This is a genomic window from Pseudomonas sp. GW456-12-10-14-LB2 (genome assembly GCF_002884345.1).
Lineage (GTDB): Bacteria > Pseudomonadota > Gammaproteobacteria > Pseudomonadales > Pseudomonadaceae > Aquipseudomonas > Aquipseudomonas paraglycinae.
Genome location: NZ_POHV01000023.1, coordinates 57,216 through 107,095, shown reverse-complemented (window position 1 = coordinate 107,095; position 49,880 = coordinate 57,216). Strand labels below are relative to the sequence as shown.

The following is a 49,880-nucleotide window of genomic DNA, read 5'->3' as shown; positions in this document are numbered from 1 at the left end:
GGCGGCGGCAGCGGTGGTGGTCACGGCGGAGGCAGCGGCAGTGGCGGCAATGGTGGTGGTCACGGCGGCAGCGGCAGTGCCGGCAACAGTGGCAGTGGCGGCGGTGGCAACAGTGGCCACAGCGGCAGTGACCACGGCTCGGGCCACTCCGGCAACACGGCGTCATCCGGTCGCAGCGGCACGCATTCTGAACCCGGCGACGACCACGGTGTGCATCGGTCCGGAGAGGTCGGCGATGACCACGGTGTACATCGCGCTGGTGAAATCGGTGACGACCATGGCGTACATCGTGCCGGCGAAATCGGTGATGACCGAGGCCTGCATGCCGCGGGCGAACCCGGTGATGATCGCGGTGTTCACGTCGGCGGCGAGCCTGGCGATGACAAGCGCGCCAACTGACCCGAACTGAAAGCACCGCAATCCCTGTGGGAGCTGGCTTGCCAGCGATGAGGCCTGGTCAGTTAAAGCATCACTAACTGACCCACCGTTATCGCGGGCAAGCCCGACTCCCACAGGGCTCATCGGTGCCCACCAGTTCACCGCAAAACCTAGAGAGCGACATGATTCTGATCCAGCCGCTCCCGCAAAAACTCGATCAACGCCTGCACCGGCCGAGACGCCTGACGATGCTGCGGGTACACCGCCGACAGCGTCAGCGGTTCCGGCCGAAACTCGTCCAGCACCGGCACGAGCCGCCCATCCTTCAGCGCCGCGCCGACAATGAACGTCGGCAGATAGGTAATCCCCATCCCCGCCACCGCCGCATCCCGCAGCAACTCACCGTTGTTGACGCGCATCCGCCCGGTGACATTCACCAGCAGCGGCTTGCCCTGCCCCGCGTTGAACCGCCACTGCACCGAACGCCCGTGGCCGTATGGCAGACAGTCGTGGCCCAGCAAATCTTCCGGTTTGACCGGCGTACCGCGCTCGGCCAGATACGCCGGACTGGCGCAGTACACCCGCTCGATTGACGCGATGCGTCGGGCGATCAGGGTCGAGTCCTCCAATACGCCAATGCGCAACGCCAGGTCGTAACCCTCGCCCAGCAGATCCACCGGCCGGTCGCTCAAGTCCACCTCCACCGTGACCTCGCGATAACGCTGCAGAAACGGCGGCAGCAAGCAGCCCAGATGCGCCAGCGCGAACGACAGCGGCGCACTCACGCGAATCGCCCCGCGCGGCTCAGCAGTCTGCCCGGCAATGCCCTGCTCCACCGACTCCACTTCACCGAGCAAACGCAGCGCCGACTCGTAATAGCTCTGGCCCAGCGGCGTCACGTCCAGGCGCCGGGTCGAACGGTTGAGCAATCGCACGCCCAGGCGTTCCTCCAACTGCATCAGGCGACGGCTGACGAACTGCTTGGACAAGCCCAATTGATCGGCCGCCGCCGTGAAGCTGCCGGAGTCCATCACCTGGCAAAAAATACGCATGTCTTCGAACGGGTTCATTGTCACTCTCTGGTTGACAGTTAAACGCTTTATAGCCGCTTTTTCACTTTCCGGCACCTCATTAATCTGTGCTCACGGTGTTGCTGAGGCCTGAAGCCCAGCGCCACAGCAGCCCGATCCCAAGGCATACAAAAACTCAAACGACTTAAAAAGGAATTGCACATGAACATCAAGAAAACCCTCGCCGCTTCCCTCCTCGCCCTGTCCATCGGCAACGCCTTCGCCGCCGAAAGCACTGGCGTCGAACACAACACCCAGGCCTTCCTCGACGCCCTCGCCGCCGGCGGTGGAAAACCGCTCGAGCAACTGAGCCCGAAAGACGCCCGTGCGGTGCTGACCGGCGCCCAGGCTTCGGTGAAGGTTGACCTGTCCGGCGTTGAAGTCAGCGACAAGGCGATCAAGGTCGACGGCCAGACGATCAACCTGAAAGTGGTGCGTCCGGCCAAGGTCAAGGGCGAGTTGCCGGTGTTCATGTTCTTCCACGGTGGCGGCTGGGTGCTGGGCGACTTCCCGACGCACCAACGCTTGATCCGTGATCTGGTGGTGGGTTCCGGCGCGGTCGCGGTGTACGTCGACTACACGCCGTCGCCGGAAGCGCAGTACCCGACCGCGATCAATCAGGCTTACGCGGCAACCAAATGGGTGGCCGAGCACGGCAAGGACATCGGAGTCGACGGCAAGCGTCTGGCGGTGGCCGGCAACAGCGTCGGCGGCAACATGGCGGCAGTCGTGGCGCTGATGGCCAAGGAACAGAAAACCCCGGCCCTGCGCTTCCAGTTGCTGATGTGGCCGGTGACCAACGCCGGGTTTGATAACGGCTCGTACCAGCAATTCGCCGAGGGCCATTTCCTGACCAAGGGCATGATGCAGTGGTTCTGGGACAACTACACCACCAACCCGGCCGAGCGTGCGCAGATCCATGCCTCGCCGCTCAACGCCAGCGCCGAACAGCTCAAGGGCCTACCCGCCGCGCTGGTGCAGACCGCCGAGTTCGACGTGCTGCGTGACGAAGGCGAAGGCTACGCCCGCCACCTCGACGCGGCCGGTGTAGCGGTGACCTCGGTGCGTTACAACGGGATGATTCACGACTTCGGCCTGCTCAACCCGCTGAACGGGATTCCTGAAGTGAAAGCCGCCGTGCGCCAGGCCGCAGCGGAACTCAAGACCCATCTGAACTGAGTGCAACTCCTCGCCACACCTTCGGGTGTGGCGTTTTCTTTTGTGCCCGCCGGAGTTCACCTCATGAGCCTTTTTTCTGCCCACCTGCTGTCCTGGAGCGCCCTGCTGCTGGTGCTCGACACCTTGCTCTGGCATCTCGTGCCGTTCAAGCATCGTGCGCAACGGGTCGCTGTGCGACTGGTGCTGTTTCTGGGCTTCAACGCACTGGCCATCAACGCCGGTGTCAGCCCGTTGCAGGCGCCGTTGTTCGCCGATGACCCGGTGGCGCAACTCGGGGCGACAGCGCTGGGGATTCTCTGGTGGCTGTACGCGGCGCGGGTGCTGACCGAAGTCATCGGCTTGATCCTGATGCGCCGCATCGGCCACAGCGGCCGGCTGTTGCAGGACGTGATCGGAGCGCTGGTGTTTCTGGCGGCCATCGTCGCGGCGGCCGGTTATGTGCTGGATCTGCCAGTCAAAGGCCTGCTCGCGACTTCCGGCGTGGTGGCGATCGTCATCGGTCTCGCGCTGCAAAGCACCTTGGCCGACGTGTTTTCCGGCATCGTGCTTAACACCACCAAGCCGTATCAGGTGGATGATCTGGTGGTCATCGACGGCGTCGAAGGCAAGGTGCTCGACATCAACTGGCGCGCCACGCATCTGCTGACCAGCACCGGCACCCTGGCCGTGGTGCCGAACTCGGTGGCGGCCAAGGCCAAGATCGTCAACCTCAGCCGCCCGAACAACCTGCACGGCGTGTCGATCAGCATCAAGGTGCCGAACCACATCCGCCCGCGCCGGGTGCTCGATGCCCTCGACCGCACGCTGCAAGGCAGCAGCAGCCTGTTGCTGTCGCCTGCACCGAAAGCCGTGTTGAAAGAGGCCGGCGACGAAATGTCGGAATACGTGGCCAGCGGTTTCATCGCCGAACTGGGCAAGAAAAGCGACGTGCGCAATCAACTGTTCGACCTCGCCCACCGCCATCTTGAAGCCGCCGGCATCTCGCGGCATCCGGACGGCGTGATCGAACCGTCGACCCGCGCCCGCGCCCTGCTCGATGAAGTGAAGATCTTCCGCTCGCTGAGCCACGAGGAACGCGATCGCCTCGCCGAATCGATGGTCGCGCAGCAGTACAGCGCCGGGCAGGTGGTGCTCAATCTGGAGGAGGTCCCGGACAGCCTGTTCGTCATCGCCACCGGCGTGGTCAGCGCCAGCGTACCGGACGGCAACGGCTTCACCGAGGCCGGGCGCATGGGGCCGAGTGAGGTCATGGGTGAGCAAAGCATCCTCGCGGACACGCCTTCGCAAGCGACGTTTACCGCGCTGACGTCTTCGATCATTTATCGCCTCGACAAGAACCTGACTCGCCAGTGCATGGAACAGCGCAGTGAAGTGGGTCGGGCGTTGAACAAGTTGCAGGCAGTGCGGCAGCAGAACAGTCGGCTGGCGTTGATGGCCAAGCCTGTGCCGGTTCGCAAAGGTGGATTTCTGGGATGGTTGCAGAAGCGATAATTCACCGGGCTTTCAATCTTCTTTAACTTCAAAATCCAACCCCCTCACCCCAACCCTCTCCCCCAGGGGGCGAGGGGGAAAGGGAGCCGATCTCGGTGCTTTTCAAAACCTGAGTTCGACTCGATTTTTCAGGTCGATGTACCTCGAAAGAACAACTCGGTCAGCTCCCTCTCCCTCCGGGAGAGGGCTGGGGTGAGGGCTGGTTTTCGAAGTGAAAATACACACTCACCAACACCGCAAAAAAAATGCCCGCTCTTCAGCGGGCATTTTGTTCAGCCAATTACTGGGCAGTGAACTTGGTGTAGCTGTTGATCAGGTTGCGATAGTTAGGCAGACGCTGCGACAGCAGATTCGCCAGGCCTTCCATATCGTTGCGCCAGTCGACTTGCAGCTCGCAGGCCACAGCAAACCAGTTCAACAGGTGCGCGCCGGCAGCCGACATCCGCGCCCAGGCAGCCTGCTGCACGGTGGTGTTGAAGGTGCCGGAAGCGTCGGTCACCACGAACACTTCAAAACCTTCAGCGATGGCCGACAGGGTCGGGAACGCTACGCACACGTCAGTCACCACACCGGCGATGATCAGTTGCTTGCGGCCAGTAGCCTTGATGGCCTTGACGAAATCTTCGTTGTCCCAGGCGTTGATCTGGCCAGGGCGGGCAATGAACGGCGCGTCCGGGAATTGCTCTTTCAGCTCAGGCACGATCGGGCCGTTCGGGCCGGAATCGAAGCTGGTGGTGAGGATGGTCGGCAGGTTGAAGAACTTGGCGATGTCGCCCAGCGCCAGCACGTTGTTCTTGAACTCGTTCGGCGAGAAATCCTGTACCAGCGAGATCAGACCGGTCTGGTGGTCGACCAACAGTACAACGGCATCGTCTTTGTTCAGGCGGCTGTAAGGAACGTTGCTCATGTGAAACTCCTCGATGGATGGTTGTTGCGGGGAGCGCCGCTCACACAGAGCGGCGCTTTTCAAAAGGATCAGAACGCGAAGCAGGAGCAACCGAACGCGCCCCAGAAACCGGCGAAGTCGCTGACCGGCGCATTCGACATCCGCGCTTTTTCATGGCTGTGGGTATGCACCGCGCACGGGCCGCTGCACTGGTGCACCTGGGCCTGCAAGGGCGAATTCGGGCGCCAGTGGCCCGGGACTTTCACCACCGGCGACCAGTCCGGCAGCACCGGCAATGCACGTGGGCCGAGGTCTTCGAAGTCACCGGCGGCGTAAACGATCTTGCCGCCGACCACGGTCAGCACCGACTCGATCCACTTGATCGCTTCTTCTTCGACATGGAAGAAGTCCGCGCTCAGCGCTGCCAGGTCCGCCAGTTGCCCGACCTTGATCTGGCCCTTCTTGCCCTGCTCGGACGAGAACCAGGCACTGCCGTGGGTGAACAGTTCCAGCGCGGTGGTGCGTGGCAAACCTTCTTCGTACAGCGCCAGACCGCCGACGGTGCGACCGCTGACCATCCAGTACAGCGAGGTCCACGGGTTGTAGCTGGACACCCGCGTGGCATCGGTGCCCGCGCCGACCGGCACGCCTTCGGCAAGCATGCGCTTGATTGGCGGTGTGGCTTCGGCGGCTTGTTTGCCGTAACGGTCAACGAAGTATTCGCCCTGGAACGCCATGCGATCCTGAATCGCGATGCCGCCGCCCAGTGCCCTCACCCGCTCGATGTTCTGCGGGGTGATGGTTTCGGCGTGGTCGAAGAACCACGGCAGGCCGTTGAACGGAATATCGCGGTTGACCTTCTCGAACACATCCAGCATGCGGCTGATGGATTCGTTGTAGGTGGCGTGCAGACGGAACGGCCAGCGCTGTTCGACCAGGTGGCGCACCACCGGCTCCAGTTCCTGTTCCATGGTTTGCGGCAGGTCCGGGCGCGGTTCGAGGAAGTCTTCGAAGTCGGCTGCCGAGAACACCAGCATTTCCCCGGCGCCGTTGTGGCGCAGGAAGTCATCGCCCTGATGCAACTTGACGCTGCCGGTCCAGTTCTGGAAGTCGGTCAGCTCTTCTTTCGGCTTCTGGGTGAACAGGTTGTAGGCGATGCGCACGGTCAACTGGTCGTCTTTGGCCAGTTGTTCGATCACCTGATAATCGTCCGGATAGTTCTGGAAACCGCCGCCGGCATCGATGGCGCTGGTCAGGCCGAGGCGATTGAGTTCGCGCATGAATTGGCGGGTCGAGTTGACCTGATATTCCAGCGGCAGCTTCGGCCCCTTGGCCAGCGTCGAGTACAGGATCATCGCGTTCGGCCGCGCCACCAGCATGCCGGTCGGGTTGCCGTTGGCATCGCGCACGATCTCGCCGCCCGGCGGGTTCGGCGTGTCGCGGGTGTAGCCGGCGACGCGCAACGCGGCGCGGTTGAGCAACGCACGATCATACAGGTGCAGGATGAACACCGGGGTGTCCGGCGCTGCCTGGTTGATTTCCTCGAGGGTCGGCATGCGTTTTTCGGCGAACTGGAATTCGTTCCAGCCACCGACCACGCGCACCCATTGCGGGGTCGGCGTGCGGTCGGCCTGATCTTTGAGCATGCGCAGCGCATCGGCCAGCGACGGCACACCTTCCCAGCGCAGTTCGAGGTTGTAGTTCAAGCCGCCACGGATCAGGTGCAAGTGCGAGTCGTTGAGGCCGGGAATCACGCAGCGGCCCTTGAGGTCGACCACTTGCGTACCGGCGCCGCGCAGGGCCATGGCTTGCGTATCGTTACCGACGACGACAAAGCGGCCGTCCTTGATCGCCACGGCACTGGCGAGGGGTTTTTCGCGGTCTACCGTATGAAATTGGCCATTGAACAGAATCAGATCGGCGTTCATCGCAGTTCCTTCGAGATAAGTGAAACGGAGCCCGGACCCGCCGCTTCAGCGCAGCGGATTGGCATTGGATTCGGTTTTTTTGCGTGACTGACCGGCTTCCAGCCACGGCGCGAACAGACGGGTCACCGGCGGCATGAACACGTAAACCACCGACACCACGATGGTCAGGGTGATCAGGAACGTGGCGACCACGTAGTTGGAGAGAAAGGCATTGAGTTGCAGCAACGGCCCCCAGATCAGCGGCACCAGCAAGGTGTGCGGCAGAATCACCAGCAGCGTGACCACGGCCTGCTTCCAGCGCGGTGGCGGTGAGCCGGCCTCGGCCGTCGGCGTGAACCAGAATTCGTTGGCTGCGTTGACTTCGGTCTGGTCGCCGTCGGCTAGCATCGGCGCCGCTTCATCGATCAGCTTCTGACGCTGCGGCGAATCGAGCCAGCGCTGCATCGCCTCGGTCGAGCAATAACGCAGCACGCAGGTGAACAGTGCGAGCCCGCCCTGCTGGCTGCGCATCACGTCCACGCCCAGATGCCCTTCTTCGCGCCCCGCCACGCTGACGATATTGCGCAGCCAGGCTTCGTAAGGCGCTTCAAAACCGGCCTTGACCCGGTGCTTGACGATCAGCGTCACGGTTTCTTCGGGTCCCGGTTTTTTCAGGGTCTGGGCATCAGGCATAACGGAGCACTCCGGGCAAACGAACATTGAGCGCCAGCCGTCCCGGCCCGGCGATCAGAACAGTGGTGAAGAGGATCAACAGCAACCAGCCGAATTGCCCTTCGGCCACACTCCATTGCGGATGCACGAGCAGCAACGCCACCAGCAGCACAAAGAGAATAGGCAAGCACGCCAGACGCGCCAGCACCCCGGCGACGATCAGCAGCGGGCAGAGGACTTCGGCGAAGATCGCCAGAATCAAAGTGAGGTGGGCACCGAGGTGGAACGGGTCTTCGATCAGTTGCAGCTGCGCGGTGAAGTCCAGCAGCTTGGGCAAGCCGTGGACGAACAGCAGAAACAACCCGCCGGTCACCCGCAGGAACAGCAGGCCGAGGTTTTGCGCCTGGTCATTGCGTTGTACAGCGTTCATGGGCCCACCCTTGATCAATCATTGCAGGGAATAGTGCAATGATTGATCGGGGGGGAAATTGGATGGGTGTGCTCTCTTTGCTCTTGATCGCCCGCTCTATCGAATCGTGTACTGACGCAGGACAAAAGCCTGAGCCGTTGACGAATTCGCGACGGTGTCCAGATTGACCCTGAAACGCAGGGTCAACGTGCTGCCGGGGCGCAGATCCTTCAAGTAACTGAACAAAACAATGACGCTGTAACCGTTATTGAAGACCCAGCTCTGGTTGACGGTAACGTTGCCCGTCCACATCGCGAGATTATGGGGGGCACCGTTGATGTCTTCGCCCTCCAGATCCAGCCAGAGTGACTGCAATCTCGCAATATGCGGCCATACACCAAAGCGCAAGGTTGCGCCGCCCTGCACGCTGGCCAAGAACAGGTCCGACGTACCATTGGCCTCGAGAAAAACGGGAGGAATGAACCGGTCCGCCGGGATCATCCCCACATTCAGATGAATAGGCCCCAAAGGCACGGGCTGAGCCGTGCCGCGATCATATTCGGCGCTGACCGTGACCCGCTTGCCCAGGCTGAACGCCACGAGCGTAAGCGGCAAAGGGATTCTCCTGGGACGCGTGGGGCCGGCTGTGAGGGTATTGGTGGTGTGTGAGCCCGCCGCCGGAGTCCCCGGCGCAGCAGTCCAGCGGACTCTGATCCGGTCGTTGGGCTGCATGTCGTAATTCACGACAGCCGTCAGATTCATCTCTACCGCCAACGGATCAACATTGCCATTATCGGGCGCCTCGGCAATCGTCACCTCGAGGTTCTGAATGACGACCTTGATTCGCCTCGGACTGGACGTTCCCCCGCTGCCATCCGCCAAACGAACCGTGAACGAATGCAGGCCTCCGGTCAGTGCCTTTGCCAAATAGGTCCAGATACCGCCCACTGCGTTGACGGTGTCCAGAAAAGTTTGACCATCAAAGACGTCTATCGCGCCGAAACCACTACCGCTCAGGGTAACGCTGGTGTAGCGGGTGTCTGCGCCATCGGGGACTTCACCCTCGGCATCGGTGACCGACGATATGCCGGGCGTATTGGTTGCAACTGTATTGACGGTGTAGTTCCGATGGGCAAATGCCTGGGCCTCGGAAAGATCCGGACTGTTTTGCAGCCCGGCCCAGAATCTCATCGTCAGCACGCTGCCATTTTGCAGACCTTGCAGCGGTGCAGCAGGTACTCTTTCCTCTTTATATCCCAGACTGAATCCATTACCGACGACATTCTCCGGTGCTTTCCAATACCAAGCCTCCCAGACACTGCCGTCGGGCTTCACACCTGTAAGCCGGAGCCAGAAGAACTGCTCGCGCCTGCTCAGCAGCCATGACCTGATACGCAATGTAACCTCAGCCAGTTCGCTCACATCCAGGTGAGTGCCCTCACCTTCGTCGCTTGCCTCCTTGATCACCGGCAGGGGCAGATCAAGTTGGTTGATGAGCGGTATGTAAAGCGGCAAAGTTTGTGATTCCACAGACGGTTCAGTGCCACGGTGAAGCGTGTAAAAGGCTCTGACAGTTAGCCCGAGATTAAATGCTACCAATGTGGTGTCAATGTGGGTCGTAAAAGGGCGTTTGAATCCGCCGATCGGGATTCGCGGCGACGTATAGGAACCGGGACCTGGAGTTCCTGCCACCTTGATCGTAATAAAGTCCCCTGGCAACCAAGGGAAGTCGATTGTTACCGTCAGGTTGTACCGGGCGGCCGCTGGCACCAGGAAACCCTTCGAACTTTCTTCAATTGCCAGTGGTGGCAGATCGTCACGGGTGAGCGCAGGAATCGGCGTGTCCATATTCACTTCCCTTGATAGCTGGCCGCTTCGGCATTGGCCCATCAAACACGGGAAGACGAGCACGCACCACTGTCAGAACTAACAGGTTGCGGGTTGATTCAGACGAACGGCACGCTTAAACCACCGGAATATCCAGCGTCACCGACATGAACTGACTGATCCGCGACCGCAGCCATTTCTCCGCCGGGTCGTTGTCATGCACCCCGCTCCACGCCATCGACAGTTGCGCCGCATCGATGGGAAACGGCGGATCTTCAGCCCGCAACGCACAGCCTTCGACCAACGCACACGCCGCGTAATCCGGCACGGTCGCGATCATCTCGGTACCCGCCAGCAGCGCGCGCAAACCGCTGAATTGCGGAACACCGAGCACCACGCGGCGGCTGCGACCGACCTTGGCCAGGTCCACGTCGATGTTGCCGCTCAGATCGCCGGAGAACGACACCATCGCATGGGGTCGCTCGCAGTATTCGTCGAGGGTCAACGGGCCTGGCCGGTTGTCGCCGCGCAAGACCTTGCAGGGAATGTCGCGCAGTTTCTTGCGCTTGGCGTTGGCCGGCAGATCGGTGGTGTAACTCACGCCGACGGAGATTTCCCCGGAGGCCAGCAACGTCGGCATCAGCAGGTAGTTGGCGCGGCGCACCACGACCACGATCCCCGGCGCCTCTTCCTGCAACTGTCGCAATAGCGGTGGAAACAGACCGAACTCGGCGTCATCCGACAGGCCGATGCGGAATACGTCGCAACTGGTGGCCGGATCGAATTCCTTGGCCCGGCTGACCGCGCCGGAAATCACGTCCATCGCCGGTTGCAGTTCCCGAAGAATCGCCAGCGCCCGCGCCGTCGGTTCCATGCCCCGGCCATTGCGCAGCAACAACGGATCGTCGAACAGATCGCGCAAGCGGCCCAGCGCCGCGCTCACCGCCGGTTGGCCCATGAACAGTTTTTCGGCGACGCGGGTCAGGTTCTTTTCGAACATCAGTGCCTCGAAAATCACCAGCAGGTTCATGTCGACGCGGCGCAGATCGTTTCGGTTCATGGAGCACGTTTTCCTTGTTTGAGCCTGACGTGAAAGATGGGCACTTTACTCGATGAGCGGTACTTTGGCCGCGCGTTTGTAGGGACCGTATTCGACCGGCACCCACTGGAAGTGTTTGTCGACCGCGGTGATATGGCCGATGCCCGGGAACGGCAAGTGCGCAGCCGTGACCCAGGTCTTGCTGGCCGCCGCTGCACTGAACACCGCATTACGACTCTTGATCGCTTGCTGGCTGTTGACGTCGAAGCTGATCGCCACCTCAGGATGATCGAACTGCACCGCGAGGTTGTGCACCAGATCCCCCATGAACACGATGCTCTGATTCTGTGAAGTAAAACGGTAGGTGGTACTGCCCGGCGTGTGCCCGGCTTCCAGTTTGGCTTCGACCAAGCCCGGCAACGGCGACTGGCCCGCCGCGAATGTCTTGAAGCGCCCGGCGGAGACGTATGGCGCGGTAGAGTCCTGAGCGATCTTGAAGAACTCCCGCGCGCCGGCTGGTGCCTTGGCGAGGGCCTGCGGGTCGAGCCAGTAATCGGCTTCTGCCTTGGCGGCGTAAACCGTCGCATTGGCGAAGATCGGTTGTTGCTGGCCGTCGACCAGTCCACAGACGTGATCCAGGTGCAGGTGCGTTAGCAGAATCGCGTCGACCTGCTCAGGCTTGTAACCCGCTGCCTGCATGTTCGCCGAGAGCTGGCCGGCAGTGGCGCCGATGCACTGGCCCGCGCCGGTATCCACCAGAATCAGTTGTTTGCCGGTGTTGACCAGGAACGCATTGAACGCGGTCTGCACGCCCGGCGTTTCAATCGAGCGACGGGCCAGCAGCGCGCGAATCTGGCTCTGGCTCATGCCCTGCAGCAGCTTCGGCGACAAATCGTTGTAGCCGTCGAACAGCGCCGTCACCTCGTAATCGCCCAGCGCCAGCCGGAAATAACCCGGCGCCTGCGTGCCGACCTGCGGTGCCTGCGCCATGGCGCTGGACATCACACCGACCAACGCCACGCCGATTGCGCCGTTGAACAAACCTTTCATATGCATCCCCTCGAACGAGCCCGATTCTGCGGCCCTTATGGCCCGCTCCCCATCGTCGCCATCCTGCCCGGTTCCCGTCATGGGGACTTGCAGCGGTGTGCTGAGTTGAAGCTGACAGTGGAATTAACAACGTTTAACTCGTCAGCCTTCGCCCCTCGCCAAACAATGAATCCCTCTGCGCAGCGTTGTTTTATTGACCTGAGGGAAAGCGCTGACCGTGCGTTCCCCACCGACACGGACCTTGGCCATGGCTCACTTACAGCAAACCGTCGCCCGCGCCCCTGCCAGCGAACCCCGCAAGACCAGCACCGGCGGCCTCAGCCCGCAGCGCGAGCGGCTGGTGAAACAGCTTATCCTCGAACGCCTCGGCGACAGCCTTGAAGTCACCGAACTGGCCAGCGCCTGCTCACTGTCACGCAGTCATTTTTCCCGGGCGTTCAAATGCAGTACCGGGTACTCGCCGCAAGACTGGATCCGTACCCAGCGCATTGCCCGTGCCAAGCTGTTGATCCAGCAGACCAACCACAGCCTCACGCAAATCAGCCTGGAATGCGGGTTCTGCGATCAGGCGCACTTCTGCCACATCTTCACTCGCAGCGAAGGGATCAATCCGTTTGCGTGGCGTTGTCAGGTCATGAAAAACCGCTGAAGCGGTTTCATCCGCGAGCCATCCGCTGCGCCAGTCGCGCCACCCGCTCGCCCAGGTGCGCGGCGGTTTGTTGGTCCTCCAAAGGCGGTGCCTGCTCGGGCGGTTGCTCGACGCTGGATTGGGACATTGCGCCGAGGGAGCTGCCGAGGCGATTCAACTGGCCGTCGAACACACCTTCGCACGCACGGGCCGGCAGCAGATCGAGCCCGACCCAGATCATCGAATGCTGGGCCGCGAACACCGCCATTTGCAGCAAGGTATTGAGCTTGTCGCCGCACAGGCTGCCGGAATTGGTGAAGCCCGCCGCGAGTTTGTCGCGCCACGGCCGGGCGAGGTAGAACGAGGCCGTGGCCTCCATGAATTGCTTGAACGCCGCCGAGGCGCTGCCCATGTAGGTCGGTGCACCGAAGATGATGGCGTCGGCGCGGTGCAGGTCATCCCAGTGGGCTTCCACGTCTTCCACCGCCAGCAACAGGCAAGTGCTGCCCACGTGGCGCTCCACACCTTGGGCCACTGCCTGCGCAATGACGCGGGTGTGCCCGTAGCCACTGTGATAGACCACCACTACCTTGCTCATCGCAGCGTCCTCCGGACGTATGCATTCCATTGCCCCGGAGTTTTGGCTTTGAAGCGGGCGCGGACGAGTTAATCGTTGTTAATTTTTCCCGGCTGTCGGGTGAGCCGGCACAGGTTCCGGCCTTTAAATACAGTGGTGACGGCACTGGATGCCGAGCGATGCCGGGGCGCGTGCGTTGCGCGCACGTTGCACTGGCGACAAATCCTGAGGAATATGCCCGGATACTGCGGATTAGACGGCTTGCGTGACCCTCGAGTCGATCTCCGCCCTGCCCGTCACGGACTCTTCACCGAGGCGGACCAGGATCATAAAAAACGTCGAAGGAGTGAGCGGTTGAGTCTTTCCCCGAATCAGGCCATCGGTTTCGGCCCCTATCGGATCCACCCCGGCCAGCGGCTGGTGCTTGAAGGCGACCAGCCTTTGCGCCTGGGCCGCCGCGCCATGGATATTCTGCTGATCCTGCTGGCCAACGCCGGTGAAGTGGTGAGCAAGCAGCAGCTGATCGCCGGGGTCTGGCCGGACAGCGTGGTGGAAGACATCAATCTGCGGGTACACATGGCCGCTCTGCGCAAGGCCCTCGGCGACGGTCAGGCCGGGCAGCGCTACATCGTCACGGTGGCGCAGCGCGGTTACAGTTTCGTCGCGCCGGTCGTGCTGCAATCCATCGAACAACGCCCCGCCGCCGCCAACCTTGGCCGGCATAACCTGCCATTGCGGCGCACGCGGATGATCGGTCGCCAGTCGGTGGTCGACAGCCTGATGACACAACTGCCGCGCCAGCGCTGCATCACCCTGGTCGGCCCCGGCGGCATCGGCAAGACCACCGTGGCCCTGCGCGTCGCCGAGCAACTGATCGGCCGTTATCGCGACGGTATTCGGCTGCTGGATCTGGCACCGCTCAACGATCCCGGCTCAATCTGCTCGCACCTCGCCGGCCTGCTGGATCTTTCGCTGCATGACAGCGAGCCGATGGCTTGCCTGATCAACAGCCTGCGCGAGCGGCAGATGCTGCTGGTGATCGATAACTGCGAGCACTTGATCGACGCCGTGGCATTGCTGAGTGAAAGCATTCTGCGTGGCGCGCCGCAGGTGCATATTCTGGCCACCAGCCGCGAAAGCCTGCGCGCCGAGGGCGAGTACGTTCAGCGTCTGGAATCCCTCGATTGCCCGCCGCCGATTGCAGTACTCGACCGCGATCAGGCGATGGGGTTTTCTGCGCTGCAACTGTTCGTCGAACGGGCGATGGCGGCGCACGAACACTTTGAGCCGGGCAACGCTGATCTGCCGTTGATCATCGACATCTGTCGACGGCTCGATGGCATCCCGCTGGCGCTTGAACTGGCCGCAGCGCAGGTGGCGGGCCTCGGGCTGGACGGTTTGCTGAGTCAGCTTCAGGGGCGTTTGCCGGCAGGCAATCAGACGCGCCTCGGTCGGCACAAAACCCTGCGCGCTACGCTGGACTGGAGTTTCAATCTGCTCAACAGCTGCGAACAGACCGGCCTGCGCCGACTGGGTGTGTTTCGTGGCGCGTTCACGCTGGAATCGGCGGCGGCGGTTATCGTCGGTCAGCACATCGAGTCGAACGAAGTGTTTGCGTCGATCACGCAACTGGTCGCCAAGTCGCTGCTCAACGTCGAGGTCGGCGATGAAGAGGTGTTCTATCGCCTGCTCGACACTACCCGCCGCTATGCATTGGAAAAACTCGACCAGGCCGCCGAGCTCGGCGAAACCCGCGAACGCCATGCCGAACGCAGCCTGGCGCTGATGCATCAGGCCCAGGCCGATTGGGAAAATACGGCGACCGAAGTCTGGATCGAGCGCTACGCCCGTGGCCTCGAAGACCTGCGGGCGGCGCTTGAGTGGACGCTGAACGATGAAGGCTCGCGCGCGCTCGGCGTTCGACTGACGGCGACGTCGGCGCCGTTGTGGCAGGAGTTGTCCCTGCTCAAGGAGTACGGCGTGCATGTGCGTCGGGCACTCGCATTGCTGGCGTCATCCGACGAGCCCTGCCCGCGACTGGAAATCGCCTTGAAACTGGCCTTGGGCAGCGCCTGTTACCACACCTGGGGTGGCACACCGGAAACCATCGAAGCCTTCGTCAGCGCTCGCCAATTGGCGCAACGGCACGACGACATGGCCGGCCAGTTGCGCGCAGTGTCGGGACACATGGCGGTCAACCTCAGTTGCGGGCATTACCAGATGGCGCTGGAGCAGAGCGAGCAATTCGAAAGCCTCGGTGTGCACGGCGATGCGCAGTTGTCCCTGAGTACCCATCGCTTGCGGGTACTCGCGCTGCATTACGCCGGCGATCAGCATCAGGCGCGAATCCACGCCGAACAGGTCATTCAGCGCATGGCCCACAGCGGCCACCTCAACCGCTTCACTCACGGTTTCGGCGTGCAATACGACCAGAGCGTCGCCTCGCTGACCGTGCTCGCCCGAGTGCTGTGGTTGCAAGGTTTTCCCGAGCAGGCCTGGCGCACGGCGCGGCAGGCGCTGGACATCGCGGTGCAGATCAACCACGGCACTTCGATCTGCTACACCCTGGCACTCGCCTCGTGCCTGATCGCCCATTACAACGGCGACGTACAGAACGCCCGCGCACTGCTGCAACTGTTGCTCGAACAGGCGCAGAAGCATTCGGTGCTGCTGTTCTACACGTGGGCGCGGCACTACGCGCAAGTAATCGACGCCGACAAGGCCCCCGCCATCCCGCCCGCCGACAGCGGTCTGGTCAGGGAAATCATGGTCACGCTGGATCCGGGTTTCGTTGATGATGCGTTGCTCGAACGCGCGCAAAGTGGCGCGGCGGGATGGAGTACTGCGGAGATCTTGCGGGCCCGGGCCGAGCGATTGCTGGCGGCTGAATCGCCCTGCCATCACACGATCGAAAGCGCCTTGCAGCAATCGCTTGAGATTGCGCGGACACAAGGCGCCCTGGCCTGGGAACTGCGCAGCGCCACGTCGCTGGCGCAGTTGTGGCAGCGTCAGTCGCGTTATCGTGAGGCGCTAGAATTGCTGACACCGATCTACCAGCGCTTCACCGAAGGTTATGCCACCCCGGATTTGCGCAAAGTGCGTTTACTGCTCGACGAACTGCGCGGTCAGTCGGCCGCTTGAAGCTGGCCGGGTGCGACCCAGGTAGCGCGCGTGCCGACGCTCGACATCACTCAGTTCGCCGCCCTGCTCCAGCTGTTCGCGGGCGTAGCGGCGCGTGGTGTTGAGCATTCGGTAGCGCAGCGTCCCGCTGGACCGATCTGTGGTCAGCAACGACTTGGCCGCCAGCTGCTCGACCACTGCCACCAGTGTCGAGGGTGGCAATTGCGCGCAACTGATCACGCCGATGGCGGCATCCAGGGTGAATGCCATCTTGAACACCGACAAGCGTTGCAGCACGCGTTGTTCCTGCTCGCTCAAGCGCTGATAGCTCCAGTCCAGCGCAGCCTTCATCGACTGGTGGCGTGGCACGGCGGTGCGGCGACCGTGACTCAGAACTTGCAGGCCTTGATCCAGTTGGGTCTGAAGGCCGACCAGCGCCAGCGCATCGATCTGCGCCGCCGCGAGTTCGATCGCCAATGGCAGACCGTCGAGCCGCCGACAGATATCGCGCACCGTTTCCAGATCCTGCTCACGCAGACTGAAGCCGTGTTGACGCGCACGGGCACGACTGACAAACAGCTGCACCGCCGAATAGCCCATGACCTCGGCGACACTGTTGAGGGCCGAGGCTTTGGGAAGGGTCAGGGGCGGCAGCGGCTGGAGGACTTCCAGACCGAGACGCAACGGTTCGCGGCTGGTGGCCAGGATCGACAGACGAGGCGCGGCGTCGAGCAGTTTTTGCAGCAGGTGCCGACAGGCTTCGTGCAGATGCTCGCAGTTGTCCAGCACCAACAAGGCGTGGCGCGCGGCCAGGGTGGGGAAGTCGATATCGAGGGTTTTCAGCAGGTGATCGAGGAGCGAAGTGTCTTCGTCGGTCTGCGACAGATCCACCTGCCACACGCCGTCACGAAAATGCTGCAGCAGCAGTTCCGCTGCACGCAATGCCACGGTGCTCTTACCGACACCGGCAGATCCCGTCACCGTCAGGAGCCGGGTCAACGGCAGTTGCCGGACCAGACCACCGACCAGTGAATCACGACCGGTGACCGGCGTCAGCCGTGCGGGCAAGTTGTGTTGGGGTGCTTGCAGGCTTTCGAACACCACTTGGGCGACGCTGTCGCCTTGCACCGGTGCCACGAAGCTGTACCCGCATTGCGGCACATTGACGATGTAGCGCTGACCGTTTTCACCATCACCGAGAGCCCGGCGCAACGCGGCGATGTGCACTCGCAGGTTGATCTCCTCGACCACCGACGTCGGCCACACCAGCGAAATCAGTTGCTCTTTACTGACCACCCGTCCGGCGCGCTCGACCAGCACTTGCAGAATGTCCAGCGCACGACCGCCCATGCGCAATTGCCGATCCCCTTCGAGGATCAGCCGTTGGCGCAAATGGAACGCGTATGGCCCGAAACGCAGGACCGACGCCGAGTTCAATTCGTTGAGGCTGTTCATGTCCGTTATCTTCGCAGGCCTCGATGACGGTACAACCACCACGCGGGGTCCAGCACGGACATCCGGATGCCCGTAACGGACAGAACCGCTCTAGCTGAACTGTTCGCGATATTGCGTCGGGGTCAGCCCGAGCTTTTCGCCGAACAGAAAACGCATGTGCCGCACGCTGCCGAAACCGCTTTTGTAGGCCACGGTTTTCAATGGCAGATCGCTGGTCTCCAGCAGATTTCGCGCGCAATCGATGCGCGCACTTTGCAGGAATTCCATGGGTGTCATATTGACCTCGCGAGCAAACACCCTAGCGAAATGCCGTGCACTCATGTTTGCAAGACCGGCCATGCGCTCGACGGTAAAAGCTTCCTCCAGGTGTTCCAACACATGGTTTTGCACGCGAGTAATCGGGGTTTCCTGGGGCGCCACTGCCGCCATCAACGGGCTGAACTGCGCTTGCCCGCCCTGACGTTTCATGACGACCAGAAGCACCTTGGCCACGTCCTGGGCAATCTTTTTGCCATGATCGCGGGCGACCACCGCCAACGCCATATCGATGCCGGCCGTGACGCCTCCAGAGGTGATCAGGTTGCGATCCTCGACAAAAATCTGGTCGGTGGCGACTTTTGCCTTCGGAAAGCCCTTGATCAGGCGTTCGGTGTAATTCCAGTGAGTGGTCACACGATAGCCGTCGAGCAAACCGGCGTGACCCAGCACGAAGGCGCCTGTACAGATTGAGCCATATTGCCCGGCGCGCGTCACCGCGCCCTGCAGCCAGTCGAGCAACGGCGGGTGTTTTTCGTTGTAGGCGCCAGGGCCACCCGGCACCAGCAGCAAGTCGTAGCGCTCATCGGCTTCGTCGATATGCCGATCGGTGTGCACGAGCACACCATTGGACGCACGCAATGGCCCGCGCTCGGTGCCCAGGGTGGTCAGGTGATAGTGGGATTGCGGTTTCAGGTAGCGGTTGGCAACCGAAAACACTTCCAGCGGCCCAGCCATGTCGAGCAGCAGAAAATCCGGAAACAGCACCATGGCCACGGTCTTCATGGGGGTATCACCAAAATCCATGCAAAGTCATAAGTTCGCGCATTATGGCCAGATACGGTGAAAACGTTGGAAAAGAATGCGTGATCCAGTGCACACAACTGTCAACCAGAACAGGACAGTATTTCAGTTTCCATCTACTTATTGCATCGCAGGGTAACCAGTAACCTTCTCCTTACTCGGACGAATCAACGTCCTGAAAGGAGATTTCATCATGCTGACCCTTCGTAAAGCTTCCGACCGTGGTCTGGCCAATCATGGCTGGTTGAAGTCGTTCCACACCTTTTCCTTCGCCAGCTACCGTGACCCGCGTGAACAGGGTTTCTCCGACCTGCTGGTGATCAACGATGACCGCGTCGCCGCCGGCAAAGGCTTCGGCCAGCACCCGCACCGTGACATGGAGATTTTCTCCTATGTGCTCGAAGGCGCCCTGGAACACAAGGACACCCTCGGCACCGGTTCGGTAATCCGCCCCGGCGATGTGCAACTGATGAGCGCCGGCAGCGGCGTGGCCCACAGTGAGTTCAACCATTCGGCGACCAAGCCTGTGCACTTCCTGCAGATCTGGATCGTACCGGACGTCAGCGGCGCGAAACCGCGTTACCAGCAAGAGCACTTCAGCGAACAGAAAAAACGCGGTCGCCTGCAACTGATCATTTCGCCCGAAGGCAGCCACGGCTCGCTGAAAGTGCGCCAGGATGCACGGGTGTATGCCGGGCTGTTCGATGGCGAGGAAAGCGCCACCCTCAAGCTGCCTGCCAACCGCTATGCCTATGTGCACGTCGCTCGCGGTAGTGTTGAACTGAACGGCGTGCAGTTGAAGGAAGGCGACGGCGTGCGGGTTCGTGAAGAACAGGCACTGACCCTGAGCAATGGCCAGGATGCCGAAGTCCTGGTGTTTGATCTGCGCCCGCAGGAATTGCCGGAAATGCCATAAGCCCGTGGTTTTCATCGCTCGAAAAAAACGGCCTTCGTTGAAGGCCGTTTTTCATTCTGCTGGCAAGCTCATCAGCACTGTCGGCGCAGGGTTTCCAGCCTCTTTCACCGATTGAATCATGGCCAGGGTGGTCTGCATCGTGACGAGCACGTTTGCCTGATTGGCGTAGTAAGAACCCGCGAGTATGGCAACCATTCCGAGAAAATGTACGGCCGTTGCCGCCCAGTAATTCGCCTTGATCGTCGAGACCTGCCTGACGGCTTCGTCAATTCGCTCCAGAGACCTGTCAATGCGAGCCGAGACGATCGCGTAACGCTGGTCGCGCTCCAGATGAGCCTTTTCTTGTTCCAGTCTGACCTTTTCGTAGACTTTCTCTCGCTCGACCCGGGCGGTCTCCCGCTCCTGTCGGGCCGTCTCCAAGACCTTTTCATGCCCCACCCGAGCCTTCAAACGCTCCTGCCGCAGGTTTTCGAGATTCTTCTCGTGCGCCAGCTGGATTCTTTCCTGAGCCTGCTCCCGCTCAAGGCGCACTTTCTCCTGGGCCTCTTCCCGCTCAAGGCGCGACTTTTCCTGAGACTTCTCCCACTCCCGCCGTGCTGCCTCCTGCTCTCGTTTCTGCTCCAGGCGCGCCGCGTCTTGGGACCGCTCACGCTCCACCCGAGCCGCCTCCTGAGATCGCTCCCACTCGAACCGTGCCTCCTCCATAGAGCGTTTTTGCTCCAGCCGGCCCTGCTCCTGACTTTTTTCGAGCTCCAACCGTGCCTGATCCCGCTCAGCCTGTTGGGTCAGAAAGCCATCGATCTTGGCGGACATGGACTCGATCCGTGCATCGATTCTAGTCTCGATGACTTCGATCCTGGCGCTGAATTCGTCTCGCGTTATGTAGTTCATACACTCACTACTATCCGTTTGCCCGGCCATGTCGCTTGCTTGAAATTGGCTGAATTCCCTTGCAATCAATTCCGCACCTCTGACGTTTATCAATACTTCCCTGGATTGATCACCGCGGAGCGTTGCACCTGCTCACTCCGGGTGTGAGAAACGATAGGGCCCGGCCAAAAAACTCACAAGCCAGCGGATTCTGGCGCTGTTGTAGGCAAGATCGTCAGCTGATGTAGCCGTCCTACACGGCATCAAGGACTACTCATTCTCCAGCGCAAACGCTTCGACAATCTGCTCGATCACCGCCCTGACCCGCGCGGTATGGCGCAGATCCGCGTGGGTCACCAGCCACACTTCATAAGGCAACGGCCGCGTACGCTCCGGCCACAGCCTGACCAGACCGTCGCGCTCGCCCATGTAGACCGGGATTTCTCCTACACCCAGCCCGGCGGCAATCGAGCGGCGTACCAGCAGGCTGGAGCTCAGACCGGCGACGATCCGCCCGCGAGTCACGGGTTCAGTCACCAGGGTCAGGTCCTTGTTGCCTTGCAGATACGGCTGGTACACCACCAGATCATGGCCCTCGAACGTACTGCCCGGCGTCGGCACGCCATGGCTGTCGACGTAGGCCTGCGAGGCAAACAGCCCCACCGGCCAACGCGCGATGCGCCGGGCGATCAGGTCCGGATTGTCCGGGCGGGTGTTGCGCACGGCGATGTCCGCTTCACGCTTGGCCAGGCTGAGGATCTGCGTGGAGGCGTCCAGTTGCACGCGCACGTCCGGATGCCGTTCGTGCAACTGCGCAATGGCCGGGATCAGGAAATCGATGGCCAGCGAATCGGTGGTGCTGACCCGCACACTGCCGGTCAGGCGATCGTCCAGGCCTTGGATACGCCGTTCCAGCTCCAGCGCCGAATGCTCCATTTTTTCTACCGACTTGAGCGCCGCTTCGCCGACGGCCGTCAGTGCATAGCCCTCGGAGGTGCGCAGAAACAAGGTCGCGCCCAGCGACTTTTCCAGCGCCGTGATGCGTCGCCCTACTGTCGCCTGATCCACGCCCAGCACGCGCGCGGCACCGCGCAATGTCGACTCGCGACAGACCGCAAGAAACACCCGTGCATCATCCCAGTTCATATCGTTCTCCATTGATGCATAAACGCATCACTATCACGCAAACTCGCTGCATTAACGCAGCAACGATAGCCGATATGCTGGGCGCCATAAACCTTTCAAAGGATTGCCGTCATGCACACTTCAACTGCTTCGCCCGAACGTCCGGACACAAGTGTCTGGCTGGCGATCTTCGCCGGACTTTGCGCCAGCCTGGTCAGCATCGGTCTGGCGCGTTTCGCCTACACGCCGCTGATCCCTTCGCTGATTCAGGCGCAATGGTTTTCCGCTCATGATGTGGTCTATCTGGGTGCGGCCAACCTGGTCGGTTACCTGATCGGCGCCCTCCTTGGCCGACCGCTGGCACGCCGGCTCACCCAGAGAAATGCCTTGCGACTGATGATGCTGGCGGTGACCGTGGCGTTCTTTGCCTGTGCGTATCCCGTGTCGGTGAGCTGGTATTTCGGCTGGCGCCTGCTGTCCGGGATCGCGGGCGGCGCGATCATGGTGCTGGTGGCCGCGACCGTGCTGCCCCATGTACCGGCCGCGCGCAAGGGCCTGGCCAGCGGCGCGATTTTCCTCGGCATCGGTCTGGGCATCGCCGGATCGGGCACGATTGTTCCGCTGCTGTTGAGCCTTGGCCTGCAAGCGACGTGGCTGGGATTGGGCGTTTTGTCACTGGCACTGACGGCATTGAGCTGGTTCGGCTGGCCTTCGGAGCTGCCCCATGCAATCACCACCACCGCTGAAGTGGAACCGGTCGCTCCGACACCGCCTGCTGTTTATCTGTTGTTTGCCCAGTACGCATTCATGGCCGCCGGGCTGGTACCGGCCATGGTCTTTCTGGTGGATTACGTCGCCCGGGGGCTGGGCGCCGGGTCGCACGTCGGCGCTCTGATCTGGGTCATGTACGGTCTGGGCGCCATCGTCGGCCCGGTGAGTTATGGCTTCCTCGCCGATCATCTTGGCGCGCGCACCGGCATTCGTCTGGTGCTGGTGGTGCAGGCGATCACCCTGGGTTTGCTGGCGGTTTCGCATTCGTTCCTGGCGTTGGCGCTGCTGGCGGTGGTCCTTGGTTCATTTCCGCCGGGTATTGTGCCGCTGGCATTGGCCCGGGTGCATGAGCTGGTGCCGGATCATCATCGCCAACAGGTGGCGTGGAGCCGGGCCACGGTGTCGTTCGCCACGTTTCAGGCGCTGGCGGGCTTCGCCTATTCGGCGCTGTTCAACGCCACGGGCGGACAACATGCGCTGCTCTTCGTGATTGCCTGCGGTGCCATCGTGATCGCGCTGATACTTGAGCACGCCATGAAACTGCTGCCCTCCTCCGTCGAACAACGCTGCTGCGCCGAATGACGGGAATCATTGCGCCCTGACTGCGTTCCCATCTACTGATCACTTTTTCAAGAGGAATCGAAAATGACGTTGCCCAATGAAATGACCCGAATCGAAATCACCGAACCGGGCGGGCCCGAGGTTCTGCAATCCCGGCGCGTCCCGCTGCCGGTCGCCGCAGAAGGCGAAATACTGATCCGCGTGCGTGCCGCCGGCATCAATCGCCCCGACGCCCTGCAACGTGCCGGCAAATACCCGATGAAGCCCGGCATGAACCCGATTCCTGGCCTTGAAGTAGCCGACGAAGTCGTGGCGATTGGCAACGGCGTCAGCACATTCGCGGTCGGTGACCGGGTCTGCGCGCTGACCAATGGCGGAGGTTACGCCGAATACTGCACGGTCCCGGCCGGCCAGGCCCTGCCGATTCCCGATGGGCTGGACTGGATTCAGGCAGCTGCAATTCCGGAAACCTTTTTCACGGTGTGGGCCAATCTGTTCGGCCTCGGCGGCGCCAGCCGTGGCCAGCGCGCCTTGATCCACGGCGGCACCAGCGGCATCGGCACCACCGCGTTGATGCTGTGCCGCGAGTTTGGCATCGAGGCCTTTGCCACCGCCGGAAGCGCCGATAAATGCGCAGCGATCCACAATCTGGGCGGCGAAGCGATCAACTACCGGGAACAGGATTTCGCCGCTGTCATCGCTGAAAAAACCGCCGGCCAGGGCGTGAACGTGATCCTCGACATCATGGGCGGCTCGTACCTCAACGGAAACATCAGCGCCTTGGGGATGGATGGGCGGTTGGTGATGCTCGGTTTCCTCGGTGGCGCGCGGGCCAATGACATCGATCTGCTGGCGATCCTCGGCAAACGTGCGGTGGTTACCGGCTCCCTGCTTCGCGCCCGTACCTTGGCGGAAAAAGCCGCCATCGCCGATCAACTGCGCGAACACGTCTGGCCGGTGCTCGCCGCCGGGCGCTGCCTGCCGATGATCGACAAAGTCTATCCGCTCACCGACGCAGCCAAGGCCCATGCCCACATGGAAGCGGGCGACCACATCGGCAAGATCGTGCTGAAGATCGACTGAGTCGTTGCAGCATTTTGTAATCGTTGCAGGCGTGCGGTGGTCGAAAATGTCACGCGCGGGTCAAGGCATCTGGTAAAAGCGTTCTTTGCCCGCGCTCTGGTGAAACGTTTAATGTTCTTTGCCTTCATGACCCGACTTCGACGCCGCCGTCTGGCGTTCGCCTGCATGGCCGCCCTGATCATCGGCGTGCCGGCTAGTTGTGCCGTGCTGGAACACACCGAACGCAAGCTGTTGTTCCGCATCGAACCGGGCACCGCCGGCTGGTATCACGGATTGCCCGGCAGCGTGCAGGAACTCGATCTGCAACCGAAGAGCTTCAAGGCCGGGCAAAACATTCACGCCTGGTGGTGGCCGGCGGAGCGCGCCAATGCTCCGGCCATCCTTTATCTGCATGGCGTGCGCTGGAACCTCACCGGGCAACTGTTTCGTATCGAACAATTGCGCGCGGCAGGTTATTCGGTATTGGCCATCGACTATCGCGGTTTCGGCCAGAGCCGTGGCGATCTGCCGTCGGAAAGCACGGTGTACGAAGATGCCCGGGTAGCCTGGGAACGCTTCCAGCTGTTGCAACCCGATCCGAACAAACGCCTGATCTACGGGCATTCATTGGGTGGCGCGGTCGCCATCGATCTGGCTGCCGAACTCGGTCGCGACGCCACCAGAAACCACACCCCACTGCCGGTTCGCGGACTGGTTATCGAATCCACCTTCACTTCATTGGCGGATGTTGCGGCAGCCGTGGCCAACACCTCCCTTCCAGTCCGCTGGTTGCTGTCGCAGAAATTCGATTCCATCGACAAGATCGCCGAGATCCACATGCCGTTGCTGGTGGTACACGGCCTGGCCGACGCCTTCGTGCCGTCGCGCTTCAGCGAGCAACTGTTCGCCGCCGCCCGGCAACCGAAACGCCTGCTGCTGGTGCCCGGCGCAACGCACAACAACAGCATGGCGCTGGGCGGACAGAACTATCGCAAGGCGATCGATGCGCTGATGCAAACCCGACCTGCCGCCCGAGTGGCGGGCGCTGCGGTACAGAAGAACCCGCGCGATTCCTGACGCCCCTTCCCCGCAGACCATCGGTCACCCCGAAAGGAAATTCTTGCAGCATCGGTTGGCAATCCGGCGTTCTAACGCTTTTCTGGATGGAGTCAATCCATGACGCTGCTTCGGCACACCCGGCCGCGCTGCGTTCCACTGCCTATTCGGGAGCACCCCCATGAAAATCAACCCGTACCTGATCTTCAACGGCGACTGCCGCGAAGCCTTCACGTTTTACGAGCAATGCCTGCAAGGCAAGCTCGAAGCGATGATGACCTTCGGCGAAACGCCAGCCGCCGAACATGTCCCCAAAGAGCACCACAACCTGATCATCCACACCTGCCTGAAAGTCGGGGATCAGATGCTCATGGCTTCGGACACCACACCCGACCGCCCCACCCAAGGCATGAGCGGTTGCTCGATTTCGCTGAATGTCGACAGCATCGCCGAGGCCGAACGGGTGTTTAACGCCCTGGCCAGGGACGGTCGCGTCGACATGCCGCTGGACGCCACCTTCTGGGCCGCGCGTTTCGGCATGCTGGTGGATCGTTTTGGCGTGTCGTGGATGGTCAATTGCGAAAGTGACAAGTGACGCTGTCATTGCACCGGACATGAAAAAGCCCGACCTCTTCAGGTCGGGCTTTTGCGTTCAACGCTGTGCAAGCTCATGCCGAACGCACTGTTCGTAGTACGTCTGCTTGACGGCCGCCGGCTTCAGCCGCGACGCGCTGTCGTAGGTCTGCTCAGTGATGCCCATGGCGGTCATGCGCATCCACGGTTGCTGGAACTTGCGCGCCTGCAGGCGCTTGCGCGCGCCATACAGGGAAATCCCTGACAGCTTCGACTGTTGCGCACCGGCGGCGATGTCCGAACCCCAGGTACACGCAAAACGATGGCTCTTGCTCAGTTCCCTGGCCTGGGCCTCCACCGCGAGCAGAGCGAGGGAAAGCGTTGCTACAGTGATGACAATCGTCCGCATATAGCCCACCTAACCTTTTGAAAAAAGGCGAGTTTGCCGGGACTTGAAACATTCGGGGGCCAGCAATTTGCCGCCTTTTTTCAGCCAATCTCTGCCGAAGGATGGCCATAAAGATGCGCTGCTCCACCGCCACCCGTCTCCCACCTCTCCCGCCCGTCAGCCGCCCGGCACTTTGCTTCGCCTCTGATTTTCCAAGATACATCCACCCGACGCGGAAGCCCGACGATGAACAGAACCATTGCAGCCCTCATGCTTGGAAGTCTTTTATCCGCCACCGTACCGCTGGCGATGGCGGGAAGCAGCGTCCCCCCTACCGGCATTCCCGGAGTCAATCAGGGAGGCACCGAATCCAAAGAAGACAAGGCCGACAAAAAGGGTGAAGAAGCCTCGGGGTCGAACTCCGGTGCAGAGTTCCACGAGACAGAGAAGGATGCGCAAACATCCAGTGGCTCAAAGGATGGGATGGAAGAAAAGAAACCCTGAACCACTTAGCCAGTTTTCGCAGGCATAAAAAAGCCGATCTCTCCGATCGGCTTTTGTATATGACGCTGATCCCGCCTTGGCAGGCCAGGACGATTAATTTCAGCGCTTGAGCTTGCGCTTGTTGCGGTACTGGTCGATCACCACCGCGACCACGATGATTAGTCCCTTGATGATGTCCTGTATGTAAGCATCGACCCCGACAAACGTGAACCCGCTGGCCATCACCCCAAGGATCAAAGCGCCGATTACCGTGCCGGTGATGCGCCCCACTCCACCCGCCAGACTGGTACCACCGATAACTGCCGCGGCAATCGCGTCCAGCTCATAGGACATGCCCATCCCGGCCTGCCCGGTAGCGGCGCGGGCCGAAGCCACTACGCCGGCCAGCCCCGCCAGCAGTCCGGCGATGCTGTAGACGATGACCAGATGGCGTTTGACGTTGATGCCTGAGGTGCGCGCCGCCTGCATGTTGCCGCCGATGGCGTAGGTGTATTTGCCGTACTTGGTGTAGCGCAGCGCGATGTGGAAGATCACCGCCACCACCAGAAAAATGATCACCGGCATCGCGCCGTGGCCGATGGCCGTGTAGGAGTCCGAGAGCATGCTCACTGGCTGGCCTTCGGTGTAGTAACGCGCCAGGCCACGGGCCGAAACCATCATGCCCAGTGTGGCAATGAACGGCGGAATCCCGGTGATGGCGATGATGCTGCCGTTGATCGCCCCCGCCAGCAGCCCGACACCGAGCCCGGCAATCACCGGAATCCAGACCGGCAAATCGGTCAGTGACGGGAACACCGCCCGGGCGAAATCCGAGGTCTGCGCCAGACTGGCCGCGATCATCGCCGACAACGCGAGCACCGAGCCCGACGACAGGTCGATACCGGTGGTGATGATCACCTGGGTCACGCCAATCGCCAGCAGGCCGATGATCGACACTTGCAGGATCATCAACACCAGCCGCTGAGAGTTCATCAGGAAGCTCTGGTCGCGCACGATCCAGCCGAACAGTTCGAACACCAGGCCGATGCCGATCAGCACCAGGAAAATGCTCAGCTCCGTCGGAAAGCGCCGGCGACTCTTGACCGGTGCCGTGGCCGGTTTGTTTTCCAGTATCGCGTTCATAACCACTCACCTTTCTATCGCATCATCGACGGCGGACTCGGCCACCAGCGGTATCCATTAATGAACCGAGGACAGGCCCGAGGCCAGTTGCATCACCCGCTCCTGAGTCGCCTCGCTGCGGTCGAGGGTGCCCATCAGGTCGCCCTCGTGCATGACCATCACCCGGTCACTCATGCCGAGCACTTCCGGCAGTTCCGAAGAAATCATGATCACCGCCATGCCTTCGCTGGCGAGGTAGGCGATGAGCCGGTAAATCTCGGCCTTGGCGCCTACATCGATGCCACGGGTCGGCTCGTCGAGAATCAGGATGCGCGGGTTGGTCATCAGCCAGCGGGCCAGCAAGGCCTTCTGCTGATTGCCACCCGACAGTGTGTCGATGCATTGCTCCAGCGACGGGGTTTTCACCCGCAGCTTCTTGCACATGTCTTCGCACAAGGCGCGCAAGGCTTTTTGCTGGATGAACCCGTGGCCGGCGTAGTGTGGCAGGACGGCCATTTCCATGTTTTCCAGCACCGAGAGGCACGGGAACAGACCGCTGAGTTTGCGATCCTCGGTCAACAGCGCGAAGCCCTTCTCGATCGCCATGTGCGGATCGCTGATGCGCACCACTTCGCCATCGAGACGGATCTCGCCACCGTCGCTGGGCGTGATGCCGAAGATCGCTTCGGCCACGTTGGTCCGGCCGGAGCCCATCAAACCGGCGATGCCGAGGATTTCCCCGGCATGCAGGTCGAAGGAGACGCCCTTGAAAATGCCATCGAGCTTGAGGTCGCGCACCGACAGCAACAGATCGCCGATCGGCTTTTCGCGCACCGGAAACAACTGGCTCAATTCGCGACCGACCATCATCGAGATCAGGCTGTCGCTGTCCATGGAATCGGCCCGCTGCAGGCCGATGTAGGCGCCGTCGCGGAACACCGCCACTTCATCGGCAATCGCGAACACTTCGTTCATTTTGTGGGTGATGTAGATGATGCCTTTGCCCTGGTTTTTCAGGTCGGCAATGATCGAGAACAGATGGGCGACTTCCTTGTCGGTGATGGCCGATGTCGGTTCGTCCATGATCAGGATGTCGGAGTCGTAAGACACGGCTTTGGCGATCTCGACCATCTGCCTTTCGGCGATACTCAGATTGCCGACCAGCTCTTCGGGGTCGAGGTTGATCCGCAGGCGCTCCAGCAGTTTCGCCGTGCAGCGGTGCATTTCCCGATGGTCGATCATGTGAAAGCCGTTGAGCTGCTCGCGACCGATCCAGATGTTTTCGGCGATGCTCATGTGCGGCATCAGGTTGAGTTCCTGGTGGATCATCGCGATCCCGGCCTGAAGCGCTGCCAGCGGCGTTTCGAACACCACCGGTTTGCCCCGCAGGCGCAGCTCGCCGACGTCTGGCTGGTAGATGCCGGCGATGATTTTCATCAGGGTGGATTTGCCCGCGCCATTCTCGCCCATGAGCGCCAGCACGGAACCGGGGCGTACCCGCAGTTGCACATCGGACAACGCCACCACACCGGGGAAACCCTTACTGACGTTGAGGATCTCCAGCAGGTACGGCTCTTCGACAGGTATTGCAGTGGGCGGGCTCCCCGTCAAAGGGGTGCTCGAAGCAGTCGCTGAAGCGAACATGATCAGGTACTCCATCAGCAAGGTCGCGATCGCCACCTTGCGGGCTTATTGTTGTTATTGAACGGACGGACTATTTGAACTGGTCAACGTTTTGCGGCGTGATCAGGCGGAATGGCACCCAGACCGCCGGCTCGACTGGCTCATTCTTCGCCATTCTCACCGCGGTATCGATGGAACCGTCGGCCTGACCCTTGGCGTCCTGGAACACGGAAGCGGCCAGGGAGCCCTTCTTCACGGCATTCAAACCGTCGGGCGTACCGTCGACACCCGCGATCAACACGCTGCCTTTGGCGACGCCGGCCTGTTGCAGGGCCATGGCGGCACCGATGGCCATTTCGTCGTTGTTGGAGACCACCGCGTCGAACTTGCGGCCCTGGGTCAGCCAGTCGTTGACCAGGGTCATGCCCTTGTCCCGTAGCCAGACGCCGCTCTGCTCCTGCTCGACCTTGATGTCCGGGTATTTGGCCAGCACCTCTTTAACGCCCTTGGTGCGGTTGGTGGTGGAGTTGTTCGCCAGGTCCCCCAGCAGAATCACGATATCGCCCTTGCCGCCCATCTTGTCGGCCAGGTACTGCATCTGCATCTCGCCGGCCTCCAGGTCGTTGGAAGCAACGGTTACCACGCCTTTGGGCAGGTTCAGGTCATCGGGGCGGCGGTTGACGTAGACCAGCGGAATGCCGGCCTTCACTGCCGCTTCAGTAATCTTTTTGGTGGCGGCGGTATCCACCGGATTGACCACGATGGCGTCGACTTTCTGGCTGATGAAGCTCTCGACCTGGCTCAGTTGCTTGACCACATCGCTGCGGGCGTCTTCGAACTGCAGCTTGACGCCGTCGGGATAGGACTTGGCTTTCTTGTCCATGGATTCGCGCAGGTAGGTCAGCCAGGTGTCATCGAACTGGGACATGCTGACGCCGATCTTCATATCGGCCAGCGCAGCGCCGCTGGCGAACATCAGGGACAAGGCCAGTGAGGCAAAACGGGTCTTGGTCTTCATGAAAAGTCTTTCTCCACATTCTTGTTGGTTTTATGGATGAGGCATGACGATTTCAGTAAGCGGACAAGCAGTCGAAGCGTTGGAACGTATCCCGAGACAGTGAATCTGGAATCGACTTTATTGGAAAATATTTTCCATATCAACCTGTTTTAGAATTTTATTATGATTTTATTCCATGGCTTGCAAACTCACTCAGTTCCACTACCTGACGACGTTTGAAACTCAGGCGCGCAGCGTCTAGCACGCGGGTTGTCGCCAGTGCATCACGGGCGTCCACGGGCAGTGGGCCACCGTTTTGCAACGCGATTTGTAGCTGCAAATAGAACTGACTCCAGCAGCCGCGCTCAGACGGAACCCGCTCACGCTCGTCTCCGTGTTCGAACCAGCCCCAACGGCGGTGCTCTTCGACGCCCCAGCGCTCGCCTTCGGTTTTCGGCGAGAGCCCGGCCAGTGCCTGGGCCTCTTGCCCGTCCAGACCCTCGACGCTGTAACAGCCCAGCGTGCCGCTCACCCGAAAGCGCGGGCCAGGGCTGTTTTGCAGGCAACTGCCACCCAGATGCGAGGTCACGCCGTCGACGTGGGTCAGGGACATGAAGAAGCCGTGATCGAAGGCCTGGTCTTTTTCCAGGTAGTCCAGTTCCGCGTAGACCCGTGTCACCGGACCGAACAGCAACAGCGCCTGATCGACCAGATGACTGCCAAGGTCGCGCAGGAAACCACCGCCGCTGCCGTTGTGAACCGACGACGGCGAGTAACGCTCGATACGCGACTCGAACCGGCTGACCTGGCCCAACGCGCCGGATTCGATGAGTTTGCGCACGGTTAAAAAGTCCGAATCCCAGCGCCGGTTCTGATAGACGCTGAGCGGTACATTTTGGCGCTCGGCCATGGTGATCAGGGTTTGCGCCTGCTGCCAGTCGGCGGCGAACGGCTTGTCGCTGACCACCGCCACGCCGTGTTCGATGCCGTCGAGCACCAGTGCCGGCCGGCCCTTGAGGGGCGTCGATACCACCAGCACATCAATCCCGGCTTCCACCAACTGGCCGATGCTGTCGAAGGCCGGCACACCCGGATGCTCCGCCGCCAGCAACTGTCGGCGCTCCGCTGAACGGGTGACCACGCCTACGAACGTCGCCGCCGGCAGACTGCTGATCAGCGGAGCATGAAAAAACCGGCCGCCATGGCCGTAACCGACAAGTCCGATGCGCATACAAGTATTTCCCTGAATAAAACGCGGACCCTGTGGGAGCGGGCTTGCCCGCGATGGCGGCGGCACATTCCACATTGATGTGCCCTGACAGACCGCAATCGCGAGCAAGCTCGCTCCCACAGGGATTTGCGTCAGCTGTAGAAATGGGGACGGTCCGGCAGTGCAACGTTGACGATCGCCCCGCTGTTCTGCGCTTCGATGCACGCGTCGGCAGCAACAGCGGCGGCGAAGCCATCCCACGCCGACGGTCCACCCACCTGCCCCGCCCGCACGCCATCGATGAACGCCTGCAACTCGACGTCATAGGCCGCGATGAAGCGATCCTTCCAGTCCATCAGAATCGCGTTGGACAGCTTGGCACCGCTGCGCAATTGAACCTGGGACGGCTCCGGCAATTTGGCGATGCCGGTCTCCCCCACCACTTCGCACTGGATGTCGTAGCCGTACTGGCAATTGACGAAGACTTCCACGTCGATGCGCGTGCCCTTGGCGGTTTCCAGCAGCACGATCTGCGGATCTTTCAAATGCGCGAGGGCTTTGCTGCTCTTGCGCGGGAACACCACCTGCACCGAGACGTAATCGTCATCGAGCAACCAGCGCAGTACGTCCAGCTCATGGATCAACGTGTCGGTGATCGCCATGTCGGTCTTGTAGTTTTGACCCACGCTCGGGTTGCGGTGCGCGCAATGCAGCATCAACGGTTCGCCGATCTGGCCGCTGTCGATCACCGACTTCAACGCGCGATAACCTTCATCGTACGGACGCATGAAACCGACCTGCACCAGCCGTTTGCCGTGGGCGACTTCGGCCTCGACGATCTTGCGGCAGCCTTCGGCGGTGACCGCCAGTGGTTTCTCGCAGAACACCGGTTTGCCCGCCGCAATCGCGGCCAGCACGAACTCTTCGTGGCTCGGGCCCCAGGAGGTGACGAGGATCGCCTCGACGTCCGGCGCCTGGATCAGCGCATGGCCGTCGGGATAAACCTCGGCGGTCAGCTTCAGGTCAGCGACGACCTTGGCCGCCTGCTGCAGATTGATGTCGGTGACCGCCACGACCTGGCTGTTGAGCAAGGTCTGGCTGCAACGACGGATGTGGTCCTGGCCGATGGCCCCGGTGCCGATGACGCCTAGCCGCAACGCTTGGGAAAGCAATGACATGAAAGGATTCCTTGTGGTTGTTCGATTCAGGGCAATCAGTACTGACGGGCCTTGGCCAGTCGTTCGTTCAGGGTTTTGGCCACGGCGTCGGTGCGGGCGCTGGTGGAGACTTGCGCCACGCCGACCCGCCACCACGACAGATAACCGTGAATCATGGTCTTGGGCAGAACCTTGATGTCGATCAGGGTCGAGACCGTCTGCAAGCGCGCATCGGCCAGCGCCGCCTGCAGTTCTTCAACGGTGTTCACCTTGTAGGTCTTGCAGCCGTAGGCCGCCGCGCTCATGGCGAAATCCACCGGCACGAAAGCACCGTCGAGCTTGCCGCTCTGCGGGTTGCGGTAACGGAACTCGGTGGCAAAGCTGTCCATGCCGTTGCCCATCTGCAGGTTGTTGATGCAACCGAAGGTCATGTTGTCGAACAGCACCACGTTGATCTTGCGCCGCTCCTGGATCGAGGTGGCGAGCTCCGAGTGCAGCATCATGTAAGAGCCGTCGCCTACCAGCGCATAGACCTCGCGCTCCGGCTCGGCGAGCTTCACGCCCAGCGCGGCATTCACCTCATAGCCCATGCACGAATACCCGTACTCGACGTGATAGGTGTTAACGCCCTTGCTGCGCCAGCTGCGCTGCAAGTCACCGGGCAGGCTGCCGGCGGCGGCGACGATGACCGCGTCATCGGCGAGGGTTTCATTGAGTACGCCGAGCACGCGGCTCTGGGTCAAGCAGGAACCGGTCAGCTCGATGAATTCGCGCAACACCGCCGGATCGAGGTGGTCGTTGATTTCCGGGATGAAATCCCGCGCCTGATAGTCAATCTGATGCAGGCGATCCACTTCCTCATCCAGTTGCGCCCGGGCCTGACGGGGTTGATCGCCCCAAGCGGAACGGTAGTCGCCCAGCGCTTCGGCCAGCGTCGACAAACCCGTCCGGGCATCCGCCAACAGTTGCACACCGTCGAGTTTCAGCGCGTCGCACGGGCTGATATTGAGGTTGAGACATTGCACGTCAGGGTGCTGGAACAAGGATTTCGACGCGGTGGTGAAATCGCTGTAGCGAGTGCCGACCCCGATGATCAGATCCGCTTCCCTGGCCAGCAGGTTTGCCGCCAGGCAACCGGTTTCGCCAATGCCACCGACGTTCAGCGGATGGTTGGACACCAGCGCGCTCTTGCCGGCCTGGGTTTCGGCGAAAGGAATATCGAAGCGCTCGGCAAACGCCTGCAACGCCGCGTTGGCGCCCGAGTATTTGACGCCGCCACCACAAATGATCAGCGGTTTGCGCTTGCCTTTGAACAGTGCCACGGCATCGCCGAGCATCGCTTCTGTGGCCGGACGACGCTCGATGCGGTGCACGCGTTTTTGCAGGAAGTAATCGGGATAGTCGTACGCCTCGGCCTGCACGTCCTGCGGCAAGGCCAGGGTCACGGCGCCCGTTTCGGCGGGGTCGGTGAGCACGCGCATGGCGTGGATCGCTGCGGTCATCAATTGTTCGGGACGGTTGATGCGATCCCAGTATTTGCTCACGGCCTTGAACGCATCGTTGGTGCTGATGCTCAGGTCGTGGAACTGCTCGATCTGTTGCAACACCGGGTCCGGTTGACGGCAGGCATAGACATCACCCGGCAACAGCAGCAAGGGAATCCGGTTGGCGGTCGCGGTGGCGGCAGCGGTCAGCATGTTCGCCGCGCCCGGCCCCACGGACGAGGTACAGGCGTAGATCTTGCGCCGCAAATGCTGCTTGGCGAAACCGATTGCCGCATGGGCCATGCCTTGTTCGTTGCGGCCCTGATGGACGATCAGGTCACCGCTGTCCTGCTCCAGTGCCTGCCCCAGACCCAGCACGTTGCCGTGGCCGAAAATGGTAAAGATCCCGGCGACGAACTTGCTCTGAACGCCATCGACCTCGATGTACTGGTTGTCGAGGAATTTCACCAGGGCCTGGGCCATGGTCAGTTTTGTTGTGGTCATAACCGCACCTTTCAAATTCAGATCCGATCCCTGCGAGGGGCACTGTCAACCCAGGGATTTGCTCAGGTGTTCCATGCTCGCGCCGATCGCCGTCTGGATATCCGCCAGGCCATGGACGCTATCAGCGAAGGGTTCAAACGACAGGTAGCCGCTGTAGCCGCCAGCAAGCAGGCTGTTGATTTGTGCCGCGTTACCGAGAATGTCGTCCGCGCCCACCAGCACCCGGTGACCATCGCCAAGGGTCGCCAGCGGCGCCTCGGTTTCCTCGACACCGGAGATATGCACCAGCCCGGTCAGCTCAGGGAAAAACTCCTGCTCACCGGCCAAATGGTGATGAAAGGTGTCGTGAACCAGACGGAACACATCCAGCCCGCCGACTGCCTTGATCGCCTCCACCGCCGTGCGTTTGCGGCGCAGCGAGCAGGCTTTGAAACCCAGCGGCTCGATGTATCCCAGCAGGCCGTGATCGCGCAGGATCGGCGCCAGCTCACTCAACGCGGTGCGCAGGCCCGACGCACGTTCGGCGACGCTGCGCGGATCGGCGCGGTCGTTCAACGGGCACATCACCAGCCCCCGCGCACCACAATCGCGGGCATAGCCAGCCAGCTTCAAGGCCTGCGCGCGGCGCTCGTCATTCCACACGTCAAACGGATACAACGCGTTGATCGACAGCACGCTGATGCCATGTGCCCTGCACAACTCACGCACGTGTCCGGGCGCGGTGCCGTCCTCGATCTCGATGCCTTTGATGTCGTTGCGGATCTCGATGGCGTCGGCCTTGAGGGTCACCGCCAATTCGATGAACGCAGGCAGGGACAAGCGAGGAGCGACCATTCGGTTCAGGGCAAAACGCAGTGGAGTACTCATTCTTGTTGTTCTCCGCGCAGATGAATTATTTGGCCGTCGGCATGCTGAATTCAGGGCCCTTGGCAATGCTGTCGGGCCAGCGTTGCATCACGCTTTTGTAGCGACTGTAGAAACGAATGCCTTCTTCTCCGTAGGCGTGGTGATCGCCGAACAGCGAGCGCTTCCAGCCACCGAACGAATGCCAGGCCATGGGCACCGGAATCGGCACGTTGATGCCGACCATCCCGACCTTGATGCTGCGGGCGAAAGCGCGGGCGATCCCGCCATCGCTGGTGAAGCACGACACGCCGTTGCCGAACTCATGGGCGTTGATCAGCGCCACGGCACTGGCGAAATCCGGCACGCGCACGACGCCCAGCACCGGGCCGAAGATTTCCTGCTGATAAATGCTCATGTCGGTGGTGACGTGATCGAACAGCGTCGCGCCGACGAAAAAGCCCGCCTCGGCGCCCGGCACCTTGAAGTGGCGGCCGTCGACAATCAGCTGCGCCCCCTGAGCCACGCCCTGATCGATAAAACCCTCCACCCTGGCCTTGTGTTCGGCGGTGACCAGCGGGCCCATGTCGTTGTCGCCTTGCAGACCGTTACCGACTTTCAACTGATCGATCCGCGGCAGCAGTTTGGCGATCAGTTGATCGCCGACTTCGCCGACCGCGACCGCAATCGAAATCGCCATGCAGCGCTCACCGGCCGATCCGTAAGCGGCGCCGATCAAGGCATCCGCGGCTTGATCCAGATCCGCGTCGGGCATGACGATCATGTGATTCTTCGCGCCGCCCAGCGCCTGCACCCGCTTGCCGCGCGCGGTGGCCTGCTGGTGGATGTATTCGGCAATCGGCGTCGATCCGACAAACGAAATCGCCTCGATGTCCGGGTGCTGCAGCAAGGCGTCGACCGCCGTCTTGTCGCCCTGAACCACATTGAACACGCCGTCCGGCAGACCGGCTTCGGTCAACAGGCGAGCCATCAGCAAACTGGCGGACGGATCGCGCTCGGACGGTTTGAGGATGAAGCAATTGCCGGTCACCAGCGCCAACGGAATCATCCACAGCGGCACCATCACCGGGAAGTTGAACGGCGTGACCCCGGCGCAGACGCCGAGTGGCTGACGCAGGTTCCAGTTGTCGATGCCGCCGCCGATGTTGTCGCTGAACTCGGTTTTCAACAGGTTCGGCGCACCGCAGGCGTACTCGACGATTTCAATGCCTCGGGTGACTTCGCCCCTGGCGTCGGAAAACACCTTGCCGTGTTCGCGGCTGATGATTTCGGCCAGTTCGTCGTGATGACGATCGAGCAACTCCTTGAACTTGAACATCACCCGCGAACGGCGCAGGGACGATTGCTCGGACCAGGCCGGGAATGCCTTGAGCGCCGAAGCGACAGCAGCGTCCACGGTCTTCTGACTGGCCAGCCCGACTCGCGCCTGAACGGCACCGGTGGCCGGATTGAAGACATCGCTGAATCGTCCGCTACCGCTGTCCTGCACCTGACCATCGATGTAGTGGCCTATGACCGGGGCGTCGCTCATTGTTCTTGTTCTCCGTGCGAAAGTTGGAATTCAGAGATCCAGCAGCCAGCTGTGCTGAGGGTCGTTATGGAACTGCCAGACGCGTTTCGGTCCGGCCATCACGTTCAGGTAGTAGGACTCGTAGCCATACGGCACGCTGACCGGGTGATAGCCCTTGGGCACGACCACGAGGTCGCTGTTTTCCACGGCCATGGCCTGATCGATGCTGCGGTCGTCGGTGTAGACCCGCTGGAACACGAAGCCCTGGGGCGGGTTGATCTGGTGGTAATAGGTTTCTTCGAGAAAGCTCTGGTGCGGCAGGTCGTCGGTGTCGTGCTTGTGCGGCGGATAGCTCGACGAGTGTCCCGACGGCGTGCGCACTTCCACCACCAGCAGCGAATGGGCCGGCTCGCTGTCCGGCAGGATGTCGCAGACATAACGTGTGTTGGCGCCCTTGCCGCGCACGCTGCGCTTCATGGTTTCAGGCCTGATCAGGCGCGGGCCGAGGCCCGTGGTGGTCGAACCGGGAGCGGCGCAAACCGCCACTTGCGCATCACTCAATGCCACCACCTGCGCCTGACTGCCGAGTGGCAGGTACGCGGCGAACGGGGATTTGTCTTCGAACACCGACTGGCGATCACCGAGGTTGTCCCAGTTGAAGGCGCCCTGCCCCGGCGCTTCGCCGTGGATGCCGACCCGGCCGCTGAGCAGCACCAGGCACAGCTCCTTGTCGCCCGCTGCGACAGGCAAGGTTTCACCCAGGCTCAAGCGATAGGCGGCGAAACCGACGTATTGCAGCTCACCTTCAGCCAGCTCGACCATGGTCCGGCCACGGGCATTGCTTTTGACCAGCAGGCTCATCGTGCAGTCCTCGCGTCGAGCAACGCACGCAAGGTGTCGAAGCCTTTTTTCGCGTAGACATAACTCGGCGCCACTGCCGGATCCTGCTCGGCCTCGACCACCAGCCAACCGTGGTAATCGGCCGCCAGCAGCACGTCCAGCAACTCGGCGAAGTCGATGTCACCATCCCCTGGCACGGTGAAGGTGCCGTTGATGATGCAGTCGGGGAAGCTCCACAGGTTGTTGCGCGCCAGTTGTACCACCGGTTTGCGCACGTCCTTGAAATGCACGTGGCAGATGCGCGACAGGTGTTTGCGCAGCACCTGCAAGGGTTCACCACCGCCCATGTAGCAATGGCCCGAATCGAACAGCAGCCCGACTTCATTACCGGTCAACGCCATCAGGGTGTCGATGTCCGACGGCGATTCGACGTAGGCACCCATATGGTGGTGATACGCCAGACGCACGCCCTGGGACAGGGTGAAGCGCGCCAGCTCGGTCAGCTTGTCGGCGTATTGTTGCCACGCCTGTTCGGTATGAAAACGCGGGCGCTCGACCAGCGGAATTCGTTGGCCCTGAATGGAGTCGGCGACTTCACCGTAAACCAGCACGTTCGCGCCGTTCTTCGCCAGCAGCTCGACATGGCTGGCAATCGCATCGATTTCCTCGGCCACCGAACGCCGCGCCAGACGACTGGAATACCAGCCGGACACCAGCGCCAGGTCATACGGACGCAGCACGTCGCCAACACCTTTGGCGTCCTTGGGAAACTTGCCGTTGAGTTCGAAGCCTTCATAACCGATGGCCTTGCCTTCGCTGAGGGCGATACTCAGCGGCGTTTCACCGCCGAGGGACGGCAGGTCGTCGTTGCTCCAGGAAATCGGGTTGATGCCAATTCGGATAGCGGGCATGGCTGCACCTTTTATTGTTATTTCTAGAATGTTCAACCGCGGCTCAGGCCCGGGCCGTACGCCAGGCATCGATCAGCTCGACGAAGGTGCCCTGCACCTGACGGATCAGCGTCTCGTCGTCGATTTCGCCGGCCAGCCAGGCGCGGCTCGGTTCCTGGAAAATCGTACGGCCCACGGCGAACCCGCGGCAGGTCTGGCTCTGACTGGCCTGCTGGAAGCCTTCGGCCAATGCGGATGCCGGGGCATTCAGGCCCAGCAGCACCACGCCTCGGCAATAGGGATCGCGCGCCTGGATCAGTTCGTCGAGCTGTTGCCATTCCTCGGCGCTCTGCGTTTCGATCTTCCACCACGCCGGGTAGATGCCCAGGTTGTAGAGGCGCTTGAGCGCGCGATACAACACGTCGGGATGCGGTGAGGGGTGATCCTTGGGCGGGATGATTTCCAGCAGCAGTTCATGACCGCTGACTTGCGATGCCTGATACAACGCCTTGATTTGCGCTTCCTGCTCCAGCCGCAGCATCGGTTCGTCATCCGGGTGGAATTGCACCAGGCATTTGATGATTTGTTCTTGCGGCCAGGCGATCAGGTTGCTGCCGATCGAGCGCCCGTGCTCGAAGGCCAGCGGCCGCGAGCCCTGCACCTCGACCGGCCGCGCCACCCACCAGCCTCGACCGGTGGCGGCGTTCAGCGAGTCCTGGCCGAAACGCTGATCCGCCAGCAGCCCGACATCGGCTTCGATGCCCTGCTCGCGCAAATCGCTTTCGACCCGCTCTACGGCCTTGATGAACAGTTGCTTGAGTTCGCCGATGGCGCCGAGATCGCGTCCACCCTTCTGGGCCAGTTCCACCAGTTGTCCGCGATGGTCGAAGGCAAAGATGAACAGTTGCTTCCACTGCTTGCGCGGCACACTGACCTGATGCAGGCGTTGCAGGGTGACGTCCTGATCCGGCCGGGTAATCGGTACCGGGCTGCTGAACAGGTAATCGAGTTCGGCACGGGTCGGCATCGCCGGCGCGCAGGCATGGCGCGACACCACCAGACCACCGCAGGCATTGGCCAACTGGCAGCAACGCTCGTCGCTGGCATCCTCCAGCCAACCGCTGAGGAAGCCCGACATGAACGCATCGCCGGCGCCCAGTACGTTCAGCACCTCGACCCGCACGCCGGGATAAATCGCGCCGTCTTCAAGACGTTGTGGAATCTCCCCGTGGATCACCGTGCAACCTTGCGGACCGAGCTTGACCACCAAGGTCGCTGCGCTCAAGCGCCGGACATTGCGCAGGGCGGTGAGCAAATCCTCGGAACCGCCGGCCAGCAGAAACTCTTCTTCCGTCCCGACCACAAGGTCGAAGCGCGGGAGGATTTGTTGCACATGTTGAGTGACGTTCTGATCGGCAACGAAACGGGTTTCGCCGTCCGCCTTGCCGGCGAGTCCCCACAGGACCGGGCGGTAGTCGATGTCCAGCACCCGTTTGACGTTGTGCTTTTCGGCGTAGTCCAGCGCCTGGATGCTCGCCTTGTAGACGCCATCGGTGGAGAAATGAGTGCCGGTGATCAGCAAGGCTTTGCTGGAGGCGATAAAGGCTTCGCTGATGTCTTCGGCCCTCAGCGCCATGTCGGCGCAATTCTCACGGTAGAAGACCAGGGGAAAGGTTTCCCGATCCTTGAGACCGAGCAGCACCATGGCGGTCAGACGCTGCGGATCGACCTTGATGCCGCTGACATCGCAGCCTTCACGGGCCAGCGACTCGATCAGGAAACGCCCCATATGATCGTCGCCGGTCCGGCTCAGCATCGCCGATCTGAGCCCCAGCCGGGCGGTGCCGAACGCGATGTTGGCGGACGAGCCGCCGAGGTATTTGGCGAAGCTGCTCACATCCTCCAGCCGTGCCCCGACTTGCTGCGCATAGAGGTCGACGCCGAGGCGTCCGAGGCAAATCAGATCCAATTGACGTCCACTGGCAAAACGAGTCTGGCCCATGCTGGCTCCTGTTATTTTTATCAGCCTGTGCCCAACGCGGTGACCGCGCCGGACACTCTTGGTGGATGCAGACTAAAACGAGCCGGATCGAACAATCAATAAATATTCCAATTATTTTTCACGTGGAATATTTTTTCCAATAAGCTTCAGTGCGGGCGCTCCAGACGCAGTGCATCGTTTCAGCAGGCATCCCGCTGGCGCAAGCCCAAGATTTTGTCCGGGCCGAGCCTGTAGACTGCGCACAGCCAAACTATTGTCAGGGGACGAGACGTAACCGTCCCTATAAGAACAAGCCAAAAGGATTATTTATGTCCAGCACCGATCAGCCGGCTACCGCCGAGAGCACGCCCGAGAGCGATCTTGCCAGCCCCCCGATCAATGCCGAGCGTCTGCTGCAGCTCATCACCACTGAATACGAAAGCCTTCCGCGCCAGCTCAAACGCATCGCCAGTTACATGAGCCAGCAAAGCGACCGGATCATGGTCGACCGCATCAGCGACATCGCCCGCGAGTGCGAAGTGCACCCGTCGGCCATCGTGCGGTTTTCCCAGCGTTTCGGTTTCAGCGGATTCAGTGAAATGCAGGCGCTGTTCCGCGAGGCGTATACCCACAAAGCCACGCCGGTACAGAACTACCAGCAGCGCATTCGCAGCATGATCGCCAACAAGTCGCAGAAAGCCAGCGGCGGCGACCTGGCCCGAGAGTGCATCGACGCCACCCTTTCGGGCATCGAACGCCTGGGCCAGGAACTGGATGACCAGGCCTTTGAAAAGGCCGTGGATCTTGTGGTCAATGCCGACAATATCTACGTGGTCGGCGTGCGTCGCTCGTTCGCCGTGGCCGACTATCTGGTCTACAACCTGCAACACACCAACAAGCGCATTCACCTGGTCTCGGGCCTCGGCGGCAGCTATCGCGAGCAGATGCGCAGCGTGCGCGCCAATGACCTGGTGATCGCCATCAGCTTTACGCCGTATGGTAAGGAAACCCAGCACTGCCTGCGCATCGCCCAGCACCATCAGGCGAAAACCCTGATCATCACTGACAGCAATCTCTCGCCCCTGGCCAAGCGCGCCAACACCCTGCTGCTGGTCAATGAAGGTAGCTCGTTTGCGTTCCGATCCTTGAGTGCGACTTTGTGCCTTTGCCAGGCGCTGTTTATCGCCGTGGCCTATCGACTGGAGTTGAAGGTGGACGAGATTCACGAGCAGGTCGGGTTCGAGGACTGATCGGAGCACCGTCATCTCAACGAATGTGGTAATTCAAAATATTTATTCCATTATTTGAACACAAGGAATATTTATTCTATAAACAGGATCTCTGAAAACAAAAACTCAAAGGATCCTGTCATGCGTGAACTCGGAATCGGCCTGATCGGCACGGGCTTCATGGGGCGCGCCCACGCCCTGGCCTTTCGCAACGTCAGCGGGGCATTCGAACTGCCCTTCACCCTTCGCCTGGCCGGCCTGGCTGACGCCGATCCCGCACGCGCACAAGCCTGCGCCACCGCCTGGGGCTTCGATCAGGCCCATGGCGACTGGCAGCGATTGATCCACGACCCCAAGGTCAACCTGATCGCCATCACCACTCCCAATCACCTGCACTACCCGATGGCCATGGCCGCTCTCGCCGCCGGTAAGCCGGTTTACTGCGAAAAGCCGCTGGCGGTGAATCTTGAGCAAGCTCATGCCATGCACGTGGCGGCGAAGCATGCCGGCGTCGTCACCCGGGTCGGCTACAACTATCAGCACAACCCGATCATCGGCCTGGCACGCGAGCTGATCCTGAGTGGCGAACTCGGCAAGATCATCAGCTTTCAAGGTGAGTTCAGCGAAGATTTCATGGCCGATCCGGCCTCCCCCTGGTCGTGGCGCTGCGAACCGGAACATGCCGGTGGAGCATTGGCGGATCTGGGCAGCCACCTGCTCGCCATGGCGCGCTACCTGCTGGGCGATGTCGAAGCGGTGTGCGCCGACTCCCAGACAGTCCATGGCCAACGCCCGACCACAACCGGCAGCCAGGAACGACGTCGCATTGCGGTCGACGATCAAGCCCATGCCTTGCTGCGTTTCGCCAGTGGCGCGCGGGGTACCTTCAGCAGCAGCTGGCTCAAGCATGGCTACAAGAATCATCTGAGCTTCGAGATCAGCGGCACCCGAGGCACCCTGGCGTTTGATCAGGAGCGCTTGAACGAGCTACGCCTGTGTCGCGCCGGCGAAGGTGGCTTCCAGCGTTTACTCGCCGGACCGGACTTGCCCGGCTACGCCGCGTTCAGCCCGGCGCCGGGGCATCAGCTGGGCTACAACGAGCTGAAGACACTGGAAGTGCATGAGCTGATAATGGCGTTGGCCGGGAGCGGGCAGACCGGGACTGATTTTGAAGAGGCATTTGAAGTTGAGAGGCTGGCGACGGCGATTCGGGTCGCGGCTGAGGAACGACGCTGGGTGTCTGTCAGTGAAATCACTGGGTAGTTTTGTGCGGGCACAAAAAAGCCGATCGGGATGATCGGCTTGTGTGTCTGAATTTACTGAAGAGGAAACTGAATCCCCTGCAAAAGTCACTGCGCATGAAAAAGCCCAACTCGCTAAAGTTGGGCTAAGTCATTGAATTATATGGTCGGGACGGAGTGATTCGAACACTCGACCCCTAGCACCCCATGCTAGTGCGCTACCGGACTGCGCTACGCCCCGACTAGGTTTGAAACTCGTTCTCCATCTCGAAGAACGCTCAAGAATATATCGCAAGCTTTTGAAAACTGGAAGTATTTAAAAGCACGAAATTATTTCTTGAGAACCACCAGAACATCTTCGAGCTCGGCGATCATCTGGCGGATCATTTGCTTGTATTGGGTGGTGTCGTCTTTGGCTTCATCGCCGGACAGACGCAGTCGCGCGCCGCCGATGGTAAACCCCTGATCGTAAAGGAGCGCGCGGATCTGCCGGATCATCAGCACGTCCTGGCGCTGATAATACCGGCGGTTTCCGCGGCGTTTGACGGGGTTGAGCTGAGGAAACTCCTGCTCCCAGTAGCGCAGCACGTGCGGTTTTACCGCACACAGCTCGCTGACTTCACCGATGGTGAAGTAGCGTTTGCCCGGGATGACGGGGAGTTCGTCGTTATGACTTGGTTCCAGCATAAGCCTCAACTCGGGCCTTCAACTTCTGCCCTGGACGAAAGGTGACCACACGGCGAGCCGTGATCGGGATTTCTTCCCCCGTTTTCGGGTTGCGGCCAGGCCGCTGGCGTTTGTCCCGAAGGTCGAAATTGCCGAAACCCGACAATTTGACCTGCTCGTTGTCTTCAAGAGCGTGCCTGATTTCCTCGAAAAACAGTTCAACCAATTCCTTGGCTTCCCGCTTGTTCAGGCCCAGCTCTTCATACAGACGTTCCGCCATCTCAGCTTTCGTCAAAGCCCCCATACGTCACTTCCTTAACGTGGCGTTCAACCTTTGTTCGAGCGAGGTGAGGATATTTTGCGTCGTCGAATTCACCTCATCGTCATTAAGAGTGCGCGATGGATGCTGCCAGGTCAAGCCGACTGCGAGGCTTTTTCTATCAGGATCAATGCCTTTACCCTGATACACGTCAAATAGCCTGAGGTCTGTCAGCCATTCGCCTGCATTTTCACGGATTACGTCCAGTACAGCCGAGGCTGCAACGTCTTTGTGCGCAATCAGTGCCAGGTCACGACGCACTTCAGGAAAGCGCGACAACTCGTGGAATTTCGGCATTTTACCCAGAGCGACTTCAGCCAGAACCAGCTCGAAGACGAAGACCGGACGGTCGAGACCCAGGGACTTCGACAGTTCAGGGTGAATCGCGCCGATAAAGCCGACTTCACGCCCTTCCCGCTCGATGCGTGCGGTCTGGCCCGGATGCAGCGCAGGGTGTTTGCCCGGTGCAAAAGTGAACTGATCCAGCGCACCGGCAAAGCCCAGCACTGCTTCTACGTCAGCCTTGACGTCGAAGAAGTCCACGGTATCGCGACCTTGCGCCCAGCCTTCCGGCAGACGGCTGCCGCATACCACACCGGCTATCATCGGCTCTTGCTTCAGACCTTCCAGCTGACCGACAAAGCGCAGGCCGCTCTCGAACAGACGAACACGATCCTGCTGACGGTTGAGGTTGTGCTGCAACGCCTTGACCAGACCCGGCCACAGCGACGAACGCATGGCGGCCATGTCATTGGAGATAGGGTTCGCCAACAGCAGCGGCTCTACGCCCGGGTTGAACAGCTCGAACTGCTTCGGATCGATAAAGCTGTAAGTGATCGCTTCCTGATAACCACGAGCGACCAGCAGACGACGCAGCTCCGGCAGATCGCTGCGCGCTTCGGCCTTGGCCTGTGGCGCCAGACGAGCTTGCGGGTAACGAACCGGCAGGCGGTTGTAACCGTACAGACGAGCCAGCTCTTCGATCAGATCGACTTCCAGGCTGATGTCGAAGCGATGGCTTGGCACTTCTACGCGCCACTGCCCTGCTCCGTCGGCGGAAACCTTCAGACCCAAAGCATTGAGCAGACGCTCGACTTCGGCCGAATCCATTTCCATGCCCAGCATCTGGGTGATGCGCTGAGCCCGCAGGGTGATCGGCGCGATCGACGGCAAGTGCTGCTCGCTGACGGTCTCGATGATCGGGCCGGCTTCGCCACCGGTGATTTCCAGCAGCAGGCCGGTGGCGCGCTCCATGGCTTCACGGGCCAGTTGCCAGTCCACACCGCGCTCATAGCGGTGCGAAGCGTCAGTGTGCAGACCATACGAACGAGCCTTGCCCGCGACAGCGATCTGGTCGAAGAACGCACTTTCAAGGAACACGTCGCGAGTTGTCGCGGAAACGCCACTGTGCTCGCCACCCATCACGCCGGCAATCGCCAGAGCGCGAGTGTGGTCGGCGATCACCAGCGTATCGCTGCGCAGGCTGACTTCCTGACCGTCGAGCAGAACGAGCTTCTCGCCCTCTTCCGCCATGCGCACACGGATGCCGCCATTGATTTCGGCGAGATCGAAGGCGTGCAGAGGCTGGCCCAGCTCGAGCATCACGTAGTTAGTGATGTCGACGGCGGCGTCGATGCTGCGGACTTCGGCGCGACGCAGACGCTCAACCATCCACAGCGGCGTCGGCCTGGACAGGTCAACGTTACGGATGACACGGCCCAGGTAACGCGGGCAGGCCGCAGGTGCCAAAACTTCTACCGAGCGCACTTCGTCGTGCACCGCCGGAACGGTCATCACCACCGGGCGAGTGACCGGAGCGTCGTACAGCGCGCCGACTTCACGGGCCAGACCGGCCAGGGACAGGCAGTCGCCACGGTTCGGAGTCAGATCGACTTCGATGCTGGCGTCTTCCAGGTCCAGATAAACACGGAAATCTTCGCCCACCGGCGCATCGGCTGGCAGCTCCATCAGACCGTCATTGCCTTCACCGACCTGCAGCTCGGATTGCGAGCACAGCATGCCGTTGGACTCGACACCGCGCAGCTTGGCCTTCTTGATCTTGAAGTCGCCCGGCAGCTCGGCACCGATCATCGCGAACGGAATCTTCAGGCCTGGACGCACGTTTGGCGCACCGCACACGACCTGGAAAGTTTCCGCGCCATTGCTGACCTGGCACACGCGCAATTTGTCGGCATCGGGGTGCTGCTCGGTGCTCAGCACCTCACCCACCACCACGCCACTGAAAACACCGGCGGCCGGCGTAACGCTATCGACCTCAAGACCGGCCATCGACAGACGGGCAACCAGCGCGTCGCGATCTACCTGCGGGCTGACCCAGCCACGCAGCCATTGTTCACTGAATTTCATCCTGCTCTCCTAAGAATTCGTTACGACTAGCGAAATTGCGCGAGGAACCGCAAGTCGTTGTCGAAGAACAGACGCAAGTCGTTCACGCCGTAACGCAGCATGGCCAGACGCTCAACGCCCATGCCGAAGGCGAAGCCCGAGAACTCTTCCGGATCGATCCCGGACATGCGCAACACGTTCGGGTGAACCATGCCGCAGCCCATCACTTCCAGCCAGCCGGTCTGTTTGCAGACGCGGCAGCCTTTACCACTGCACATCACGCATTCCATGTCGACTTCGGCGGAAGGCTCGGTGAACGGGAAGTACGAAGGACGGAAACGCACCGCCAGCTCTTTCTCGAAGAACACCCGCAAGAACTCTTCGATCGTGCCTTTGAGGTCGGCGAAGTTGATATCGCGATCGACCAGCAGGCCTTCGACCTGGTGGAACATCGGCGAATGGGTGATATCGGAGTCGCTGCGGTACACACGGCCTGGGCAGACAATGCGGATCGGCGGCTTTTTCGATTCCATGGTGCGGACCTGTACCGGCGAGGTATGGGTGCGCAGCAACATGTTGGCGTTGAAATAGAAGGTGTCATGCATCGACCGGGCCGGGTGGTGGCCTGGGATGTTGAGCGCCTCGAAGTTGTGATAGTCGTCTTCAACCTCAGGGCCTTCGGCAATGCCGTAGCCGATATGGGTGAAGAACTGTTCGATACGTTCCAGAGTCCGGGTTACCGGATGCAGACCACCGGAGGTCTGACCGCGGCCCGGCAGGGTCACGTCAATCGATTCGGCAGACAGTTTGGCAGCCAGTTCGGCTTCTTCAAACAGAGCCATGCGCGCATTGAGAACGCCTGTAACACGTTCCTTGGCAACGTTGATCAGGGCGCCGACCTGCGGACGCTCTTCTGCCGGCAAATTCCCCAGGGTCTTCATCACCTGAGTCAATTCACCCTTTTTGCCAAGGTATTGAACCCGGATTTGCTCCAGGGCATTGATATCTTCAGCGCTTTGCACAGCCTCTAGTGCTTGAGAGACCAGCGCATCCAGGTTTTCCATGTACAGACTCCAGATACAAAATAGGGGAAGAGCTTGAAGGCTCTTCCCCTATTTATGACGTTTAACACCTGGCCCCACAGAGGTGTGGCCAGGTGACTGTCGGGGGTACTTAAGCCAAGGTGGCTTTAGCTTTCTCGACAATCGCAGCAAACGCCGCTTTTTCGTTCACTGCCAGATCAGCCAGAACCTTACGGTCGATCTCGATGGACGCTTTTTTCAGGCCAGCGATGAAACGGCTGTAGGACAGACCGTTAACACGAGCACCAGCGTTGATACGAGCGATCCACAGAGCGCGGAACTGACGTTTTTTCTGACGACGGTCACGGTAGGCGTATTGGCCTGCCTTGATTACCGCTTGCTTGGCAACACGGAATACGCGGGAGCGTGCGCCGTAGTAGCCTTTAGCAAGTTTCAGAATTTTTTTGTGACGTTTACGGGCAATGACGCCACGCTTTACACGAGCCATGAGTTACTTCCTCTATTCTTGATCCAAAAATTAACGAAGGCGCAGCATGCGCTCGACTTTTGCCACGTCAGACGGATGCAGCAAGCTGCTACCGCGCAGTTGACGCTTACGCTTGGTCGACATTTTGGTCAGGATGTGGCTCTTGAAAGCGTGCTTGTGCTTGATACCGTTAGCAGTTTTCAGAAACCGCTTAGCAGCACCACTTTTGGTTTTCATCTTTGGCATGTTCGGATACTCCGCATTCAGTTGATAAACATAATCAGAAGGCCTGCCGTGCCCTGTTGATTACTTCTTCTTTTTCGGGGCGATGACCATGATCAGCTGGCGTCCTTCCATCTTAGGATGCTGTTCGACCGAACCGTACTCGAGCAGGTCTTGTTCAACCCGCTTGAGGAGTTCCATCCCCAGCTCCTGGTGGGCCATCTCACGGCCGCGGAATCGCAAGGATACCTTGGCCCTGTCCCCGTCACTCAGGAAACGTACCAGGTTGCGCAGTTTTACCTGGTAATCCCCTTCCTCCGTCCCTGGACGAAACTTGATTTCTTTTACCTGAATCTGCTTCTGGTTCTTCTTCGCCGCAGCAATCTGCTTCTTCTTTTCGAAGATCGATTTGCCGTAGTCCATCACCCGGCAAACCGGCGGGACTGCGTCGGCAGAGATTTCTACCAGATCAAGCTTTGCTTCTTCAGCAATACGAAGCGCTTCATCAATCGAGACGATGCCAATCTGCTCGCCATCAGCGCCAATTAACCGAACCTCGCGTGCCGAGATATTCTCGTTGATCGGGGCTTTCGGTGCAGCTCGTTTATCTTGTCTCATTTCACGCTTAATAATAATTACTCCGAATCTGGGCGACCACGCCGGGAAACCGCTTGCGCGAGAAACTCAGCGAACTGGGCGACGGGCATCGAGCCCAGGTCAGCACCTTCACGAGTACGCACAGCGACAGTCTGCATCTCGACTTCCTTATCCCCAATAACCAAGAGATATGGAACCTTGAGCAAAGTATGCTCGCGGATTTTAAAGCCGATCTTTTCATTTCTCAAGTCGGACTTGGCACGAAACCCGCTTTCGTTGAGAGTTTTTTCGACCTGAGCGACGAAATCTGCCTGTTTATCAGTGATATTCATGATCACTGCCTGGGTTGGCGCCAGCCACGCAGGGAATGCACCTTCGTAGTGCTCGATCAGAATGCCGACGAAACGCTCGAACGAACCGAGGATCGCACGGTGCAACATCACCGGATGCTTGCGGCTGTTGTCTTCGGAGACGTATTCGGCTCCCAGACGCACCGGCAGGTTGAAATCGAGCTGCAAGGTACCACACTGCCACACGCGACCGAGGCAATCTTTCAGCGAGAATTCAATCTTCGGACCGTAGAAAGCGCCCTCACCCGGCTGCAGATCGTACGGCAGACCAGCGCTATCAAGCGCTGCAGCCAGGGCCGCTTCGGCGCGATCCCACAGCTCGTCGGAACCGACGCGTTTTTCCGGACGAGTGGACAGCTTCATCTCGATGTCTTTAAAGCCGAAGTCGGCATAAACATCCATGGTCAGCTTGATGAACGCAGCGGATTCAGCCTGCATCTGCTCTTCGGTGCAGAAGATGTGGGCGTCGTCCTGAGTGAACGCGCGCACACGCATGATGCCGTGCAGCGCACCCGACGGCTCGTTGCGATGGCAGGCACCGAACTCGGCCAAGCGCATCGGCAGCTCGCGGTAGCTCTTCAGACCCTGGTTGAACACCTGCACGTGGCAAGGGCAGTTCATCGGCTTGATGGCGTAGTCGCGGCTTTCCGACTCGGTGGTGAACATG

45 protein-coding genes, 1 tRNA gene and 1 pseudogene (1 of these 47 only partly in view) are annotated in these 49,880 nt (G+C 60.8%); 13 read left to right on the top strand and 34 right to left on the bottom strand.

Features of this window, described 5'->3' with window-relative positions:
- A pseudogene (locus C1X29_RS29710) lies at positions 1-399 on the top strand (hypothetical protein); the annotation flags it as partial.
- Positions 400-548: 149 nt separating this feature from the next.
- On the opposite strand, the gene C1X29_RS17510 reads toward C1X29_RS29710, so the two are convergent.
- Entirely contained in the window at positions 549-1,448 is a 900-nt protein-coding gene (locus tag C1X29_RS17510) for a LysR family transcriptional regulator (RefSeq protein ID WP_064378896.1), read from the bottom strand.
- A gap of 162 nt (positions 1,449-1,610) precedes the next feature.
- Between C1X29_RS17510 and C1X29_RS17505 the strand changes: the two genes are divergently transcribed.
- Together C1X29_RS17505 and C1X29_RS17500 are read left to right on the top strand one after the other, a co-directional pair.
- Positions 1,611-2,627, top strand: a complete 1,017-nt coding sequence (locus C1X29_RS17505) for an alpha/beta hydrolase (protein WP_102717991.1) — start codon at positions 1,611-1,613, stop codon at positions 2,625-2,627.
- Positions 2,628-2,690: 63 nt separating this feature from the next.
- On the top strand, positions 2,691-4,118 hold the full coding sequence (locus C1X29_RS17500) for a mechanosensitive ion channel family protein (protein WP_102688416.1): 1,428 nt from the start codon (positions 2,691-2,693) through the stop codon (positions 4,116-4,118).
- 280 nt (positions 4,119-4,398) lie between these two features.
- On the opposite strand, the gene ycaC is transcribed toward C1X29_RS17500, so the two are convergent.
- The 7 genes from ycaC to C1X29_RS17465 all read right to left on the bottom strand — a co-directional run bounded on the left by ycaC (position 4,399) and on the right by C1X29_RS17465 (position 11,908).
- A complete protein-coding gene (gene ycaC, locus C1X29_RS17495) occupies positions 4,399-5,025 on the bottom strand; it encodes an isochorismate family cysteine hydrolase YcaC (RefSeq protein ID WP_039771508.1) in 627 nt (208 codons plus the stop codon).
- A gap of 68 nt (positions 5,026-5,093) precedes the next feature.
- Positions 5,094-6,932 (bottom strand): amidohydrolase, encoded by a 1,839-nt coding sequence (locus tag C1X29_RS17490; RefSeq protein ID WP_102717990.1) that lies wholly within the window; start codon positions 6,930-6,932, stop codon positions 5,094-5,096.
- Positions 6,933-6,977: 45 nt separating this feature from the next.
- Positions 6,978-7,604, bottom strand: a complete 627-nt coding sequence (locus C1X29_RS17485; RefSeq protein WP_102688414.1) for an antibiotic biosynthesis monooxygenase — start codon at positions 7,602-7,604, stop codon at positions 6,978-6,980.
- The gene (locus tag C1X29_RS17480) at positions 7,597-8,013 is read right to left on the bottom strand and encodes a DoxX family protein (protein ID WP_085698570.1); all 417 of its coding nucleotides are present in this window, start codon (positions 8,011-8,013) and stop codon (positions 7,597-7,599) included. Before C1X29_RS17480 ends, C1X29_RS17485 begins: the two co-directional genes overlap by 8 nt.
- Before the next feature lie 96 nt (positions 8,014-8,109).
- Entirely contained in the window at positions 8,110-9,840 is a 1,731-nt protein-coding gene (locus C1X29_RS17475; RefSeq protein WP_102717989.1) for a hypothetical protein, read from the bottom strand.
- 115 nt (positions 9,841-9,955) lie between these two features.
- Positions 9,956-10,879, bottom strand: a complete 924-nt coding sequence (locus tag C1X29_RS17470; RefSeq protein ID WP_007956084.1) for a LysR family transcriptional regulator — start codon at positions 10,877-10,879, stop codon at positions 9,956-9,958.
- A gap of 45 nt (positions 10,880-10,924) precedes the next feature.
- On the bottom strand, positions 10,925-11,908 hold the full coding sequence (locus C1X29_RS17465) for an MBL fold metallo-hydrolase (RefSeq protein WP_102717988.1): 984 nt from the start codon (positions 11,906-11,908) through the stop codon (positions 10,925-10,927).
- A 247-nt stretch (positions 11,909-12,155) separates the two neighbouring features.
- Here C1X29_RS17465 and C1X29_RS17460 point away from each other — a divergent pair, with 247 nt between their 5' ends.
- Positions 12,156-12,557 (top strand): helix-turn-helix domain-containing protein, encoded by a 402-nt coding sequence (locus tag C1X29_RS17460; protein ID WP_064595111.1) that lies wholly within the window; start codon positions 12,156-12,158, stop codon positions 12,555-12,557.
- 7 nt (positions 12,558-12,564) lie between these two features.
- Here the strand turns inward: C1X29_RS17460 and C1X29_RS17455 are convergent, their stop codons facing one another.
- The gene (locus C1X29_RS17455; protein WP_102717987.1) at positions 12,565-13,134 is read right to left on the bottom strand and encodes a flavodoxin family protein; all 570 of its coding nucleotides are present in this window, start codon (positions 13,132-13,134) and stop codon (positions 12,565-12,567) included.
- Between the two features lie 333 nt (positions 13,135-13,467).
- Here C1X29_RS17455 and C1X29_RS17450 point away from each other — a divergent pair, with 333 nt between their 5' ends.
- Complete coding sequence (locus C1X29_RS17450) at positions 13,468-16,254, top strand: winged helix-turn-helix domain-containing protein (protein WP_102717986.1); 2,787 nt, start codon at positions 13,468-13,470, stop codon at positions 16,252-16,254.
- On the opposite strand, the gene C1X29_RS17445 is transcribed toward C1X29_RS17450, so the two are convergent.
- Together C1X29_RS17445 and C1X29_RS17440 are read right to left on the bottom strand one after the other, a co-directional pair.
- Entirely contained in the window at positions 16,216-17,688 is a 1,473-nt protein-coding gene (locus C1X29_RS17445) for a winged helix-turn-helix domain-containing protein (RefSeq protein WP_102717985.1), read from the bottom strand. The genes C1X29_RS17450 and C1X29_RS17445 overlap by 39 nt on opposite strands.
- Positions 17,689-17,778: 90 nt before the next feature.
- Positions 17,779-18,729: a GlxA family transcriptional regulator gene (locus tag C1X29_RS17440; RefSeq protein ID WP_102717984.1), complete on the bottom strand. Its 951-nt coding sequence runs from the start codon at positions 18,727-18,729 to the stop codon at positions 17,779-17,781.
- A 211-nt stretch (positions 18,730-18,940) separates the two neighbouring features.
- On the opposite strand from C1X29_RS17440, the gene C1X29_RS17435 reads away from it, so the two are divergent.
- A complete protein-coding gene (locus tag C1X29_RS17435; RefSeq protein ID WP_085689135.1) occupies positions 18,941-19,663 on the top strand; it encodes a pirin family protein in 723 nt (240 codons plus the stop codon).
- A 51-nt stretch (positions 19,664-19,714) separates the two neighbouring features.
- On the opposite strand, the gene C1X29_RS17430 is transcribed toward C1X29_RS17435, so the two are convergent.
- The gene (locus C1X29_RS17430) at positions 19,715-20,476 is read right to left on the bottom strand and encodes a hypothetical protein (protein WP_146023261.1); all 762 of its coding nucleotides are present in this window, start codon (positions 20,474-20,476) and stop codon (positions 19,715-19,717) included.
- Positions 20,477-20,803: 327 nt separating this feature from the next.
- Positions 20,804-21,679, bottom strand: a complete 876-nt coding sequence (locus tag C1X29_RS17425) for a LysR family transcriptional regulator (protein ID WP_102688406.1) — start codon at positions 21,677-21,679, stop codon at positions 20,804-20,806.
- Between the two features lie 111 nt (positions 21,680-21,790).
- On the opposite strand from C1X29_RS17425, the gene C1X29_RS17420 reads away from it, so the two are divergent.
- The 4 genes from C1X29_RS17420 (at position 21,791) to C1X29_RS17405 (ending at position 25,703) form a co-directional block, all read left to right on the top strand.
- Positions 21,791-23,011, top strand: coding sequence for a YbfB/YjiJ family MFS transporter (locus tag C1X29_RS17420; protein ID WP_102717982.1), 1,221 nt, complete (start codon positions 21,791-21,793; stop codon positions 23,009-23,011).
- A gap of 63 nt (positions 23,012-23,074) precedes the next feature.
- Complete coding sequence (locus C1X29_RS17415) at positions 23,075-24,073, top strand: NAD(P)H-quinone oxidoreductase (protein WP_102717981.1); 999 nt, start codon at positions 23,075-23,077, stop codon at positions 24,071-24,073.
- Between the two features lie 111 nt (positions 24,074-24,184).
- On the top strand, positions 24,185-25,129 hold the full coding sequence (locus tag C1X29_RS17410; RefSeq protein WP_102688404.1) for an alpha/beta hydrolase: 945 nt from the start codon (positions 24,185-24,187) through the stop codon (positions 25,127-25,129).
- A gap of 160 nt (positions 25,130-25,289) precedes the next feature.
- Positions 25,290-25,703, top strand: coding sequence for a VOC family protein (locus tag C1X29_RS17405; protein WP_102717980.1), 414 nt, complete (start codon positions 25,290-25,292; stop codon positions 25,701-25,703).
- A gap of 57 nt (positions 25,704-25,760) precedes the next feature.
- Here the strand turns inward: C1X29_RS17405 and C1X29_RS17400 are convergent, their stop codons facing one another.
- A complete protein-coding gene (locus tag C1X29_RS17400) occupies positions 25,761-26,090 on the bottom strand; it encodes a hypothetical protein (protein WP_085747785.1) in 330 nt (109 codons plus the stop codon).
- A gap of 225 nt (positions 26,091-26,315) precedes the next feature.
- Here C1X29_RS17400 and C1X29_RS17395 point away from each other — a divergent pair, with 225 nt between their 5' ends.
- Positions 26,316-26,573, top strand: a complete 258-nt coding sequence (locus C1X29_RS17395; RefSeq protein WP_102717979.1) for a hypothetical protein — start codon at positions 26,316-26,318, stop codon at positions 26,571-26,573.
- Between the two features lie 99 nt (positions 26,574-26,672).
- Here the strand turns inward: C1X29_RS17395 and C1X29_RS17390 are convergent, their stop codons facing one another.
- From C1X29_RS17390 to iolC, 11 genes are all read right to left on the bottom strand, one after another.
- The gene (locus C1X29_RS17390) at positions 26,673-27,695 is read right to left on the bottom strand and encodes an ABC transporter permease (protein WP_007956055.1); all 1,023 of its coding nucleotides are present in this window, start codon (positions 27,693-27,695) and stop codon (positions 26,673-26,675) included.
- Between the two features lie 57 nt (positions 27,696-27,752).
- Positions 27,753-29,318: a sugar ABC transporter ATP-binding protein gene (locus C1X29_RS17385; protein ID WP_102717992.1), complete on the bottom strand. Its 1,566-nt coding sequence runs from the start codon at positions 29,316-29,318 to the stop codon at positions 27,753-27,755.
- A gap of 70 nt (positions 29,319-29,388) precedes the next feature.
- The gene (locus tag C1X29_RS17380; RefSeq protein WP_007956051.1) at positions 29,389-30,315 is read right to left on the bottom strand and encodes a sugar ABC transporter substrate-binding protein; all 927 of its coding nucleotides are present in this window, start codon (positions 30,313-30,315) and stop codon (positions 29,389-29,391) included.
- Positions 30,316-30,475: 160 nt separating this feature from the next.
- Positions 30,476-31,525, bottom strand: coding sequence for a Gfo/Idh/MocA family oxidoreductase (locus C1X29_RS17375; protein WP_102688402.1), 1,050 nt, complete (start codon positions 31,523-31,525; stop codon positions 30,476-30,478).
- A gap of 131 nt (positions 31,526-31,656) precedes the next feature.
- Positions 31,657-32,682, bottom strand: coding sequence for a Gfo/Idh/MocA family protein (locus C1X29_RS17370; RefSeq protein WP_102717978.1), 1,026 nt, complete (start codon positions 32,680-32,682; stop codon positions 31,657-31,659).
- A 35-nt stretch (positions 32,683-32,717) separates the two neighbouring features.
- Complete coding sequence (gene iolD / locus C1X29_RS17365; RefSeq protein ID WP_102717977.1) at positions 32,718-34,649, bottom strand: 3D-(3,5/4)-trihydroxycyclohexane-1,2-dione acylhydrolase (decyclizing); 1,932 nt, start codon at positions 34,647-34,649, stop codon at positions 32,718-32,720.
- A 45-nt stretch (positions 34,650-34,694) separates the two neighbouring features.
- Positions 34,695-35,516, bottom strand: a complete 822-nt coding sequence (locus C1X29_RS17360) for a TIM barrel protein (protein WP_102717976.1) — start codon at positions 35,514-35,516, stop codon at positions 34,695-34,697.
- Positions 35,517-35,541: 25 nt separating this feature from the next.
- Positions 35,542-37,044 (bottom strand): CoA-acylating methylmalonate-semialdehyde dehydrogenase, encoded by a 1,503-nt coding sequence (locus tag C1X29_RS17355; RefSeq protein ID WP_102717975.1) that lies wholly within the window; start codon positions 37,042-37,044, stop codon positions 35,542-35,544.
- Positions 37,045-37,074: 30 nt separating this feature from the next.
- A complete protein-coding gene (iolB, locus tag C1X29_RS17350) occupies positions 37,075-37,884 on the bottom strand; it encodes a 5-deoxy-glucuronate isomerase (RefSeq protein WP_085747792.1) in 810 nt (269 codons plus the stop codon).
- Entirely contained in the window at positions 37,881-38,774 is an 894-nt protein-coding gene (gene iolE, locus C1X29_RS17345; protein ID WP_102717974.1) for a myo-inosose-2 dehydratase, read from the bottom strand. The genes iolB and iolE overlap by 4 nt, the downstream gene beginning before the upstream one ends.
- Positions 38,775-38,817: 43 nt before the next feature.
- On the bottom strand, positions 38,818-40,755 hold the full coding sequence (gene iolC / locus C1X29_RS17340) for a 5-dehydro-2-deoxygluconokinase (protein ID WP_102717973.1): 1,938 nt from the start codon (positions 40,753-40,755) through the stop codon (positions 38,818-38,820).
- Between the two features lie 308 nt (positions 40,756-41,063).
- On the opposite strand from iolC, the gene C1X29_RS17335 reads away from it, so the two are divergent.
- Both C1X29_RS17335 and C1X29_RS17330 read left to right on the top strand, forming a co-directional pair.
- On the top strand, positions 41,064-41,984 hold the full coding sequence (locus C1X29_RS17335) for a MurR/RpiR family transcriptional regulator (protein WP_085747795.1): 921 nt from the start codon (positions 41,064-41,066) through the stop codon (positions 41,982-41,984).
- Positions 41,985-42,104: 120 nt separating this feature from the next.
- Positions 42,105-43,226: a Gfo/Idh/MocA family protein gene (locus tag C1X29_RS17330; RefSeq protein WP_102717972.1), complete on the top strand. Its 1,122-nt coding sequence runs from the start codon at positions 42,105-42,107 to the stop codon at positions 43,224-43,226.
- A gap of 142 nt (positions 43,227-43,368) precedes the next feature.
- Here C1X29_RS17330 and C1X29_RS17325 read toward each other — a convergent pair.
- From C1X29_RS17325 to thrS, 9 genes are all read right to left on the bottom strand, one after another.
- Positions 43,369-43,445 (bottom strand) — tRNA-Pro (locus tag C1X29_RS17325).
- Between the two features lie 89 nt (positions 43,446-43,534).
- Positions 43,535-43,891 (bottom strand): MerR family transcriptional regulator, encoded by a 357-nt coding sequence (locus C1X29_RS17320; protein ID WP_003179985.1) that lies wholly within the window; start codon positions 43,889-43,891, stop codon positions 43,535-43,537.
- Entirely contained in the window at positions 43,872-44,174 is a 303-nt protein-coding gene (gene ihfA / locus C1X29_RS17315; RefSeq protein WP_002553164.1) for an integration host factor subunit alpha, read from the bottom strand. Before ihfA ends, C1X29_RS17320 begins: the two co-directional genes overlap by 20 nt.
- A 3-nt stretch (positions 44,175-44,177) precedes the next feature.
- Positions 44,178-46,556, bottom strand: a complete 2,379-nt coding sequence (pheT, locus tag C1X29_RS17310; protein ID WP_085607825.1) for a phenylalanine--tRNA ligase subunit beta — start codon at positions 46,554-46,556, stop codon at positions 44,178-44,180.
- A gap of 26 nt (positions 46,557-46,582) precedes the next feature.
- A complete protein-coding gene (gene pheS, locus C1X29_RS17305) occupies positions 46,583-47,599 on the bottom strand; it encodes a phenylalanine--tRNA ligase subunit alpha (RefSeq protein ID WP_011333387.1) in 1,017 nt (338 codons plus the stop codon).
- Between the two features lie 109 nt (positions 47,600-47,708).
- Positions 47,709-48,065 (bottom strand): 50S ribosomal protein L20, encoded by a 357-nt coding sequence (gene rplT / locus C1X29_RS17300; protein WP_002553161.1) that lies wholly within the window; start codon positions 48,063-48,065, stop codon positions 47,709-47,711.
- Between the two features lie 30 nt (positions 48,066-48,095).
- Positions 48,096-48,290: a 50S ribosomal protein L35 gene (gene rpmI, locus C1X29_RS17295; RefSeq protein ID WP_002553160.1), complete on the bottom strand. Its 195-nt coding sequence runs from the start codon at positions 48,288-48,290 to the stop codon at positions 48,096-48,098.
- A 60-nt stretch (positions 48,291-48,350) separates the two neighbouring features.
- Positions 48,351-48,902, bottom strand: coding sequence for a translation initiation factor IF-3 (gene infC / locus C1X29_RS17290; protein WP_169432615.1), 552 nt, complete (start codon positions 48,900-48,902; stop codon positions 48,351-48,353).
- Positions 48,902-49,880, bottom strand: partial view of a threonine--tRNA ligase gene (thrS, locus tag C1X29_RS17285; RefSeq protein WP_102717971.1) — the 3' portion only. 944 nt of this gene lie beyond the right edge of the window; 979 of the gene's 1,923 nt are visible here — the last part of the coding sequence; its start codon lies beyond the right edge, outside the window; it ends in the stop codon at positions 48,902-48,904. The genes infC and thrS overlap by 1 nt, the downstream gene beginning before the upstream one ends.

Coding starts and splice junctions, on each gene's coding strand:
- iolC (WP_102717973.1), bottom strand. CDS start 40,755: ATGGGCCAGACTCGTTTTGCCAGTGGACGTCAATTGGATCTGATTTGC.
- C1X29_RS17455 (WP_102717987.1), bottom strand. CDS start 13,134: ATGAGCAAGGTAGTGGTGGTCTATCACAGTGGCTACGGGCACACCCGC.
- iolE (WP_102717974.1), bottom strand. CDS start 38,774: ATGCCCGCTATCCGAATTGGCATCAACCCGATTTCCTGGAGCAACGAC.
- C1X29_RS17415 (WP_102717981.1), top strand. CDS start 23,075: ATGACGTTGCCCAATGAAATGACCCGAATCGAAATCACCGAACCGGGC.
- C1X29_RS17330 (WP_102717972.1), top strand. CDS start 42,105: ATGCGTGAACTCGGAATCGGCCTGATCGGCACGGGCTTCATGGGGCGC.
- C1X29_RS17435 (WP_085689135.1), top strand. CDS start 18,941: ATGCTGACCCTTCGTAAAGCTTCCGACCGTGGTCTGGCCAATCATGGC.
- C1X29_RS17355 (WP_102717975.1), bottom strand. CDS start 37,044: ATGAGCGACGCCCCGGTCATAGGCCACTACATCGATGGTCAGGTGCAG.
- C1X29_RS17475 (WP_102717989.1), bottom strand. CDS start 9,840: ATGGACACGCCGATTCCTGCGCTCACCCGTGACGATCTGCCACCACTG.
- C1X29_RS17490 (WP_102717990.1), bottom strand. CDS start 6,932: ATGAACGCCGATCTGATTCTGTTCAATGGCCAATTTCATACGGTAGAC.
- C1X29_RS17470 (WP_007956084.1), bottom strand. CDS start 10,879: ATGAACCGAAACGATCTGCGCCGCGTCGACATGAACCTGCTGGTGATT.
- pheS (WP_011333387.1), bottom strand. CDS start 47,599: ATGGAAAACCTGGATGCGCTGGTCTCTCAAGCACTAGAGGCTGTGCAA.
- rpmI (WP_002553160.1), bottom strand. CDS start 48,290: ATGCCAAAGATGAAAACCAAAAGTGGTGCTGCTAAGCGGTTTCTGAAA.
- C1X29_RS17320 (WP_003179985.1), bottom strand. CDS start 43,891: ATGCTGGAACCAAGTCATAACGACGAACTCCCCGTCATCCCGGGCAAA.
- C1X29_RS17360 (WP_102717976.1), bottom strand. CDS start 35,516: ATGAGTACTCCACTGCGTTTTGCCCTGAACCGAATGGTCGCTCCTCGC.
- C1X29_RS17420 (WP_102717982.1), top strand. CDS start 21,791: ATGCACACTTCAACTGCTTCGCCCGAACGTCCGGACACAAGTGTCTGG.
- ihfA (WP_002553164.1), bottom strand. CDS start 44,174: ATGGGGGCTTTGACGAAAGCTGAGATGGCGGAACGTCTGTATGAAGAG.
- rplT (WP_002553161.1), bottom strand. CDS start 48,065: ATGGCTCGTGTAAAGCGTGGCGTCATTGCCCGTAAACGTCACAAAAAA.
- iolD (WP_102717977.1), bottom strand. CDS start 34,649: ATGACCACAACAAAACTGACCATGGCCCAGGCCCTGGTGAAATTCCTC.
- pheT (WP_085607825.1), bottom strand. CDS start 46,556: ATGAAATTCAGTGAACAATGGCTGCGTGGCTGGGTCAGCCCGCAGGTA.
- C1X29_RS17335 (WP_085747795.1), top strand. CDS start 41,064: ATGTCCAGCACCGATCAGCCGGCTACCGCCGAGAGCACGCCCGAGAGC.
- C1X29_RS17385 (WP_102717992.1), bottom strand. CDS start 29,318: ATGTTCGCTTCAGCGACTGCTTCGAGCACCCCTTTGACGGGGAGCCCG.
- C1X29_RS17480 (WP_085698570.1), bottom strand. CDS start 8,013: ATGAACGCTGTACAACGCAATGACCAGGCGCAAAACCTCGGCCTGCTG.
- C1X29_RS17440 (WP_102717984.1), bottom strand. CDS start 18,729: ATGAAGACCGTGGCCATGGTGCTGTTTCCGGATTTTCTGCTGCTCGAC.
- C1X29_RS17465 (WP_102717988.1), bottom strand. CDS start 11,908: ATGAAAGGTTTGTTCAACGGCGCAATCGGCGTGGCGTTGGTCGGTGTG.
- C1X29_RS17390 (WP_007956055.1), bottom strand. CDS start 27,695: ATGAACGCGATACTGGAAAACAAACCGGCCACGGCACCGGTCAAGAGT.
- C1X29_RS17400 (WP_085747785.1), bottom strand. CDS start 26,090: ATGCGGACGATTGTCATCACTGTAGCAACGCTTTCCCTCGCTCTGCTC.
- C1X29_RS17425 (WP_102688406.1), bottom strand. CDS start 21,679: ATGAACTGGGATGATGCACGGGTGTTTCTTGCGGTCTGTCGCGAGTCG.
- C1X29_RS17370 (WP_102717978.1), bottom strand. CDS start 32,682: ATGTCATTGCTTTCCCAAGCGTTGCGGCTAGGCGTCATCGGCACCGGG.
- C1X29_RS17395 (WP_102717979.1), top strand. CDS start 26,316: ATGAACAGAACCATTGCAGCCCTCATGCTTGGAAGTCTTTTATCCGCC.
- C1X29_RS17505 (WP_102717991.1), top strand. CDS start 1,611: ATGAACATCAAGAAAACCCTCGCCGCTTCCCTCCTCGCCCTGTCCATC.
- ycaC (WP_039771508.1), bottom strand. CDS start 5,025: ATGAGCAACGTTCCTTACAGCCGCCTGAACAAAGACGATGCCGTTGTA.
- iolB (WP_085747792.1), bottom strand. CDS start 37,884: ATGAGCCTGCTGGTCAAAAGCAATGCCCGTGGCCGGACCATGGTCGAG.
- C1X29_RS17485 (WP_102688414.1), bottom strand. CDS start 7,604: ATGCCTGATGCCCAGACCCTGAAAAAACCGGGACCCGAAGAAACCGTG.
- C1X29_RS17500 (WP_102688416.1), top strand. CDS start 2,691: ATGAGCCTTTTTTCTGCCCACCTGCTGTCCTGGAGCGCCCTGCTGCTG.
- C1X29_RS17380 (WP_007956051.1), bottom strand. CDS start 30,315: ATGAAGACCAAGACCCGTTTTGCCTCACTGGCCTTGTCCCTGATGTTC.
- C1X29_RS17405 (WP_102717980.1), top strand. CDS start 25,290: ATGAAAATCAACCCGTACCTGATCTTCAACGGCGACTGCCGCGAAGCC.
- C1X29_RS17410 (WP_102688404.1), top strand. CDS start 24,185: ATGTTCTTTGCCTTCATGACCCGACTTCGACGCCGCCGTCTGGCGTTC.
- C1X29_RS17445 (WP_102717985.1), bottom strand. CDS start 17,688: ATGAACAGCCTCAACGAATTGAACTCGGCGTCGGTCCTGCGTTTCGGG.
- C1X29_RS17510 (WP_064378896.1), bottom strand. CDS start 1,448: ATGAACCCGTTCGAAGACATGCGTATTTTTTGCCAGGTGATGGACTCC.
- C1X29_RS17460 (WP_064595111.1), top strand. CDS start 12,156: ATGGCTCACTTACAGCAAACCGTCGCCCGCGCCCCTGCCAGCGAACCC.
- C1X29_RS17430 (WP_146023261.1), bottom strand. CDS start 20,476: ATGTCCGCCAAGATCGATGGCTTTCTGACCCAACAGGCTGAGCGGGAT.
- C1X29_RS17375 (WP_102688402.1), bottom strand. CDS start 31,525: ATGCGCATCGGACTTGTCGGTTACGGCCATGGCGGCCGGTTTTTTCAT.